The sequence below is a fragment of the Streptomyces sp. BRA346 genome, from assembly GCF_052851135.1.
On sequence record NZ_JAIWIH010000015.1, the window covers coordinates 56431 to 112827 of the forward strand.

Sequence of the window (56397 nt, forward strand, 5' to 3'; positions counted from 1 at the left end):
CGGAGCCCCGGAACGGGCCGTCACCAGATACACCGCGTTGAGCAACTGGTCGGCGGCGAGCCCGCCTTCGTGACGGCTGCGCTCCAGGAACATGTCGATGAGCTCCCGGGCGCGCGGGTCGTCCGCTCTGCCCAGGTGCGCGGCCACGATCGCGGCGAGCCGGTCGGCGTCCGGGTCGGGCAGCCGCAGCTGGAGACAGCGGCGCAGGAACGCGGGCGGGAACTCCCGCTCCCCGTTGCTGGTGATGACGACCACGGGGAAGGCGCGGCAGCGCACCCGGCCCGAGTCGATGACGGTGCTGCGGTCGGGGTCGTCGGTGAGGACCGATACGGCCGGGCGACGCCTGCGGATGCGCACCAGCTCGGGAATGGAGTACTCCCCGGCCTCGAAGATGTCGAGGAGGTCATTGGGCAGATCGATGTCGCTCTTGTCGAATTCGTCGATGAGCAGGACGCGGGGGAGGCGGTGCGGCAGCATCGCCGTGCCCAGCGGGCCGAGTTGGAGGAAGTCGCCGATGTCCTCCGGTCCGGGTTCGTGACCGTCCTCCTCAGCCGCCTGTCCGGCCGCCGCGGCGTGCACACGGCCGACGGCATCGTAGCCGTAGAGACCGGACCGCAGGGTGGAACGCGTGGTGATCGGCCAGCGCAGCACCCGGCCCAGGCCCAGCTCCCGGCTGATGCGGTACGCCAGCGTCGACTTGCCCGTGCCCGGGCGGCCGGTGACCAGCAGCGGGCGCCGCAGGATGAGCGCGGCGTTCACCACGTCCGCCTCCTCGGGCTCCGACCGCAGGCCGAGCGGGGTCGCGCCGAGCCGACGGGCGGTGTCCTGGACGTCCTCCGGCGGCGCCGGGGGCTCGGTCGGCGGCTCGTCCGGGTCGGATAACGCGCCGTCGGCGCCGTAGCCGTCCGGCGGGCAGGCCGAGACGCCGCCGAAGCTGCGCCAGGGCGGCGGGGGCGGAAGGATGTCCTCCAGGCTGACGTCGTGCAGCGGGCGCCCGGTGCCCTGGTAGATCCACCAGGGCCGCGGAATGCCGGACGGCAGGGGACCGGAGGAGGAGCCGTCGCCACCCGGGATCCGTCCGTTGTGCCGCCGTGCAGGCTCTGCGTCGCTCATCGACTGCCCAACCCCTCGTCCGGCCCCGTCATGCGTCCTTGCGTCTCCACGGGGCGGGTCGGGTCGTCCCAGACGAGCACCACATGCTGCCCCGGGTGATGCTCCCGCTCCGCGGAGTCGATCGTATGGGCGTCCAGACGTAACTTTGTCACGGCTTCGCGGAGCCGTGCCAGGTCCCCGCTGGCCTCGTCCGATTTTTGTCTCAAGTACTGGACGAACGCCGGATCCCGGCTGGGGCGGCGATCCCATGCCACCAGCGGGATTCCCGCCCGCCAGGCCGCCAGCGCCTCGTACGCGCCCTCACCGGCGCCGCCCGGCGGCGAGTTGAGGATCAGCGCGACGACGTGCGGATCCGCCTGGAGCCGGGCCAGCAGCGCGGCCGGGTCGCCGGAGCGCGGACTGTCCGGATCCTGGCCCTCGACGACCAGCTGTCTGGCGAGTTGGGGCCGTCCGGTGAAGAGCTGCCAGCGCTGGTTCCACGGGCGGTGCCAGCGTCGGGTCTGGCTCCGCTCCAGGCTCCGCACCACGACCGGATAGTCCATGCACAGCGGTGTGGCCATCGTGCTGTCCAGCTCCTTGCGCCACAGATGCACCGGCAGATTCAGGTCCTCGGGGCCCAGCAGGAACTCCAGGTGGATGCACCGGGCGTCCTTCCACTCCTCCTCCGCCGCGAACACCAGCTCCTGCACGGCCCGTTCGGCGGTGGCGGCGGTGACCTGGGTGACCGGGCCGCGGACCGGATGCCAGCCGCTCGGGTCGTAACTGTGCCAGGACGACAGCTCGTAACGGCCCGGCTCCTCCTGCGGCAGCAGCCGGATCACCAGATACGCGTCGTCCGGCTCGGCCGGGGCGGCGTGCCCCACCTGCTGGCGCAGCGATCGCAGCTGCGAGGTCAGGTCCAGCTCCCGCGCCTGCTCATCGGCCCACGCCCGCAGCGCGTCCGCCCTCCGCAGCGGCTGGGCCGACGCCGCCAGGTACTCCACCAGGGCCAGCCCCGGCGGCAGCCCGTCCGGCCGCGCGTTCATCCGGCTCAGCTCCTCGAAGGCGTGCCAGGGGCCGTCGACCGCGGGCACGTCCTGGAGCGGACCCGCCGCGGCCCGGCACAGCTGGCTCAAGGGCCCGATCTCCAGATCTTCCAGCAGCGACCGCAGCCCTCCGGCGGCCGGGGCCGGAAGCACCGGCCGGGCCGTCATCTGCTCCACGACCGAATCGAGGTGCTCCATGGCGTCCGTGTCCGGCGCCATCACCGCGAGCGAGGCGCGCAGCGCGCGCATCATCCGCACGTTCTCCAGACACTCCCGGGCCAGCTCCACCAGGAAGTAGTCCGTGACGCGATGGCCGCGCACCGGAACGGACGTCGTCTCCATTTCCATGGCGACCAGGTCCAGACACAGGGCGCGGGAATCCGGATCCGTCAGACAGCGGAACTCCTTCAACGCCGACACCAAACTGTTGACCGATCTGAGGCCGCCTTCCCGCATGGCCGCCATGCCGTGCCTCCCCCGTACCCGCATCACCGGTCCCCGCCGCCGATGATCCCGCCGGAGACCCTGCCACAGGCAAGCGCCGCCCGCGCGGACTCCGGACAACTTGTATGCCCCGCACGCCCCCGGGCAATACCCTCGGGCGCCCCGGTCAGCCCAGGCCCAGTTCCTCGACGCGGCGGGCGAGTTCGGCCACCGCAGGGTCGTCGGGAGCCAGGACGTCCAGCACGGACACCAGCTCGCCCAGGGCCCGGTGCGCCTCGCAGGTGCGCAGCAGGGCGAGGGCCTCCGCGCGGCTCGCCGACTGGCGGCCGACCGCGGTGCCGACGGTGGGCAGCTCGTCGAGCAGCTGCTGCCAGCGGGCGGGGGAGGACAGACCGGGGACCTCCAGCAACAGGTCGGCGAGACCGCCGAGTTCCCGGACGCCGAGCTTGCGGCGGCGCCGGGCGGACGCGCCGGGCGCCGCCTCCGTGCCCGGGAGCCGCCCGATGAGTTCGAACGCGAAGGCGGCCGCGTGCCGGGAGGCGACCGGCTGCCAGCGCTCGTCGTGCGCCTCGCCCTTGTCGCCGAGCAGATCGGAGACGCCCCGGATCACCAGCGCGTCGAGCTGCTGGTTGACGTACGCGCCCGCGAGGAAGCCGAAGCCCTCCATGTCCACCGCGATCGCGTCCCCGGCGACGGCCGCGAGCCGCCGGCCCACGTCGGAGCGTTCGTGCCCCACCACCCGGCCGCCCGCCGCGATCGGCTTGACCAGGGCGCGGGGGCGCGGCGCGGCGGCGTCGGGCAGGATCCGCCGCTGCCAGTCATCGGCCGCGGCGACGGTACGGGCCAGCTGCACCAGCCCGTAGCCGGACTGATGGGTCTTGTGGCGGGGGAGGAATCCGGACTCGGTGTCCTTGCCGGTCTCGTAGTCGTACACCGCGTCGGCCGCCACCACATCGCCGAGCGCGACGTCCTTGACGCCGCCCGCCACCCCGACGAACAGCACGGCCCGCGGCGCGAAGAGCGCCGCCGCCCGCTCGACCAGCGCCGCCGCGCCCGGGTTTCCCGGACCCGTCATATGGATCGCCACCCGACGGCCGCCGGGCCGGGCCCCGGAGCGGAAGACGCCTGTCTCGAACAGTGAGCCGCGCTCCGCCCGGACGGGGCGCGGATCCTCCAGATGCGCTCGTACGGCCCGGTATTCGATCTCCAGCGCGGTCAGGACGACGACGTCCGCCCGCCCCGTGCCCCCGGTGTCGCCAGCCCCCACGGTTCCCCCTTGAACGACCTCGAACGACCTTGAACGACATGAACACGACCGTGTCGAGCACCCTACGTCGAACACAAGAGCTCTCTGTCCGCCCTCACGTGAGCGGTGGACAATCGGGGCATTCGCTTCCGCGTCAAGGAGGACGGGATGAACGCACGCCTCGTGCGCGCCGCGCTGGTTGCCGGGACGGTCGTCGTGACCACGCTGGGCACCTCCACGCAGGCCCAGGCGCTGCCCGCCTGCGCGAGCAACGCGATCTGCCTGTGGCGGTTCCAGGACGGGACGGGCGAGCTCTACACCTGGCGGGGCGGCTACGTGGACCTGCCCAGTCGGTTCGTGGACCACGTGGGTTCCTTCCGGGCCAACAGGACCGGGGCCTTCATCGACTGGGCCACCGGCAAGGAATGCCGCTCGGTCCGCAAGGGCGACTACGCCAGCAACTACAGCGGCCGGTTCGGCGCGAAGATCGACGCGGTGGCCGACACCTGCTGACGGCCCGGCGGCCTGATCCCGGGCGGGGTTACGAGAGCGTGCCCACCAGTCGGTCGAGGAAGCGCGGGAAGTCGGCGTCGGCGGCCACCTCGATGGTCGGGAGGTGGTCCCAGACGAAGTGTTCGCGGGCGTCCACGATGGTCTGGCCCAGGGCCGGCTCACTCCTGGTCTCGACCTCGACCCGCAGATCGACCAGGTCGAAGCGGCCCGGTTCCAGGACCGCCGCGACCGCGAGTGAGTCGATCAGTCCGCAGTAGTCGCCGAAGAAGCCCCGGTCGCGCACGAACGCGCGCACGTCGAGCAGGAACGCGGCCTCGGGAGTGGCCGATGCGGCGAGCGCGGCGAGGTGTGCGGCGCCGAGATCGAGTTCCGGGCGGGTCGCGACGTCGAGGCCGATGGCGGTCAGCCGGAAACCGGCGTGGAAGACGGCGCGGGCCGCCTCGGGGTCGACAGAGACGTTCGGCACGATCCGCTCCACCGACAGCGACTTCGTGGCCGGAGGCCGCCCCGGTGTCGGCGGCTACCTCCCGTCCTGGCACACCACGCTCGTCGACGACTGGGCCCGGGCCGGAGTCCTCGCGGGCGACCGCGAGAACGCCGCGATCGTCACCCTCGCCCGGCTCTTCGGCCGCCGCGGCGGCGCCATCTGCTCCGTCGCCGACAACATCAGCACCGGCGCGCCCTTCGAAACCGGCGCCGGGCACATCGCCGCCATCGACGTCGCCCTGGAGGGAATCGCACTGCTGCACCGGCTCGACCGCGCGGCGGAAGCGGAAGGGCTGCCCATGTGGCTGCCGCGGCGCGACACCCGCGAGGAGACCCGGTGACCCCGACCGGTGTGATCGGTGGCGTATCGGTCGACCACATCGTGCGGGGTCGGACACCCGGCACACTACGACTGCCCGGGCGGCCCCGGCCTCTACGCCGCCCTGGGGGCGCGCCTCGTGCCCGGCACCCGGGTGCGGCTGCGGTGCGAACTCCCCATGTCCGTACCGGAGTTCCGCGACACCCTCGCGGCGGCCGGGGTCGATCTCGGCGACTGCCGGGACGGCGCGTCGCGCCTGGCAGAGGTGGCCCACCGGACACTCACCGTCCCGCTGCCACCCGTCGAGACGCCCGGCACATCAAGGTCGCCGACCCCGGGGCGTAGAAACTACGGCTGGTCCGCGCCCAGGGCGCGCAGTTTGCGGTACAGGGTGGCGCGGCCGATGCCCAGGGACTCGGCCGCGCGTGCCTTGTTGCCGCCGTGGCGGCGCAGCGCCTCCAGGATCGCGGTGCGCTCCGCCCGTTCCATCCCGCTGAGCCGTCGCGCGGCCGGTGGCACCCGCATTCCGGGCGGCAGTTCCCCGCGCCGGACCGGGCCGGTGGCGCGGCGGTGCTCGGCCACCTCCCGCACCACCTGGGACAGTTCGGCGACGTTGCCCGGCCAGCTGTGCTGTTCCAGGGCCCGGCGCGCGTCCAGGCTCCAGGACAGCGGCGGGCGGCCGGGGGAGGGGCGCCCGGCGAGCCCCGGCAGCAGGACGGGGATGTCCTCGACGCGCTCGCGCAGCGGCGGCAGGACGACGGAACGCGCCGTCAGCAGATCCAGCAGCCGCCGCAGACACGGGCCGACCCGGGTGCCCGGGGTGTGGGTCGCCGTCAGCGGCACCTCGGGCCGCCGCGCCAGCAGCGAGAGCAGCGCGGCGACATCGGGCTGGTCCAGCCGCTCGGCGTGGAGCACGAGCAGCGGTGGCGCTCCGTCCCCCTCCGCCACGGCGTGGCACCAGCGCGGTACGTCACCGGGCGCGCCCTCGGCGGCGTCCACCACCAGGGGCTCGGTGGTGCCGCGCCAGGCGAACAGGGCGCGGGCGAGCGAGGACTTGCCGACGCCCGCCTCCCCGGTCAGCAGCAGCGGCTCAGCGGTCCGGGCCAGCCCGGTGGCCCGGGCGACGGCCACCCGCCACGGGCCCGACGCACCGGCCAGCCCCGGCAGCCGCTCCTCGCCGCTCCGCCCCGGCGGACGCGCCGGAGCGGCCGCCGTACCCTCCGCCGGGTCCGGGCGGGCCACCGCGACCGCGCCGATGATCTCGCCCTCGTGCACGACCGGCGTCATCCGGACGACGAGCCCGGCACCGTCCGGCACCGGGAACTCCCGCGGCTGCCGCCCGTCCGCCGCCCCCGCGTCCCGCAGCAGCGCCGTGGCCCGGCGCTCCAGCCCGGCCAGCGTCTCGTCCGACAGCAGCCGTGCCGCACCGGGGCTGACGATGCGGCTGCTGCCGTCGAGCGCCACCACCGCGTGCCCCTCCGGCGCGTGGCGCAGATACGCGTCCAGCAGCAGCCGCTCCGGGGGCCGGGCCCGGCCCAGCAGCTCGGACTCGACCGCGAGCGCGGTGGCCTCGGCGAGGGCCGTGCCCGGGTGGGGAGCGCGGTCCTCGCGCAGCGGGGTCAGCGCGGTGACGGTCCCGGCGGGGCGGCCCGCTCCCGGCTCGTACACCGGAACGCTGACCGCCGACAGCTCCTGCCACAGGTCCAGGACGTGTTCCGGGCCGTGCGTCTCCGCCCGGCGCCCGAGGCGCAGCGCGAGCACCGCGCTGTGGTGCCCCACCGTCCGCTCCGACAGATCGCACCCCGCCGCGGGCGCCGGCCCGCTGCCGCCCGACCACAGCACCCGGCAGCGGGAGTCGGCGAGCACCAGCGCCGTGTCGCAGCCCGCCAGGGTGGGCAGGACGCGGTCGAGCACCGGGCGCGCGGCGGCCAGTAGCGGGGCGTGCGCGGGCACGGGGGCGGGCGGCGGCGCCAGATCCCGCCGTACGCCGAGGAAACGGGCCCGCCGCCACGCCTCGGCCAGCGCGTCGGGGATGTCCTCGCCCGGCGGCCGCCCGCCGAGGAACCGCTCACGGGCCCGCCGCACCGGGGCGAGAGCCGCGGCGGCCGGGGTGGCCGGGTTGTCGTGGATGCTCGTCACAGGGCCCTCACCGTATACGGCCCGGGTGTCTCGTATTGAGACACCTCCGCCGCACCCTCCTGGATCAAGATCATCAATGCTGGCCGGACCCTGTGAACCGAACCGGCCGCCAGGAGAGGAGCCATACGCACGTGAACACCGTCGAGACAGACGTCCTGGTCGTCGGCAGCGGCCCGGCCGGAGCCGCGACGGCGCTCGCCCTGAGCACCTACGGCGTGTCCAACATCATGGTCACCCGGTACGGCCGCCTCGCGGACACGCCCCGCGCGCACATCACCAACCAGCGCACCATGGAGGTGCTGCGCGACCTCGGCGTCGAGGAGCGGGTGCGGGCGCAGGCCACTCCGCAGCACCTCATGGGGAACACCGTCTTCTGCACCAGCCTCGCGGGCGAGGAGCTGGGGCGGCTGCGCTCCTGGGGCAACGACCCGCGCGTCCAGGCCGAACACGAGCTGGCGAGCCCCAGCCCCATGTGCGACATGCCGCAGCACCTCATGGAGCCCGTCCTGGTGGACGCCGCCGTCGCCCGGGGCACCGCGCTGCGCTTCGACACCGAATACCTCGCACACGAGCAGGACGCCGACGGGGTCACCGCGACCGTACGGGACCGGCTGCGCGGCGACACGTACCGCATCCGGGCCCGCTACCTGGTCGGCGCGGACGGCGGGCGCAGCCGCGTCGCCGAGAACGCCGGGCTGCCCACCGTCGGGCGGATGGGCGTGGCGGGCAGCCTCAACATCGTCTTCGAGGCGGACCTGACCGCCCTCACCGCCCACCGCCCCTCCACGCTCTACTGGGTGCTCGCCCCCGGCGCCACCGTCGGAGGCATCGGTGCCGGGCTGGTGCGCTGCGTGCGCCCCTGGACCGAGTGGATGGTGGTGTGGGGGTACGACCTGGAGTCCGGTCCGCCGGACCTCACCGAGGAGTTCGCGCTGTCCGTGGTGCGGCGGCTGCTCGGCGACGACGAGATCCCGGTGCGCATCACCTCCACCTCCGCCTGGACCGTCAACCACCTGTACGCCGAGACCTACGCCGACCGGCGGGTGCTGTGCGCGGGCGACGCCGTGCACCGCCACCCGCCGTCCAACGGCCTCGGCTCCAACACCTCCATCCAGGACGCGTACAACCTCGCCTGGAAGCTCCGCCACGTCCTCGACGGCACCGCCGCGCCCGCCCTCTTGGACAGCTACACCGCCGAGCGGGCCCCGGTCGGGCGGCAGACGGTCGAACGCGCCAACAAGAGCATCGGCGAGACCGCGCCCGTCTTCGAGGCGCTGAACCTGCTGTCCACCACCGACCCCGAGCAGATGTGGCGCAACGTCGCCGCCCGCAAGGACGCCACCGCCGAGGCCGAGAAGCAGCGGCAGCGGCTGCGCGAGGCCATCGCCGCCAAGGTGTACGAGTTCAACGCGCACGGCGTGGAGATGAACCAGCGGTACTCCTCGGCCGCCGTCGTCCCCGACGACACCCCCGAGCCCGGCTTCGTCCGCGACCCGGAGCTGTACCACCAGCCCTCCACCCGGCCCGGTGCCAAGCTGCCGCACGCCTGGGTCACCCGTGGCGGCGACCGCCTCTCGACCCTCGACCTCGGTGGCCACGGGCGGTTCACCCTCTTCACCGGCATCGGCGGGGACTGCTGGCGGCAGGCGGCCGAGGCCGCGCGGCGCGACCTGGGCGTCGAGGTGGCCACCGTCGTCATCGGGCCCGGCCAGGAGTACGAGGACCCCTACGGCGACTGGGCGAACCTGCGCGAAACCGCGGACGGCGGCGCCCTGCTTGCCCGCCCCGACAACTACATCGGCTTCCGCCACGCCACGGCCCCACCGGACGCCGCGGACCTGCTGACCGGTGCGCTGAGGCAGATTCTCGGACACGCGCGCCCGGCACCCGAGGAGGCCGACTCACGGCCCCCGAGCCGCGGCTGCGCAACATCCTCACTTTCCTGACCCGCCATCTGCACATCTGTGTCCGCGAGACCGAGCCCACCCCGCTTGGCCTCGTGGACACCGGCGAGCGCCGCCCAACGGGCCCGGTGCGGGACTTCCCCTGGTCGACGATCCCGGGCCGGCCACCCGTTACGGTGTCAGGACCCCCCTACTGTCTCGCCGACTTCGCTCTCGTGGTGTCACGCGCGACCTCATGAGTGGCGCGCACGAAGCCGTTGGCTGATACAACCGCCCCTGATGGGTGACGTCCCCCTGCGCCCCCCATCATGGGGAGACCCCGTTACCGAGAGAAACTTTAGAGAGATGACTGCAACACCCCTCGCACTGCTCCGGCGCATGAGAACCAAGCGCCCGAACCGTGGATCGGGTCTCCGCCTCCCCATGCCCGTCGGTGCCGGTGCCTTCAGCTGCGAGGTCCTGGACCCCGTCGGCGAGCCGCTGGGCGGTGTCGAGGTCACCATCACCGCGACCCGTGGCGCGGGCAAGCAGGCGGTCAAGGCCACCACGGACCCGCACGGGCTGTTCGTCGCCACCCTGGAGCCGGGCGAGTACTCCGTACTGATCACCGGCAGCGGCCTGACCCCCCATCGCCTCACCACCGAGATCAGGCCGGGCGAATGCGGCGACCCCCTGCGCATCCCGATGCAGCCCTCGCAGCAGCTCGAACTCCCCCCGCCCGGCACCTGGCTGTTCGACCCCCCGCACACCGCCATCCGCTTCATCGCCCGCCACGTCGGCATGGCCAACGTGCACGGCCGCTTCACCCGCTTCCGCGGCGGCATCCACGTCGCCGAGCGCATCGAGGACTCCCGCGTCGAGGTCCTCATCGACGCCTCCAGCATCTCCACCGGCAACCAGACCCGGGACAACCACCTGCGCTCGGCGGACTTCCTCGACGTCGAGAACTACCCGGACATGCACTTCGCCAGCACCAAGTTCACCTGGCGCAGCGGCGCGAAGTGGAGCATCCAGGGCCCCCTGACGATGCACGGCGTCAGCCGCTCCGTCACCCTCGACACCACCTACCTCGGCGCGGTCAACGGCGGCTACGAACAGGAACTCCGCTGCGCGGCCCACGCCACCGCCGAACTCCACCGCGAGGACTACACGCTCAACTGGCACAACATGCTCGCTCGCGGCATCGCCGTCGTCGGCCCGACGGTCAAGCTGGAACTCGACATCCAGGCGATGTACCGCAACCACGACACCCCCACCCCGCCGGAATAGCCCGCGGGCCGCTACGCCGACGGGGCGCGCCACCATGGCGCGCCCCGTCGCCGTGTCACCGGTAGAAGACGGCGACCCCACCGTGATGCGAGCAGGCACCCTGATGGTGCGCGGCGTACGAAAGCGTCCCGTCCTCACACAACGCCGTGGCCCCACCCCCACCGGTCCCCCCGGAAGCCGAGTCCCCGGACCCGGACCCCGACCCGGAGGACCCCGACCCGGACCCGGAGGGCCCCGACCCGGACCCGGAGGACCCTGTCCCCGACCCGGACGACGAGGTGTCGGCGGGCGCTTCGGCGCTCCGCGTCACCTGCGGCTTCGGCGTGGCCTTCGGCTCGGGCTCGGGCTTGGCCGTGACGGTCCTGGTGACCGTGACGGTCGGCGTCGGCTCGGCCTTGTGCTTGACCTGGGCGGGCTTCGCGGTAACCGTCACCGTCACCGTGGGCGCGGGTTCGGCCCGGCTTGCCGCCTTGGCGTCCTCCCCGTCCGCCGAGCCCATGCCCATGCCGACGAACAGCAGCGCGGCCGCGGCCGGTATGGCGACGCGCTTACGGGCCCATCTCGGCCGACGGGACGCCGGGCCCGGAGGCGGCGGTGTTGGGTGGTTATTCCTGGACATAGTCCCCCCTTGAGTGAAACTCGAGGAGCTGACCATAACCGCGGTAATTGAAAAGTGAAAAGTTTGTGTGTGAGTCGTGGTCAAGTTGTGATCCGGGTCCGTCGCTCCGTGATCGCATAGATTGGCCGCATCGGTCGAACGACGAAGGTGGGATCCGCGATGAGTCTGTACGACATTCCCCTGCGCACCCTGTCCGGCGAGCCGACCACGCTCGGCGCGCATCAGGGCGCCGCTGTGCTGGTGGTCAACGTGGCGTCCAGGTGCGGGCTGACGCCGCAGTACGAGGGGCTGGAGCGGTTGCAGCAGCGGTACGCCGGGCGCGGGTTCACCGTGCTGGGGGTTCCGTGCAACCAGTTCGCGGGGCAGGAGCCGGGGACGGCGGAGGAGATCGAGACCTTCTGCTCGACCACGTACGGCGTCTCCTTCCCGCTGCTGGAGAAGACCGACGTCAACGGCGACCAGCGGCATCCGCTCTACGCCGAGCTGACCCGGACCCCGGACGCGGCGGGGGAGGCCGGGGACGTGCAGTGGAACTTCGAGAAGTTCCTGCTCTCGCCCCAGGGCCAGGTGGTCGGACGCTTCCGGCCGCGGACCGAGCCGGAGGCGGCGGAGGTCGTCGACGCGATCGAGGCCCAGCTGCCGAGCTGAGCCCGATGGGGGCGATGAGAGGGAACAAGCGCTCCACGACGTGGTGTTGACAGATCGTCATTCGAAGGCGATCTCTCAACACACCAGGAGAACATCCGCAATGCCACTCCCCGACGACAGCGCCCGTATCGACATGAACGCCGTTCGCGAGGTCAGCCAGGCCATCAGCGCGGCTCACGGTTTCATCTACTTCGTCCCCGAGGCCGCGGAGGAGGCGGCCAAGTTCGGCGTGACCGACCGCGGTCCCGCCTACTTCGCGTTCCGGTCGGCCGCGATGGGTGCGGTTCCGCGGGAGGTCGCGCTCGCGACCTTCTACAACTTCAGCCCGCGGTCCGTGGAGGCCATGACGGGTGTGTGGGACGCCGCCTCCCCCGAGCAGTGGCAGGCCGCCCGCTTCGCGACCGCCGAACGTGCGCTACGGCGCGTCGGCGTGAAGCTCACGGACGAGCAGATCGCGGAGGCGCGGTCGCTGATCGACCCGGTGGTCGCCGGTGCCGACCACGCGGGCAAGGCGCTGGCCGCCGGGAACGCGTCGGTCGCGCTTCCGGCCGATCCGCTCGTCGCGCTGTGGCAGCAGGTCACGGTGGTGCGCGAGTGGCGCGGCGACGCGCATCTCGTCGTGCTCGCCGCCAACCACCTCGGGCCGTGTGACTGTAACGTGATCCAGGCCGCGACGGGGCGCATCCCGACGGCGCTCGCGCGTGCGACCCGCCAGTGGAACGACGAGGAGTGGGCCGCGGCGACGGCACGTCTCGTCGCGCGCGGCTGGCTCGACGCCGATGGCACCGTGACCGATGCGGGGACGGCGGCGCGCGAGCAGATCGAGGTCGAGACCGACGAGCACTGCGCCGCGCTGTGGGCGCCGATCGGCGCTACGGGCGCCCGTCGCCTCGTCTCGCTCCTCGCACCGATCAACGAGGCGTTCACCGCGGCCGGGACGTACGACCAACTGCGCTGATCGCGGCGGCGAGCCGCGCAGGGCGGTCGCACCGTCGGGTGCGGCCGCCCGGGGCGTGCGGGAGAACGGGGCGCCTCAGCGTTCGGCGGCGAATGCCACCAGCCAGGCAAGCGGGGCGTTCCAGTTGATCGCCACCTCGTTGGTGGAGTACGAGCCGATGTCGTCGAGGTAGCACTTCGCGGGCTTGCAGCCTGCCAGCTTCTCCTGGGCCACCGGGTCCTGGAGGGCCGCGTTCGGGCCGCCTGCGAAGGAGCCCGCGGGTGGGTTCGGGAGGGAGGCGTCGTACTGGTGGGCCCAGAAGCGGTGGTGCTGGTTGAGGGCGGGGTGTTCGCCGTAGCCGGTGATGTAGGACTGGCCGAGTGCGTTGCGGCCGAGGAGGTAGTCCAGGGCTTCCAGGGCGCCGGCGCGGTAGCGGGGTTGCCGGGTGAGTTCATGGGCGACGGCGATGACGCTCGCGTTGTTGGCCACTTGGCCGTTGGAGCCCCAGACGTAGCCGTCGGTGGTCAGGGGGACGGCGTAGCCCTGGCGGCCCATGGTGGCCAGGTAGCCGTCGGCGGCGGACACCACGGAGGCGCGGACGCGGGTGAGGTCGGCGGCGGGCAGGCCGTTCGGGACGGTGGCGAGGGTGATGCGGCCGAGGGCGGCGGTGTCGTGCCAGGCGAAACCGGCCGCGGTGAAGACGTCCGAGGTGTGGAAGGGGGAGGAGGTCACCGCGTCCCGGTAGCGGCTCTCCTTGGTGGTGGCGTACAGCTCGGCGGCCGCCCAGTAGAACTCGTCGCCGACCCGGGTGTCCCCGTACGCGCCGCCGCCCGTGCCGTCGGAGTCCGGGGCGAGCCGGTCGGGGTGGGCCTGGGCGGCGGTCCAGGCGCGGCGTGCGGAGGCGAGGCAGCGGGCGGCGAAGGCCGCGTCGTAGGGGGCGTAGACCCGTGCGCACTGGGCCGCCGTGGCCGCCAGGTTGAGGGTGGCGGCGGTGGACGCGGGGTGGAGCTCACGTGGCTGGGAGTCCTGTTCGGGGCGGGTGGGCAGACCGGTCCAGGCCGCGTCATGGATCTTGTGGAAGGCCATGCCCGCGAGCGGTTTCCCGTCCGGGATCTGCATCCGCATCAGGAACTCCAGCTCCCAGCGCGCCTCGTCGAGGACGTCGGGCACCTTGTTGCCCCGCTCGGGCACGCGCAGGGTGGAGTCGCCGAGGGCCGCGGCGTGGCCCGCCCGCCGGGCGCGCTCGAAGGAGTTCACCAGCTGCCAGGTGGCGATGCCCCCGTTGACCACGTATTTGCCCTGGTCACCGGCGTCGTACCAGCCGCCGCGGACATCGCGCGCATAGTCGCACACGCCGGGCTGGCACGGCACGCTGGTGTCACCTTGGTTGGGCGCGACACCGAGGTGGCCGGCCGGGCGCGCGTACGCCGCACCGGCGAGCCGCGCCTCGATGGGTGTGCCGCTGCGCTGCTGGTAGAAGAAGGACATCGCGTCCGCGCGCAGCCCGTCGTACAGGCCCGCGCGGATGTCGAACGGGTGGCTGGTGCGGCCGTCCACGGTGAGGGTGTAGCCGGTGCCCGTTCCCCGGTACGAGGAGAAGTCCACCAGCTGCGTGGAGTCGCCGGAGGCGGCGTCGGCGCCACCCGCGGTGGTGGTGCCGGAGGCGGCCGTCCCGCCGGACGCGTCGCGCAGTTGCCACGGCAGGGCGGTGGTGCTCGCGGTGACGACGGTGGCGCGTTTGGGGCCGTCCGGCAGATAGCCGAGCTGGTTGACGTGGACGGCCGGGGGCGCGGCCACGGCCGCCTGGGTGGTGGGCGCGGCGACGAACAGCAGCGCTCCGGCCAGCAGGGCGGCGGCGGTGCGGGCAGGAGAGGGGAAAGAGGACGGGGGCATGGTGGTGGCCCTTCTAGGAGTGGTAGACCGTGGCTTCTCCGGACGTCGACCCGATGCCGTTCGCACCCTTGAAGATCCGCCGTCCCCAGCTGGTGAGCGACGCGGCGTTGAACCCGGTGGCCATGTCGAGGTATTCGACACCGCCGCTGTTGCCGCTCCAGGACCAGCCCAGATAGCCGATGCCGAGCGTCTGGGCGTTCGCCATGATGGCGTCCTCATCGGGGTTGCCGTCGGAATGGTTGTGGCCGAACTCGCCTATGACGAGCGGGAGTTTGGCGTTGACGAAACGGGTGAGGTAGTCCTTGACCTCGGCGGCGGTGTCGAAGACTCCGTACATGTGGACGGAGAACACGGTGTTGCGGTCCGGGTCGGCGGCCAGGACGGAGGCCGCGTTGTCGCGCATGGTGAAGCCCCAGTCCTGGCCCCAGTTGGGGGCGTCGGCCATCAGGGCGTGATGGATTCCGGCGCTGCGCAGTTTCTGGACGGCGGCCTTGGTGCCGGCGGTCCATGCGGCGGCGTTGGTGTTTCCGTACGGCTCGTTGCCGAGGTTGACGACGACGTAGCCCTCCTGGCCCGCGAGGGCGGAGCGCACGCCGATCCAGTAGTCCGCGGCTCGGGAGAGGGCGATGGCGCCGCCCTGCTCGCCGTAGCCGGTGGTGTCATGGGCTTCGAGCACGCAGATGAGCCGGTTGCGCTTGCACTGCGCGACGACGTTCGCCACGTCGGCGGTGTCGTTCTTGGCCCAGCGGTCCCCGGTGGACAGCACCACCCGCACGGTGTTGGCGCCCAGTGCCTTGATGTCGGCGAGCGCCTGGGTGGTCCGGGTGGCGTACCAGGTGTGGGCGTGGTTGACGCCGCGCATCACGAAGGCGCTGCCGCTGCCCTCGACCAGCTTGCCGTCCGCGACATGTAATCCGCCCGCGGCGCGTAATCCGTGCGTGGCCTGTATGCCCGCCGTGGTGGCGCGGGCGGGTGGCGCGAGGGACGGCAGGGACAGCAGCAGGGCGGCGATGGCCGCGAATACGACGGCCACGACGCGAGGTGCGGTGGCGCCGGTGGGGGCGGTCGTACGCATGGGCGACTCCTGGTGGGGGAGCGGTCGGTCCGGGTGGTTTGCCCGGGTCATGACAACGGCGGCTGGGCTGCGAACGTCTTGGGAGCGCTCCCAAGTTATGTAGTGAGGGGACCGCGGTGCGTCAAGGGCTGAGGGGCCGAACGGGCGTACCGGCCGGTGCCGGTGTCCGCCCCGCCCTGTCGCCCGCTCGCCCTGTCGCCCGCCCGCGCTGTCCCATCGGCCGCGGCCCGTACGTCAGTGTTCTGATGACACATGACGAGGAGAGAGGGCGAGGGCCGATGGGCGGAAACGCGTTCCTGGCGGAGACCTTCGAGGCACACCGCGGCCATCTGCGGGCGGTGGCCTACCGCATGCTCGGCTCGCTCAGCGAGGCCGACGACGCCGTCCAGGAGGCGTGGCTGCGGCTCAGCCGCTCCGACACCAGCGAGGTGAGGAACCTCGGCGGCTGGCTGACGACGGTCGTCGGCCGCGTGTGCCTCGACATGCTGCGCACGCGCACCGCCCGCCGGGAGGAACCCCTCGGGGCGCGTGTCCCGGACCCGGTCCTCAGCGGTACGGGCGGGGTCGACCCGGAGGACCAGGCGCTGCTCGCCGACTCGGTAGGCTCGCCCTGCCGGTCGTCCTCGAGGCGCTGGCTCCCGCTGAGCGGCTGGCGTTCGTCCTGCACGATCTGTTCGGCCTGCCGTTCGACGAGATCGCGCCCATCGTCGGCCGCAGCCCGGCCGCAGCCCGTCAGCTCGCCAGTCGCGCCCGCCGCCGGGTCCGGGGCGCGGCGCCCGTCCCCGACCCGGACCTGGCCCGGCAGCGCGCGGTGGTCGACGCCTTCCTCGCCGCCGCGCGCGACGGCGACTTCGACGGGCTCGTCGCCCTGCTCGACCCGGAGGTCGTGCTACGGGCCGACTTCGGCGCCGCCGCCCCGCTCGCGTTCCGCGAGGTGCGCGGCGCGGAGGACGTGGCCAATCAGGCGCTCACCTTCTCCCGCGCCGGGGGCGAGGGCAGCGTCCCCCGGCCCGCGCTGGTCAACGGGGCCGTCGGGGTGGTCGGGACCCGCGAGGGCAGGCCGTTCTCGGTGCTGGGTTTCACGGTCACGGACGGGAAGATCGCCGCGATCGACATCCTCGCCGACCCGAAGCGGCTGGCCCGGCTCGACCTGACGGTGCTGGATTGAGGGGGGCCGGGGGTGAGTGCCCCGTCCGGCCCTGCCGGGAGCGCGCCACGCCGGAAACCGCCCTACCGGGCGGGGCACCTCCCGGCGGTGGCCGGAAGGACGACCGAGGCGTCTCACTGGTCGGCCGCCGGCGAGCCTGTGCTGGGCGTGGCGCCGCCTCGGGCGTCGCGATCGCGGTCGTCCCGGCTGTCACGGTGGTGTGGCGACGGCCGCCGACGCGGGGGTCCGCTCACATATCGGCGCGTTGGGCGAGCGTGTGGCGGGCCGTGGCCGCCATCGCCTCGTCCACCATCCGTCCCTCGAACCGCACGGCCCCGGCCCCCCGCGCCTGGGCCTCCTCCACGGCCGCGATCAGCCGTGCGCACCGGGCCAGTTCGTCGGGGCCGGGGGAGAACGCCTCGTTGACGACCGGCACATGCGACGGGTGGATCACCGCCATCCCTTCGTACCCCAGGGCGCGGTTCTGCCCGGCGAAGCGGCGCAGTCCGTCGAGGTCCGCGATGTCGGTCCAGAGCCCGGCCACCGGGTGGGGGCAGCCCGCGGCGCGGGCGTCGAGCAGGACCCGGGCGCGCAGGTCGCGCGTCTCGTCGCCGTCCGGGCTCCAGCGGTAGCCCACGGCGCGTTCCACGTCCCCGCCGGGGCCGGTGAGCGCGCCCAGGTGGGCGACGCGGCCGGCGGCCCGGCCGATGGCGTACGCCTCGCGCAGCCCGCGCGCCGTCTCCAGCAGGGGTACGAGCGCGAAGTGGCCGTCGGGCAGCCCGTGGTGGCGCTCGCACCAGGCGAGCATCCGGTCGGCGGCCGTCACGTCGTCGGCGTGGGCGACCTTGGGCAGCACGATGCCGTAGAGGCCGGGGCGGGCCACGGCGCGCAGTTCGTCGGCGGCCTGCCAGCCCGCCGCGCGGTCGAGGGCGTTGATACGGACGAACAGCCGCATACGGCGCGCGCCCGCCTCGTCGATGGCGCGGGTCACGGCGTCGAGCGCCGCCGTCTTGCCGTCGTCGGGGACCGCGTCCTCCAGGTCGAGGATCGCGGCGTCGGCGCCCGCCGCCTCGGCCTTGGGCAGCCAGTCGGCTCTGTTGCCCGGGACGAAGAGCAGGGAGCGCAGCGGGACCCGGCCTCGTGCTTCAGATGACATCGTCGTCCTCCAGCCGCGCCAGCCGCTTGTCGTCGATGCCGAGCCACTCCCCGTAGACCAGGGCGTTGTCCTCGCCGAGCGCCGGGCCGGTGCGCCACACCGCGCCGGGAGTCCGGCGGAAGTGCGGGATGACCGCCTGCATCCGGACCGGGCCGAGATCGGGGTCGTCGATGGTGATGATGTCCTCGCGCTCGGCGTAGACGGGGTCGGCCGCGATGTCGGCGGCGGTGAAGACGCGGGAGGCCACCACCTCGGCGCGTTCGAACTCCTCCAGGCAGACGGCCGAGGGGCGCCCGGCGATCCACTCGCGCAGCGCCGCGTCGAGCCGGTCGCGGCCCGCGTGCTGCTGCTCGACGGTGGCGAATTCGGCGTCGGGCAGGCCGAGGAGCCGTACGACGTTGCGCACCGAGCGGGTGGTGGCGGAGGTGACGGTGAGCCAGTCGCCGTCGCCGCTGCGGTAGGTGTTGATGACGGCGGCGGGCGCGACCGCGAGCTGGTTGCCCGCCCGCTCGGGGGCCGTACCGAGCTGGTCGTAGGCGATGATCTGCCACTCCACGAGGCGGTAGAGGGGTTCGAAGAGGGCCAGGTCGATCCACTCGCCGTCGAAGTCCGGGTCGGTGTTGCGGCGGTGCAGCGCGGCGAGCACCGCGAACGCGCCCATCAGGCCGGTGACGGCGTCGCCGTGCGAGAAGCCGGTGTGCACGGGCGGTCCTTCGGGGAAGCCGGTGAGGTGGACGACCCCGCTGCGGGCCTCGCCCATCTTGCCGAAGCCGGGGGCGTCCGCGCGGGAGGAGGTGGCGCCGAAGCCGGAGATCTGGAGCAGGATGGCCCGGGGGTTGAGCGCGTGGACGGCCTCCCAGTCAAGACCCCAGGCGCGCAGCCGCCCGGCGCGCAGCGTCACGATCACCACATCGGCCCAGGCGACCAGTTCGCGGGCGACTTCCCGGCCCGACTCGTGGTGCAGGTCGAGCGTCACGGAGCGCTTGTTGCGGCCCGCGACCTTGAACCAGAGCGGGACCCCGTCCCGGCGGGGCCCCATGGCCCGGGCGGCGTCCCCGTCACCGGGCGGCTCGACGTGTACGACGTCGGCGCCCTGGTCGGCGAGCATGCCCCCGGCGAGCGGGCCCGCCACGACGTGGGCGAACTCCACCACCTTGAGCCCCGCGAGCTGTCCCTGCCGTGTGCTGGTGTGGTCCTCCATGCGGTTCAGGCTGCGGGGTGGGGGATATGCGGGTCCAGCATTGAACGAACATCAATTCATGCGGATATCGCAAAGGAAGGCCGAGGCGGAAACCCCGCGTGCAGGTCAGTCCGCGTCCGTCTCCTCCCACACCACACCCTCCGGGAGTTGGTGGCCCGCCGCCCGGAACGCCTCCAGCTCCTCCAGGAAGCGCCCCGCGCCCGGCGGGAGCGCCCGGTGGGCCGGGAGAACCACGTACAGGCGGCGTTCCAGCACCGGCGCGACCAGCGGGCGGCGGACCAGGGGGCCCGGCGGGATCAGGGGGTGGACCAGGGCGGGGAGGGCGGAGACGCCGAGTCCCGCCGCCACCAGGCCGCCCACCGTGGCCACGCTCGACGCCTCGGCCGCCGGAGCGGTGTCCCTGCCCGCCCGGGCGAAGGCGGCGTCCGTCATGCGGCGGACGCTGGAGTCCGTACCGATCGCGAGGAACGGTTCGCGGCCGAGCTGCTCCCAGGTGACCTCGTCCCGCTCGGCGAGCGGATGGTGTTCGGGGAGGACCGCGTGGAAGCGGTCGCGCACCAGGGGCCGCAGCTGGATGCCGCCGGCCGCCTGGTGGCGGGGGACCGTGCTCACGGCGAAGTCGGCGTCGCCGTCCACGACCCGCTGGAGCACCGAGCGTTCCAGTCCGTCCAGGAGCCGTACGGTCATCTCGGGGCGCCGGGCGCGGAAGGCGGAGATGACCGGGGGCAGGAGCACGGCCGCCACCGAGGGGAGGGTGGCCAGCGACACGGTGCCGCGCTCGCCCGCCACATAGCGGCCCAGCTGCGCGAGGCCCGCCCGGTGCGCGGCGAGGATCTGGTCGGCGATGCGCAGCGCCTCCGCCCCGGCCGGGGTGAGTTCGACGTTGCGGGTGTCGCGCTCCAGCAGCCGCATGCCGAGCGTGCGTTCCAGATCGGCGACCGCACGGCTCAAGGAGGACTGGGACACATGCAGTTCGGCGGCCGCCGCGGTGAAGCTGACCGCGCGGGCGACCGCGGTGTACGCCGTGAGCTGGCGCAGAGTGACGTCCATGGTCGGCGAGCGTATGCGCGACCGCCGCCCGGGGGAACTGTTGCGCAGAACGCATGGATAGATCTGTGTTCGATGCTGGACGCGGATCTTTCGCCGCTCCGACACTCTTCGGCAACACCTGACCGGACGAGGAAGCGAGCGGCGCATGCTGGCAGCCCTGGGATTCTGCACGATCGGCGGCTTCCTGCTGCTCACCATGTTCAAACGGGTCTCGGTGCTCGTCGCCCTCGTGCTCACCCCGGTGGTCACCGCGGTCATCGGCGGCTACGGGGACGACCTCGGCCCGATGGCGCTCGACGGGCTGTCCCAGGTCGCCCCCACCGGCATCATGATCGCCTTCGCGGTGCTCTACTTCAGCCTGATGATCGACGCGGGGCTCTTCGAGCCGCTGATCCGTGTCATCCTGCGCATCGCGAAGAACGACCCGCTGCGCGTCACGGTCGGCACGGCCGTCCTCACCATGTGCGTCGGGCTCGACGGTGACGGCGCCTCGACCTTCCTCATCTCCATCTCCGCCCTGCTGCCCGTCTACCGGCGGCTCGGTATGAGCCGGCTCGTGCTCGCCGGGGTCGTCGCCCTCGGCGCGGGCGTGATGAACATGATCCCGTGGGGCGGACCGACCGCGCGGGCCGCCGCCACCCTCAAGCTCGAGACCTCCGACATCATCACCCCGCTGCTGCCCGCCTTCGCCGGGGGCATCGCCTGGGTGCTGTTCGCCGCGTATGCCATCGGCCGCCGGGAGCGCACCCGCCTGGGCGGTGCGGTCACGGCCGAGCCCGAACCGGCCCCGGCGGCGTCCGTCGGCGACGGCCCCGGTACGCCGCGGGTGGCCCGGCGGGCGGGCACCGCGCTCACCGTCTTCAACTTGGCTCTCACCCTGGCCCTGCTGACCGGGCTGGTGCTGGAGGTCATGCCGCTGCCGGTGCTGTTCGTGCTCGCGTTCGCCATCGCGCTGCTGGTCAACTACCCCCGCTGGGAGGACCAGCAGGCCCTGCTGGAGAAGCACGGCAACAGCGTCGTCCTCGTCACCACCATGATCTTCGCCGCCGGTGTGTTCACCGGCATCCTCACCGGCACCGGCATGATCGGGAAGATGGCCCACGCGATCGTCGAGGTCATCCCCGACAGCCTCGGCGGGCATCTGCCCGCGCTGGTCGCCGTCACCAGCATGCCGCTCAGCCTCGTCTTCACCCCCGACGCCTACTACTTCGGCATCCTGCCCGTGCTCGCCGGAACCGCCGACTCCTTCGGCACCGACCCCGCCGAGGTCGCCCGCGCCGCCGTCCTCGGCCAGATGACCACCGGCTTCCCGCTCTCCCCGCTCACCGCCGCGACGTTCATCCTGCTCGGCATGAGCGGTGTGCAGCTCGGCGAGCACCAGCGGTTCATCTTCGGCTGGGCCTTCGGCACGACGCTGGTGATGACCGCGGTCGCCATGGTGACGGGCGCCGTGCCGCTGTGACCCCGGGCGCCGCCCGTACCGCCGTGCCGCCGCCCGTAACGCCGTGCCGAGGCACCGCCCATAACACCGTGCCGCCCCGAGGAGGAGCCTCCGCGATGCCATCCGTACGCCGACGCCGACGCCGACTCCGTACGTCCGCGAGTCTGCTGACTGTCGCCCTGACCGCGGCGTCCCTCACCCCCGCCGCCGCAGCGGCGGAGGCACCGCCGCCTCCCGGGTTCCACCACCTCACCTTCGTCCACTACGACGGCACGGGCGACGATCTGCTCACCGCCGGGCTCGGCTTCGACGGGCTGCGCGGCCCGCTGCCCGCCCCCGCCGACCCCGACCGGCCCACCGCCGCCGAACTGCGCCGCCAGGCCATCTGGGCGTCCGCCGGAATGAGGGCAGGGTCCGGCGGCGGACTCGGGCGGCTGTACGGGGCCAACGTCGACCGGGGCCGCCCGCTGCCGGGCGACGGCCGGATCGCGGGCACCGAGTACCGGGCGGTGGCGGGGCGCGGCGCGGACAGCGTGAGCTTCGTCGTCCAGGTGCCGGACACCTTCGACCGCGCCCGGCCCTGCGTGGTGGCCGCGCCCGCGACCGGACTCGGCGGCGTCTACAGCATGGTCGGCACGGCCGGGGCCTGGGGGCTGCACCGCGGGTGCGCCGTCGCCTACACCGACAAGGGCATGGGCCCGGCCTTCGACGATCTGCACTCCGGCACGGTCATGGCCTACGACGGTACGACCGGACCGCGCACGGCGCTGGGCGACCGCAGCGCCTTCGGCGCCGGGCTGACCGACGCCGAGCGGGCCCGCTTCGACGCGGCGCGCCCGTATCGCGTGGCGTACAAGATGGCGCACTCCCGCACCGATCCGCAGGCCACCTGGGGGCGTGATGTGCTGCGTTCGGTGCGGCTCGCGCTCGCCGTCCTGAACCGCGACCGGCGCAGCGGCGCGCCCCACGGCGGCTACACCGCCGCCACCACCACGGTCCTGGCCACCGGCGTCTCCAACGGCGGCGGCGCGGCCGTCGCCGCGGGCGAGGACGACCGTACGGGGCTCATCGACGCCGTCGTCGCCTCCGAACCGCAGATGAACCTCGCCCCGCGAGGCGGCATCCGGGTGCGCCAGGGCGGGCGCGCCGTCCCCGCCGCGGGGCTGCCGCTGATCCGGTACAACTCCCTGGCCTCGCTGCTCCAGCCGTGCGCCGCGCTCACCGAGCCCTCCGCACCGGGCTACGCCACCCTGGACGTCCCCGCCGCGCGCCGCCGGTGCGCGGCGCTGGTCGGCGACGACCCCCGGCTCATCACGCGCCGCGCCGCGGAGCGGGCGGGGGAGGGCGGTCTGCCGCGGCTCGCCGCGCGGGCCCTCGTACGCGCCGGATTCCAGCCGCAGTCCGGGTACTTGCAGCTCTCGCACTACGATCCGCAGACCCCCGCGTCGTACGCGATGAGCTACGCCCGGGCCTCGGTGGACGACGCGCTGTGCGGCTACGGATGGGCGCGGACCGACGACTCCGGCACCCCGGTGCCCTACCGCCGCTCCGAGCTGGCCGCCGCCTTCGGCACCAGCCCCGGACGGGCGCCCGCCCCGGGGATGTTGATCGACGAGAACGCGCCTGGCGGGCCCGTGGCCGACAGCAAATCCCGTGACGCGGACGGCCGTCACGACTACAATCTGCGCGGCGAGCGCTGTGTGTACCGGCTCGCCCATCCGCAGCGCGGCGCCGACGGACAGGGCTGGGCGGCACGGCTGGCCGCCGGGCTGGACGCCACGCGCCGCAGCGGCGATCTGCACGGCAAACCGGCGCTCATCGTGCACGGCCGCGACGACACGAGGGTGCCCGTGAACCACAGCTCGCGGCCGTACCTGGGCCTCAACGCCCGTTCCCAGCACGGTAATTCCACGGTCAGCTACGTCGAGGTCACCCACGCCCACCACAGCGACGCGCAGACGCCGGGCCTGGACACCCGATACGTCCCGCTCGGGTACTACTACCAGCAGGCGCTGGATGTGATGTGGCAGCGGTTGCGGGCGCGGGGCGGCGAGCTGCCGCCCAGCCAGGTGGTGCGGACGGTGCCCCGGGGCGGTGAGCCGGGGCACGCCCCCGAGCTGACACGGGCCAACGTGCCCCCGATCACGGCCGATCCGCCGGCGGGGGACCGGGTGCGGGTGATCCGGGGGACCGTACGCGTCCCGTAGGGCCCCTGCTCAGGCGTCCGGCCGGTCCACCTTCTCCTCGCTGACGGTTGGCGTGGAGCTGGAAGACCGTGCGCATGAACCCACGGGTAATCTGACGCGTCAGCATCGCGCGCCGCCGAAACCGCGAAAGGGCACTTCGAGGTGATCGACATACCGGAGCACTTACGGGGGTGGTGGGCGCGGGGCCGGGCGTTGGCGGCGGCCCATCCGCCGGCCGTCGACAGCGGGGTCGCGCTCCTGGTTCAGGCGGCGATGACGATGCCGTTCGTGGTGCCGCGCCCGGACGGGGTCCCACCGGCGACCTGGCCCGCCTACGGGCTGACCACGCTCACCGTGGTCCCCCTGATCTGGCGTCGGCGGGCTCCCGTCGCCGTCCTGTTCGCGATCGTGGCGACCAGCGTGCTGTACAAGCTGGCGCTGGACGGGCCCGGGCAGCCGCTGCCGTACACCGGGCTCGTCATCGTCTACACGATCGCCGTCCTCTCACCGCCCTGGAAGCGGCTGCTGACCGGGGTTCTGGCGCTGGTCACCGTGCCGTTGTCGGTCTGGCTCAACACCCGGACGGCCCGGGAACTCACCTTCTGCTTCTTCGTGCTCGCGGCGGCCTACGTCTTCGGGCGGCTGACCGCCGCCCGGCAGCGGGCCCACCGGGTCGAGGCCGAACAGGCCGCCGCGCGGGAACGGGCCCGGATCGCACGGGAGATGCACGACATCCTCTCCCATGCGGTGAGCCTGATGATCGTGCAGGCCGAGGCGGGCCCGGTGGCGGTGCGTACGGCTCCGGAGCGGGCGGAGGCCGCCTTCGACGCCATCTCCGAGACGGGCCGGGACGCCATGGCGCAACTGCGACGCATGCTGGGCGTGCTGCGCGAGGACGAGCAGCCGGGCGGCGCCCCGCGCGCACCGCAACCGGGCCTGGCCGGTCTGCCCGAGCTCCTCGACCGGGTGCGGAGCAGCGGCCTCGATGTCGTCTACGGAACGGCGGGGCCCGTGCGGCCGCTGACGGACGCGACCGGGGCGACGGTCTTCCGTATCGTCCAGGAGGCCCTGACGAACACGGTCAAGCACGCGGCCGCCCGCACCGTCTCGGTGCACCTCACCTACACGGAGCGGGAGGTGGACATCCGGGTGACGGACGACGGGCGCGGTCCCCGGTCCGGCCCCGGGGTCGGTCACGGCCTCGTCGGGGTCCGCGAGCGGGTGGCGGCCCACGGCGGTACGGCGGTCACCGGGCCGGGTCCGGACGGCCGGGGCTTCGAGGTGCGGGTGCGCATCCCCGTACCGACCACGGCGGAGGCGGCGGAGGTGGCGCGGTGAGCATCCGGGTGGTGGTGGCCGACGACCAGGAGCTGGTGCGCAGCGGCTTCGCGATGATCCTGGACGCCCAGCCGGACATCGAGGTGGTCGCGGAGGCGGGCGACGGATCCGAGGCGGTCGAGGCCGTACGGCGGCACACGCCCGATGTGGCGCTGCTCGACATCCGGATGCCGGGCATGGACGGTATCGCGGCCTGCCGCGAGATCAGCGCGGACGGCGCCTGCCGGACGGTGATGCTGACGACCTTCGACTCGGACGAGTACGTGTACGACGCGCTGCACGCGGGCGCGAGCGGCTTCCTGCTGAAGGACGTACGCCGGGACGATCTGGTGCACGCGGTACGGGTGGTGGCGCGGGGCGACTCGCTGCTCGCGCCGTCCGTGGCCCGCCGCCTGGTCGAGCAGTACACCCGCCCGGCCGCCCGGTCACCGCGGCCCGACCCCCGCCTGGACGCGCTGACCGGCCGGGAGCGGGAGACGCTGCTGCTGCTCGCGCGGGGCCTGTCGAACGCCGAGATCGCGGCGGAGCTGGTCGTCAGCGACCACACGGTGAAGACACATGTCGGCCATGTCCTCGCCAAGCTGGGGCTGCGGGACCGGATCCAGGCGGTGATCTGCGCGTACGAAACAGGCCTGGTCACGGCCGGAGATCCCCCGCCCGGGGGAGCGTCGGGGACCGGAACCTCCCCCGCGTCGGCGAGGAAGTGACCCGGCGGATCCCGCCGGTGCGGGCGATCCGCGACAGGTCCGCCGGTCAGCAGGATGGAGCCATCCAGAACCACGGCACCCACTCATGGAGTTGACCATGCAGAGCACCACTCGCACGCTGCTGGCCGCCGCGCTCGTCGTCGGTGTCACCGCGGGCCCGGCAGCCCTCCCGGCCGTCGCCTCCGCCCCGCCGACCGCGGTCTCGGCGCGGCCCGCGGACCCCACGGTCCCCGCCCTGGAGGCCGCCATCGCGAAGCTGTCGGACGCGACGGCCGCGCTGGTCAGGGTCGGTGGCACCGAGGGTGTCTGGCGGGGCAGTTCGGGCGTGCACGATCTGAGGACCAACCGGCCCGCCGATCCGGCCGCCCGCTTCCGCGCCGGTTCCGTGACCAAGGTCTTCACGGCGGCCGTCGCACTGCAACTGGTCGCCGAGGGCAGACTGGACCTGCATCGCAGCGCCCGCTCCTATCTGCCGGAACTGATCCCCGCGTCGTACGGGAAGGTCACCGTCCGGGAGTTGCTCAACCACACGCATGGCATCCCCGCCCCCGACTTCCCCGGGAACACGGTCGAGGAGGCGTACGCGAACCGCTTGAGGATCTACGACCCGGAGGACATGGTCCGCTCGGCGACGGCGAAGAAGCGCGAGTTCGCGCCGGGCACGAAGCAGCACTATCTGAACATCGGCTACACGATCGCCGGTCTGCTGATCGAGCGTGTCACGGGCCACTCGTACGAGCGTCAGGTGGCCCGCCGGATCCTGCACCCGCTCGGGCTGCGCGACACGTACTACCCGGGGACGGGCCCGCACATCGTCGGGCCGCACAACCACGGCTACCAGACGATGAGGCTGGACGACGGCACGACCGGCCTGCGCGACGTCTCGGTGTGGGGAGCGACGGACGCCTGGGCGGCCGGGGACATCATCTCGACCACGGCGGACCTGGAGCGGTTCACGAAGGCCCTGTTCCAGGGCCGGGTGGTGCGCGGCCCGCTGCTGCGGGAGATGTTCACGCTGCCGAAGGTGCCGGACGCCAAGAGCGGCGACCCTGCCGCGTACTCCATCGGCCTGTCGATGAAGAAACTGGGCGGCCGCGAAGTGTGGGGGAAGACCGGCGGCCGCTGGGGCTACAACACGGCCATCGCCGCCACCCGCGACGGCTCCCGCACCCTCGTCTACAGCGTCAACTCCATGGACGCCAAAGGGCAGGACATGAACGAGGTGGCCATGAACATCATGGTGGCCGCCTACGGCAAGCCCGAGTCGCCGCGTCAGTCGTCGGACGGCGTCGGGGACCACACCCCGGCGGCGGTCCCGTCGCGGACGTGGCGTTCGTAGACGGTCACCTTGGTGTGGATGACCTCCAGACAGGCGCCGAGTTCGTCGATCCTGGCCCGTACGTTCTCCTCGTGCTCACGGAGCAGCGCGAGCCGGTCGGGCTCATTGCCCGGACCGTGGCGGACCAGCTCGGCGAACCTGCGGATCGTCGCGATCGGCATGCCGGAGGCGCGCAGCCGGTCGCACAGCGCGAGCCAGTCCACATCGGCCTGTGCGTAGACGCGCTGCCCGCCGCCGGTACGGCGGATCTCCCGCAGGAACAGCCCCTCGCGCTCGAAGAACCGCAGCGCGTGCACGCTCATCCCGGTCGCCTCGGAGACCTTGCCGATGCTCAGGCCGTCGTCGTTCATCGGGAAACCGCTCATCGGGGAACCGTACCTTGACCTAGCGCGCGGTCTAGGTTTTAGCGTCCTCCTCATGATCACGAAACAGCGGAAGCTCCCTTCCGGATTCGGCGCCCACAGCACCGCCGACGACGTTCTCGCCGGAGTCGACCTGACCGGCGCCACGGCCCTGGTCACCGGCGGATACTCCGGGCTCGGCCTGGAGACCACGCGTGCCCTGGCCCGCGCCGGGGCGCGCGTCATCGTCCCGGCGCGGCGGCCCGACACCGCCGGGGAAGCCCTGCGGGGCACACCCGGGGTGGAGGTCGACGCGCTCGACCTGGGCGACCTGGAGAGCGTGCGCGCGTTCTCCGACCGCTTCCTCGACACCGGCCGCACGCTCGACATCGTCATCAACGGGGCCGGTGTGATGGCGTGTCCGGAAACCCGCGTCGGCCCGGGCTGGGAGGCCCAGTTCGCCATCAACCACCTCGGGCACTTCGCGCTCGTGAACCGCCTCCGCCCCGCTCTCGCCCCCGGCGCCCGCGTGGTGGCGGTGGCGTCGTCCGGCCACTTCCTGAGCGACATCCGCTGGCAGGACCCGCACTTCCGCACCGGCTACGACCGCCGGCTCGCCTACGCCCAGTCCAAGACCGCCAACGCCCTGTTCGCCCTGCACCTCGACCGCCTCGTTGCCGGCACGGGGGTGCACGCCTTCGCCGTGCACCCCGGCAGCATCCTCACCCCGCTCCAGCGCCACATCCCGCGCGAGGAGTGGCAGGCACGGGGCTGGGTGACGCCGGACGGCGAGCCCGCCGACGGTTTCAAGACGCCGCGGCAGGGTGCGGCGACGGCGGTCTGGGCCGCGACCTCGCCGCTGCTCGACGGTCACGGCGGCGCGTACTGCCAGGACTGCGACATCGCCGAGGAGGCCACCACCGACGACATGCTCATCGGCGGGGTGAAGCCCTGGGCCACCGACCCCCACGCCGCCTCGCGCCTATGGGATCTGTCCAGCGAACTCACCGGCGCGCATGCCTTTTGAGGTGCTCCGAGTCTGTGGAGTGAGCACTCACTCATTGACGGAGTGAGTGCTCACTCCGTATTCTTCGGGGCATGACCGAGACTTCTTCCACCCCGCCCCGGCGCCGTGCGCCCGCCATGGATCCTGATCAGCGCCGCAAGATGATCGTTGCCGCGGCGCTTCCCCTGGTTGTCGAATACGGCGCCGCCGTGACCACCGCGAAGATCGCCCGGGCTGCGGGCATCGGGGAGGGCACGATCTTCCGTGTCTTCCCCGACAAGGACACCCTGCTCGCCGCCTGCGTGGCCGAGGCCACGCGCCCCGACGACGCCGTCGCCCACCTGGAGGCGATCGACCTGGACCAGCCGCTTGACGCCCGGCTCACCGAGGCGGCCGAGGTGATGCGCGGGCACATGACCCGTATCGGCGCCGTCGTCGGGGCCCTCGCCGCGACCGGCCGACTGGAGCGCAGGCCGCCCGGTGAATCGGCCGAGGGCGGCGGGCTGCCGGACCGCGAAGCGGGGCTCGCCGCGCCGCGCGCGGCGCTGGCCGCGCTGCTGGAGCCGGACCGGGAGAGCCTGCGGCTCGCCCCCGAACGACTCGCGGACTCCTTCCAGTTGCTGCTCATGTTCGCCGGGCGGTCGGGCATGAACGACCCGCTGACCACCGACGAACTGGTGGACCTCTTCCTGCACGGCGCGCTCACCGGGCCGGGGGAGGGCCGGTGACCGCACCCGAGGGGTATGCGCAGCTCACCTCCCGCCGCCGGACCCTGATCACCCTGTCCCTGCTGGCGTGTGCGTTCCTGGCCATGCTCGACGGCACCGTGGTCGGTACCGCCCTGCCCCGCATCGTCGAGCAGATCGGCGGCAGCGACAGCTGGTACGTCTGGCTCGTCACCGCCTATCTGCTGACCTCCTCGATCAGCGTGCCCGTCTACGGCCGCTTCTCCGACCTGTACGGCCGCCGCCGACTGCTGCTGAGCGGACTCGCCCTGTTCCTGGCGGGCTCCCTCGCGTGCAGCCTCGCCGGTTCCATGGAAGCGCTGATCATCTGCCGCGCCGGGCAGGGGCTGGGCGCCGGGGCCCTGCTCACCCTCGGCATGGCCCTGATCCGCGACCTCAACCCGCCCTCCCGCACGGAGGGGTTGATCCGCATGCAGACGGTCATGGGCACGATGCTGGTGCTCGGCCTGGTCGGCGGCCCGATCGTCGGCGGTCTCCTGGCCGACCATGCGGGCTGGCGCTGGGCGTTCTGGCTCAACCTCCCCATCGGCCTGGCCGCCGCAACCGTCCTCGTCCTGGCCCTGCCGGACCGCCGCCCCGCCGAGGCGCCGTCCGGGCGGCTCGACGTCGCGGGGATCCTGCTCCTCACGGCCGGTCTCTCACTGACCCTGACCGGTCTCAGCCTGAAGGGCACCCCGGCGGGCGGGCGCACCCCGCCCTGGACGGAGCCCGCCGTCGTGGGGTGTCTGCTCGGCGGTCTGGCGCTGCTCGCCCTGCTCGTTCCGGTCGAGCGCCGCGCGTCCGTCCCCGTGCTGCCGCTCCGCCTCTTCCGGTACCGCACCTACAGCGCCCTGCTGACCGGCGGGTTCTTCTTCCAGGCCGCCGCCATGCCGATCGGCATCCTGCTGCCGCTCTACTTCCAGTACGTACGGGGCCACTCCGCGACCACCTCCGGGCTGCTGCTCCTGCCCCTGATGCTCGGCATGGCGCTGAGCAACCGGCTCACCGCCGCCGCGATCCTGCGCAGCGGCCACACCAAACCGGTGCTCCTGACCGGCGCCGGACTGCTCACCGCCGGGACCGCCTCGTTCTTCGCCCTAGGCGCGGCGACACCGACGCCACTGATCTGCGGATGGCTACTGATCGCCGGGCTCGGTACGGGGCCCGCGATGGGCGGTATCACCATCGCGACCCAGAACTCCGTACCCGCCGCCGACATGGGCACGGCGACCGCGGGCTCGGCCCTCGCCAAGCAGATCGGCGGCACCTTCGGGCTGGCCTGCGCACAGTCCCTGATGGGCCGTCACGGCGCGGCCGCGGCGAGCGCCCCGGCGATCGGCTCCACGGTCGCCTGGGGCGGGGCCGTCGCGGGAGTCCTCGCCCTCGCGGCGGTCTTCGCGATGCGCGACATCACCATCCCGACCCCGTCGGGGCGCGGTGGGGCTCTATCACCGTCACCCCGCCCTTCGCCGCCGACGGCAGCGCGGACAGGGCCTCGGGTACGGCGTCCAGACCTATGACGTCGGTGACCAGCCGGTCCGGCCGCAGCGTCCCGGCGTCGACCATCTCCATCATCGGCCCGTACGCGTGCGCGGCCATGCCGTGGCTGCCCAGCAGCTGGAGTTCGAGCGCGATGACCCGGTCCATCGGGAGCATCGGGTTTCCGGCGGCGGGCGGCAGCAGGCCGATCTGGACATGGCGGCCGTGGCGGCGGAGGCTGCCCACCGAGGCCGCGCAGGTACGGGGCGAGCCCAGCGCGTCCACGGAGACATGGGCGCCGCCGCCCGTCGCGTCCGCGACGGCCTCGGCCACCGAGCCCAGGGTGGAGGACGCGTCCACGCAGACCGCCGCGCCGATGCGGGACGCCAGGGCGAGCGCGCGGGCGGAGACGTCGACCGCGACGACCCGCGCCCCGCACGCCGCCGCGATCATGACGGCGGACAGCCCGACCCCGCCGCATCCGTGCACCGCGACCCATTCGCCCGGGGCGACCCGGCCCTGCGTCACCACCGCGCGGAAGGCGGTCGCGAAGCGGCAGCCGAGCGAGGCGGCGGTGGTGAACGGCAGCTCGTTGCGGATGCCGACGAGGTTCACGTCGGCGTTCTCGACCGCGACGTACTCGGCGAACGACCCCCAGTGGGTGAAGCCCGGCTGCGTCTGCCGCTCGCACACCTGCTGGGCGCCGTCCGCGCATGCGGCGCAACGCCCGCAGGCGCAGATGAAGGGCACCGTGACCCGCCGGCCGGGGCGCCAGTTCAGGACGTCGGGGCCGACCTCCTCGACCGTGCCCGCGAGTTCATGGCCGGGGACGTGCGGCAGCCGGATGTCCGGATCGTGGCCCATCCAGCCGTGCCAGTCGCTGCGGCACAGCCCGGTGGCCTCGACGCGGATGACCACGCCGCGCGGGGAGGGGGTGGGATCGTCGACGGTCCGTACCTCGGGCCTGCGCCCGAAGTCGTCGAACACCACAGCACGCATAACCCGCTCCCTCGCTCGCACTCCCGGTGGGGTCGCCCGAACCTACACCACGGCGCGCTAGCGCTTGTCGCGCTGTCCGTCGGCGAGTTGCCGGGACGTCTTCCCGGCGCCCGCCTGGCGCTGGGCTCGCTCGGCGAGGGTGGGGAAGAGGCCGCCGAGGGCGCTGCCGAAGCGCAGCTCCAGCGGGGCCACGTTCACCTCGGCCCGGTTCCGTTCGATCGCGCGGACGGTGGCGGCCGCCACCCGGCGCGTGGTGATGGTGCGCACCCCGGGGGGTGTGGAGGCGCCGGAGTCGGCGAACATCCCGGCGTCGCCGACGAACCCGGGCTGCACCAGCGTGACCCCGACGCCCGTGCCGTGCAGGTCCTGCCGCAGCCCGAGCGCGAAGCCGCGCAGCCCGAACTTGGCCGCGTTGTAGAGCGCGGCGCCAGGGGAGGCGGTACGGCCCGACAGCGAGCCGATCATCACCAGCTGCCCGGACCCCGCGGCCACCATCCGCGGTGCCATCAGCCGCGACAGCAGCAGCGGGGCACGCAGATTGACGTCGAGGGCGCGGTCGAGGTGATCGGTGTCGTAGCCGAGGACGTCACCGCTGGAGGGCAGCGCGGCGTTGGCTATGAGGATCCGGGTGTCGGCCGCCTCCGCCTCCTCGACGAGCCGCTCCACATCGGACCGTTCGGCCAGGTCGGCCACGATCGGAGTGGCGCCGAGCCGCTCGGCCAGCGGCCGCAGCACCTCCTCGCGGCGCCCGGTGAGCAGCAGCTTGGCGCCCTTGGCGGCGAGGGCCCGGGCGAGGGTCTGCCCGATGCCCCCGGTCGCTCCGGTGAGCAGGACGGTGGTGCCGCTGATCCGCATGCGTTCTCCTCCGGGGACGGTGGTGTGAGGGGGACGGTGGCCCATACCGCCGCCCCACGCCGAACCGTACCCGTCCGTCTTTTTGAAGCTCGGTTCGCCTCCGGGGCGCCTCAGCCGGTGTCGACGGTCGACGTGCTCGGTCGCTCGTTCCTCGCTCCCTGCGCGCGACTCCCTTTCGACACCGGCGCGCCCCTGCGGCTCGCCCCCAGCTACCGCTGGGAGGTGCCCCCAGCCGGTAGACCATCACGCGCCTCCGGGATCCATGCCGCTGACCCGGGCTATCGCCTCGACCTCGCGCCGGTCGTTCTCCTGCTGGCTGCCGAACTCGACGACCAACTGGAGCCCGTGCGGCCCCAGCAGACTGGTCAGCTTGGCCAGCTCCCGCCCGAGATCGGGGGTGAACAGATCCCGGTCGAGCGCGGTGAACGGTACGTCGATACCGGTGGGGCCGCCCGCGGACCGGCCCACGATGGCGTCGTTGATGCCGTGCAGGATGCGCAGCAGCAGATCGTACGACGCGGGGTCGAGGCGCGACTGAAGGTCGGCCAGGTGGAGTGCGAACTGCTTGGCGCGCTCCAGGAATTGCTCTTCGTCCATCCCACCATCGTGGCGAAAACCGTCGCCGAGCGCCCCGTGAACCGGGGATTCTGCGGTCCGGGCTAATGATCACGGGTGATTGTGCTGCCGAGCCCGTACACTCGGCGCGCGTTGTCCGCGCCGAGGAGCGCCGCCACCCGCCCGGCGTCGCCGCGCGACCACGCCCCCTCGCGCACCCACTGGTCCAGCAGCCCGGTCAGCGCCTCCCGGAACAGCCGCGCGCCCACCACGTACAGCTCGGGCAGCCCGTAGGCGTCGGTGGAGAACAGCACCTTGCCGAAGGGAGCCAGCTCCAGCATCTCGGCGAGCACCGCCCCGGCCCGCGCCCCGGTGTGGGTCAGGGACAGGCCCACGTCGGCGTAGACATGCGGGAAGACGGCGGCGAGGTAGGCCGCGCCGCGGTGGTACGGGTAGCCGTGCAGCAGGATCAGCGAACAGCCGGTGGGGCGTACCGCGCGGATGAAGTCGGTGAGCGCGAGCGGATCGCAGCGGTCCAGCCGCAGATCCGGATCGCCGAAGCCGGTGTGCAGCTGGAGCGGCAGCCCGGTGCGCGCCGCGGACCACAGCAGATGGCGCAGCAGCACGGGGTCGGTCACCCGGGCGGCGGGCGCGCCGCCCTCGGCGCGGTGGGCGAGCCAGCGCTCGGCCGCGGTGTGCACGGCGGCGGGGGCGGGCGGATCGGGCTCGAAGTGGAGGCCGTAGCGGTAGGCGGCCACCGATTTGAAGCCCGCGGCGGTACGGGCGGCCTCCCGGATCCCGTCGGCGAGCCCGGCCAGGAAGTCGTCGGCGCTGCGCGAGGTGTCGGCGGTCCGCTCCGCGAGGTGTTCCAGCCGGACGATCTCGTGCGCGGTGCCACCGGCGGCCGCGGCCAGCTCGTCCGGGGTGGTGAGATCGCCGGGGAGGCCGGTGTCGACGAGGAACTCGGTGATCCCGGCGGCGCTCAGCAGCCGCCGGTTGACCTCCCGTACCCCCAGCTCCCGCCGCCGGGCGAGATAGCGGGCGGGCGGACAGTGCGGTTCCAGGTCGAGCAGCGGCGGGCACCAGCGGCGCAGCGCGAAGCCCAGCTGGCTGTCGAAGAAGGTGGTGCCGAGCGCGGCGGGCGCGTCGGACTCGGTCAGGAACGCCTCGAAAGCGGCGGGGTCCAGTTCGCGGCGGGCCACCCCATGGCAGTGGTGGTCCACCAGCGGCGGCAGAGACAGCCCGGTCGGTGCCGTCCCCTCGGTGGAGCGCATCGTTCAGTACCGTCCCCGGGTCGCGGCCGCGATCTCCTGCGGGGTGGCCTTCTCGAACAGCGCCGCCTCGGCGCGGCGTACGGCGGCGATGGCCTCGAAGAGCGGATCGCCCAGCGCCTCGCGCAGCACCGCCGAGTCCTCGAAGTGCTCCAGCGCGGTGGGCAGCGAGGTGGGCAGCCGCCGCTCCCGGCCCGTCCCCGCCGGGTCGCCGGAGACCGGTGGTGGCAGGGTGAGCCCGGCGTCGAGCCCGGCGAGCCCGGCGGCGATGACCGTGCCCGTCACCAGGTAGGGGTTGGCGGCCGGGTCGAAGCACTTGACCTCGGCGTTGGCCCCGCCCAGGTCGTCCGGGGCGCCGGTGATGAAGCGCAGTGCGGCCTCGCGGTTCTCCAGACCCCAGCACTGGTAGGCCCCGGCCCAGCGGGAGGGTTCGAGCCGCAGATAGCTCGCCGGGGAGGGGGCGCCGATGGCGAGCAGGGCGGGCAGGGCGCGCAGCACTCCGGCGAGGAACGCCTCGCTGGTCGCGGTCATGCCGTGCGGTCCGTCCCCGTCCCGGCACAGGTTGCGCTCGCCCTGCCACAGACTCAGGTGCAGATGGCCGCCGTTGCCGACCGTGCCCGCCTCGGCGACCGGGCCGAACAGCGGGGTCAGCCCGTGCCGTGCCGACACCCCGCGAATCGTTTCGCGGACGAGGACGGCGAGATCGGCGGCGCCCACCGGGTCCGCGGGCGCCACGGACACCTCGAACTGCCCGGCCGCGTACTCCGGGTGCAGCTGAAGCACCTCCACGCCCTGGGTGTGCAGCGTGTCGAGCACGTCGGCGAGGTAGCCGGAGAGGTCGACCAGGCGCGCCATGCCGTAGGCCGGGCCCGTACCGGCGTAGTGCGGGCCGGGCGTGTCGCGCGCGGAGCGCGGCGCGCCGGAGCCGCCCGTGTCGCCGGTATCGCCCGTGCCGTCCGTGGTGACGACCCACTCCGTCTCGAAGCCCATGCGCAGCGCGATGCCCCGCCCGTGCGCCCGCTCGGCCATCCGGCGGGCGAACAGCCGCTGGCAGGCGGGGTGTTCCAGGCCGGACTGGGCGTAGCGGTCGGCCGGTGCCCAGGCCCAGCCGGGCTGGGCGGCCAGCGGGGTGAGCCGGTCGAGATCGGGGAAGAGCCGCAGATCGCCGTCGGGCCCGCCGATATGAGGGCTCGTCGTCATCGAGTCGTCCACGAGGTACACGTCGAAGACGGGGGACATGCCGACGCCACGCCGTGTGCTGTGGGCGAGCCGCCCGGTGGGCACGGATTTCACCCGGGTGAGTCCCGCGTTGTCCACCCAGGTCAGAGCGATGCCATGGATGCCCTGCGCGGTGAGCCGGTCGGCTTCCTGCCGCGCTCGTGCCTGTGCCTGTTCGCGATCGCCCGTCCCCATGGGCTACCTCCTCCGCCGCGGCCTGTATGCCGAGACTATTGCCTGTGGGGGGCATTATGGTGACGGATTGTCCCGATCGCATACGGGGTGTGACGGTGGGATATGCCTTCCCCATAACCGTCGCGAACGTCCCCGGCTGGTTTCGGCGGCCCAGGTGCTCGGTGATGCCGTCGAGGACGACACGCGCGGCGGCCGGCGGCCGAGCCCCGCCCTCCCGGCTGGTCCACCTCGGGGCGGCCAAGGTGGTGCTCACCCCCATGGGCAAGCGGGTCCGGGGCGCGGGGACGAGGGAGTTCGAGCGCGACCCCGACCGGTTCCGGCGGCGGCGCGTCGAGGCCATCGTCGCGGCCGCGCGCCCGTATCTGCGCCGTGCCTCCTGGGACGGCCTCCAGGAGGAGTGGGTGGGCCCGCGGCCCATGACCCCCGACGGGCTGCCGCTGATCGGCCCGGTGCCCGGCCACTCCCGGGTGCTGCTGGCGACCGGCCACAACATGCTCGGGCTGATGCTCGCCCCCGCCACCGGCCGGTTGGTGACCGGACTGCTGACGGGGGATGCGGATCCGGCCCTTTCCTCCGCGTTTGATCCGGTACGGTGCGCGCTCGACGCTATCCTTGGCGTGTACATGGCATCTTGGACTGAAAAGAGGGGACTCCCCATGATCAGACGCAGGACCGTACTCGCGAGCGCGCTCGGCATCGGCGGCGGCCTTCTGCTGCCGGGGACCGGGGTGGCGCATGCCGTGGCCCGGACGGGCCGGACGGACTGGTCGCGGGCGGTGGTGGACTCCACCCTCGCCCGCTACCCGGACCCGGCCTCGCTCGGCGGCTGGGGCTACACCCGGGGGCTGTTCCTGCTGGGGGCGTACCGCGTCTACCAGCGGGTGGGCGAGCCCTCGTACCTGGCGTACATCAAGCGCTGGGTGGACAGATTCGTGGATGCCGACGGCCATATGAGCCGCACCTTCGACAACCTCGACGCCATGCAGTCCGGCAACCTGCTGCTGATGCTCCACCGGGAGACCGGCGACGCGCGCTACCGGACGGCCGCCGACCAGATCCGCGCCCGCTTCGCCGACTATCCCCGCACCGCGGACGGCGGCATGTGGCACGCCACCGGCAAGACCAACGAACTGTGGGGCGACGGCGTCTTCATGGCCCAGCCGTTCCTGCTGCGGTACGGCATCGCGTACGGGGACAAGAGTTACGCGTACGACGAGGTCACCCGGAACCTCTCGGTGTACTTCCGTCACCTCAAGGCGTCGAACGGGCTGATCTACCACGCCTACGACGCGGACGGCGACGCCCCCTGGAACCCGGACGCCACCACCGGCACCTCCGCCCACTTCTGGGCCCGCGCCATCGGCTGGACCGCGATGACGCACATCGAGGTGCTGGAGATGCTGCCCGCCGGCCATCCGCGCCGCGCCGAACTCATCGCCAACGTACGGCACTTGGCCAAGGGGTTCCTGCGCTACCAGGACCGGGCGACCGGCCGCTGGTTCCAGGTCGTCGACAAGGCGAGCGAGCCGGGCAACTGGACCGAGACCTCGGCCTCCAGCATGTACACCCTGATGCTGCACGCCGCCCTGGGGCACGGCTGGATCCGGGGTGGCGACTACGCGGCGGCGGCACGCCGCGGCTACCGGGGCGTCCTGGACAAGGTGACGGTGGACGCGAACGGGCTGACCGACATCGCCGACATCAGCGAGGGCACCAACGTCGGTGACCTGGCCTACTACCTCGGCCGCCCGCGCAACACCAACGACCTCCATGGCCTGGGCGCCTTCCTGCTGATGAACGAGCGGCTGGCGTACTGACACGGGCGTACGGTCGCGCTCCGCGGGGAGCGCGACCGTACGCATGCGGCGCGTGCTACTTCAGCTCGACCTGGAACACCTTGTCCGCGCCGTCCGGCTCCCCGCCGTTGTTGTCGGCGTTCGTCGTGGACAGCCACAGCGTGTTCTTGCCGGGCACCGTCTCGACGGTGCGCAGCCGCCCGTACGAGCTGGTGTAGTACGCCTTCGGGGTGCCCGCGCTCGTCCCGTCGACCGGGATCCGCCACAGCCGCTCGCCCCGGAGCGCCGCCATGTAGAGGGCGCCGTCGGCGTAGGTGACCCCGCTGGGCGATGCCTCGCCGACGGACCACTGGCGCTTGGGGTTGGTCATCCCCGACGTGGAGCAGCTGCCCTCGCAGGTGGGCCAGCCGTAGTTCTTCCCCGCCTCGATGAGGTTGAGTTCGTCGTACTGGCTGTTGCCCAGCTCCGCCTCCCACAGCCTGCCCTGCGCGTCCCAGGTGAGGCCCTGCGGGTTGCGGTGGCCCAGGGAGTAGACGAGGGTGCCGAACGGGTTGCCGGGGGCGGCCTTGCCGTCGGTGGTCATCCGCAGGATCTTGCCGTTGAGCGAGTTCTTGTCCTGCGCGTTGCCGGATGTCTGTGCGTCCCCGGTGGTGGCGTACAGATAGCCGTCCGGGCCGAACTTGAGGCGACCGCCGTTGTGGTACTTGTTCTTCTTGATGCCGGTGACGATCGCCTTGTAGCCACTCAAGGCGGAACCGTCGTAGGTCATGCGGGCGATCCGGTTGCCGTCCGACGCCGTGTGCATGATGTAGACGTAGTGATCGGTGTTCCAGTTCGGGGAGACCGCGAGGCCCATCAGCCCGCCCTCGCCGCTGGTCGTCACCACATTGGGCACCGTGCCCACCTGGGTCCTGGTGCCCGACCGGGTGAGCTTGAAGAGTTTGAACGAGTCCCGCTCGCTGATCAGCGCCGAGCCGTCCGGCAACCAGCTCAGCCCCCAGGGGATCGACCAGCCGGACGAGACGGTCGTGATGGTCGAAGGGGCCGAACGGGCTGAATCGGCCGCGGCCGGGGCGGCGTTGCCGGTGCCCGCCTGGGTGAGCAGCAGCCCGGCGGTGAGCGCGGTGGTGGCGGCCGCGGCCACCAGGGTGTTCCGACAGCTCTTCATTGCGTGTCCTCCTACTGGAGCTTGTACGCCTTGAAGTTCCGGGTGAGCAGATACGTGGTCTGGAGGCCGCTGCTGTTCAGGCTCCGGTAGATGCCCCACTTGGGCCGCAGGTAGTTCTTGCCGCGCCACAGGTCCAGGCCGGTGCGCTTGTACGAGGCGACTTCCTTGCCGCCGCTGGTCACCGACCAGTCGGCGTACGCGCCCGAGTCGGCCGCCTTGACCTCGACCGACACATCGCTCCAGGCGCCCTGGAGCGGCGCCATGTTCGCGGCCCCGGCCTCGGTCAGGTTGTCGTCGTCGTCCGAGGTCCGGATTTCGACCTTCGGGCCGTTGTCGTGCTGGTGCAGCGACATGGTGAACAGCGGGGCGGCCACGTCCCCGACCTTGATCTGCATGATGTGGGTGAAGCTCGTCGTCGCGTCCAGCGTGTCCGGCACGTACATCTGGTACTGGATGCGCCAGGTCTCGTTCTTGAGGATCTTGACGGCGGAGCCGTCCTGCTTCATGCCCCGGACCTCGTTGCGCTGGCGGTCGGTGCTGGTGTCGACGTCCTTGGGGTAGTGCATATCCGTCCGGAAACCGCCCTGGGAGGGGTAGATGTGGGTGGTTCCGGGGTGGGAGTCGGCGCGATCGTCCTCGGCGCCCTCGAAGGCGCTGGCGACACTGGCTCCGGCCGCCGGGTTCCACTTGAGGCTCCAGGACGCGGCCGGTGCCTGCGGTGAGCGCTCCGTGCCGTAGGCGACCGCGGCGGGAACGATCAGCGCGGCGGTGGCCGCGAGGGTGAGGGCGGTGCGCGGTAAGAGCGGTGGGCGCTCCATCAAGGATTCTCCCCTCTGATCCTTGTTCACATGGGGGGACTTGTGAAGGTAGGAGGTGTGCCCTCATGAGTCAAGGAATGGTGTGGACCAGGAAAGCGATCGCCGCAGGTTCTCGCCGCCTGAACCCCTCAACTACCTGCGCATTCCGCTTGTTTCGCTGAATCATGCACCGCATGTCCCCGGCAAGAGATCGGAGGATTTTGACTGCACGCTTATTGACCGGACACCGACAGGTAGTGACGCTGCATCAGGAACGCCATCCCGTCGCACCCCACCCGCGCCCCCGAGAAGGAGCCGCTCATGGGCCGCAGTTCGCGCCGCTTAGGCGCCTGGCTGGCCGCCGTCCTGCTGGCCATCGCCACGCTCGCCCTGGCCGGTCCGGTCCCCGCCCGGGCCGAGGTGGTCAACCCCCGGCAGCAGTGGTTGCGAGACTCCCAGGCGGGCCTCTTCCTGCACTGGGGCATGCGCACCTCGCCCGGCTACACCAGCTGCGCCGCCTGGGAGAAGGCGGTGACCGACGGCGGCTGGAGTGCCCGCTACTGGGTGGACGAGGCCAAGAAGCTGCACGCCAAGTACCTCGTCCTCGCCTCCTTCCACAGCCGGTTGGGATACGCGCGCGCCTGGCCCTCCGCCATCCCGGGCAGTTGCTCCACCCAGCGGGACTTCCTGGGCGAGCTGGTCGACGCGGCGGGCAAGCAGGGACTGAAGGTCATGCTCTACATGACCGACGATCCGAAGTGGCACGACGAGGGCGGCCATGAATGGCTCGACTCGGCGGCGTACTCCGCCTCCAAGGGCCGTGACGTCGACCTGACCACGCGCGACGGATTCGGTGAGTACTCGTACGACAACTTCGTCGAAGTGATGAAGAAGTACCCGAAGCTTGCGGGTTTCTGGATCGACAACGACAACGACTACTGGCTCGACCACGCCCTCTACGAGAAGATCCGCGCCGACCGCCCGTCCTGGCTGCTGAGCAACAACAACGAAGACACGCCGATCATGGACACGGTCAGCAATGAGCAGAAGACCGGCATGACCCCGGCGTACGACTATCCGCAGGCCATCTGGACCCCGCAGCCGCGGCTCACCGAGGCCTGCTTCAAGCTGCCCAGCAGCGGCGCCTGGTGGTACGGCGGCACCGACCCGGCGGTGGACACCGGGCTCACCCTGGGCCGGTTGATCAGCAACTCCGGATCCTCCGTGAAGTCGCTCATGGCCGAAACCGCCCAGGTGAACGGGAAGTTCCCCAGCAAACAGGAAGCTTTCAACAACGTCGCGAAGACCTATCTCGACACGATCTGGGGCTCGCTGAACGGCACCGAGGGCGGTGGCTACGCATACGGCGGGCTCCAGCCCGGCTCCTGGAACGACGGCGCCCGCGGGGTGACCACGGTCAGCAGGACCGACCCCGACCAGCACTACGTCCACGTCCTGACCAAGCCGTCCGGCTCCACGCTGACCGTACGGGACAACGGCTACCGGGTGTCCGGCGTCACCGACTTCCGTACCGGAAGGAAACTGGCCTTCAGCCAGGGCGGGGGAAAGCTCACCATCTCCGGCATCACCGGCTGGGATCCGTACGACACCGTCCTGAGCGTCCGGACCGACGGCAGGCAGGGGCTGATTCCGGCCGGCTCCATGACCGCGAGCGCCGGCGCCTCGGCGAGCGGCCACCCGGCCTCCGCCGTCCTCGACGGCGATCCGCAGACCTACTGGGACAACAACACCACGCTGCCCGTCACGGTCACCTTCGATCTGCGCTCGGCCAGAAGCGTCCGGTACCTGGCCGTCAACCAGCGGGAGTGGTCGGTCTCCTACGCCCGGTCCGACACCGAACAGTCCGCCCGGATCCGTGACTACCAGGTGCAGGTCTCCAGCGACGGCACCACCTGGGGCAGCCCGGTCAAGGCCGGAACCCTTCCCAGCGCCCGCGGGGTGCAGTTCATCGACCTCCCCGCGGCCACCAAGCGCTACGTCCGACTGACCGTCAACAGCACCTGGACCGCGGCCACCGACACCAAGCGCTATCGGAAGCTGCTGATCGACGAGGTGCGCATCGGATCCGGTTACCCGAAGGGCGACTCATGACGCGATCGATGCGCATACGGTTCGCCGCCATCACGGCGGCCGGAGCCTGCCTGCTCGCCGCGCCTCCCCTGACCGCCACCGCACAGCCCGGCACCGCCGACCGTACGTACGACGTGCGCGACTACGGGGCCACGGGCGACGGCACGACCCTGGACGACGACGCCATCGACCGGGCGATCGAGGCGGCGGCCGCCGCTCCCGGCCGCGGCACCGTGCTGTTCCCGCCCGGCACCTACAAGTCCCGCACCCTCCACCTCAAGAGCGACATCACGCTGCACCTCGCCAAGGGCGCGACGCTGCTCGCCGCACCCGGTGGCATGGACGAGGCCGAGCCCAACCCGTGGGAGGCCTACCAGGACTTCGGCCACAGCCACTTCCGCAACGCGCTGCTGACCGGCGAGAACATCCACCACCTCGCCATCACCGGCTCCGGCACCCTCGACGGCGAGGGACTGGGCACCAGCAACACCCTGGAACGCGGCGTCGGCGACAAGATCCTCTCCCTGAAGCGCTGCGCCGACCTGGACATCAAGGACGTCACCTTCACCCGGGGCGGCCACTTCGCGCTGCTGCTCAACGGCTGCGACGGGGTACGGATGACCCGCACCAAGGTGCTCACCAGCACCGACCGGGACGCCGTCAACCTCATCAACAGCCGCCATGTCGACATCGGCCACTCCCGCATCGAGGGCCGGGACGACGGCGTCGTCCTCAAGAGCGACTACGCGCTCGGCCGGACCTACACCAGCCATGACATCCGGGTCCACGACTCCGACGTGCTGTCCACCGAGAACAACGCCCTCCAGTTCGGCTCGGAGACCTGCGGCGACTTCCGCGACATCCGCTTCGACCGGCTCCGGATCGGCGGCGGGGGCAAGGCCGCCATCGGCATCGTCTCCATGGACGGCTCCGACATCAGCGACGTCCGCTACTCGGACATCACCATGACCAAGGGCGCCACCCCCGTCTTCATCAAGATCGGTGACCGCAAGCGCTGCCCGGACGCCCCGGCCGCCGGCCGGATCCACGACATCCGCTTCCAGAACGTCACCGGCACCGGGCTGACCCACCCGGTCACCGGCGTCGACTACACCAGCACCATCACCGGAGCGCCCGGCGCGGACGTCACGGACATCACCTTCGACCGGGTGCGGCTGACCGTGCCCGGCGGCCACCCCGCCTCCGACGCGGAGCTCGTCCCCGGCGAATACCTCACCGACTACGTCCCCAAGACCTATGGGGTACGCCCCTCCTACGGCTGGTGGATCCGGCACGCCAAGGACATCACCTTCACCAACAGCGCCGTCACGACCGACACCAACGACGACCGGCCCGCGTTCATCGCCGACGACGGGGTAGGCATCACCCTCGACCGGGTCACGGCGCAGCGCGGCACCGCCAGCCCGTACGACGTGGGCTTCAGCGGCGTCACCGGCCCCGTGGTCCGGCACAGCACCACCACCGACGGCGAGGCGCTGCGGATCAGGACCACCGGCTGACGCCCGCCGAGACACCCTCTGGCACAACCCCACACCGGAAACCGGAAGGCAGGTCAATGCCATGAACGAAACCGTGCGGCAGACGGCTCCCGAGGCGGTGGACCACACCCGGACCCCCGCGCCGGAAACAGCCTGGCAGACCCCCGACTACGTGGTCGTCGAGACCGCGCTGGAGGTCACCGCGTACTCACTCAACGCCCGCTGACGGCAGCCGCCATGCGCGTGCGTGTGCTCGGCACCGCGGCGGGCGGCGGCGTGCCCCAGTGGAACTGCGCGTGCCCCGGATGCTCCGGGGCACGCGCCCACCCGGAGCGGCGCCGCCGCCACGCCTCGCTCGCCGTACGGGCCGCCGAAGGCCGCTGGTACCTCGTCAACGCCACCCCCGACCTCGGCGACCAGGTCGAGGGCTGCCCGGAACTGCACCCCGGACCCGAACCGCGCCACACCCCGCTGGCCGGGGTGATCCTCACCGACGCCGAACTCGACCACACCCTCGGCATCGCCCGGCTGCGCGAGGGGGACGGCGTGGAACTGCACACCACCGCCGCGGTGCGCCGGGCCCTGCTGACCGGGCTCCACCTCGGCGAGGTGCTCGCCCCCTACACCCGGCTCGACTGGCACGAGCTGCCGACCGAGGCCGCACGACCGGTCGCCCCCGATGCTTCCTTCGCCATCGCCGCCGTTCCCGTCTCCGCCAAACGCCCCCGCTACGCCGCCGAGTCGGGCGGCCCCGACGAGGACGCCTGGGTCGTCGCCCTGCACCTGAGGGACCTGGCCACCGGCCGCTCCCTCCTCTACGCCCCCGCCCTCGCCGCCTGGCCCGACGCCTTCCAGCGGGCCGCCGAGGAGGCCGACTGCGTCATCGTCGACGGCACTTTCTGGGCCGACGACGAGCCCCTGCGCAGCGGCTTCGGCTCCCGCACCGCCACCGCCATGGGCCATCTGCCGATCGACGGACCCGGCGGCACGGCACCGCGGCTCGCCGCACTCGGCGCCCGCACCCTGTACACCCACCTCAACAACACCAACCCCCTCAACGACCCGGCCGCGCCCCAGCACGCGGTGCTCGCCAAACGGGGCATCGAGGTGGCCGCCGACGGGATGGTGATCGAGTTATGACCCGGAGCCTCGAAGAGCGGCTGCGCGCCGTCGCCCAGGAGCGCTACCACGACCGGCACCCCTTCAACCTCCGCATGCACGCGGGCGAACTCACCCCCGCCGAACTGCGCCGCTGGATCCTCAACCGCTTCCACTACCAGCGCCACATCCCCGTCAAGGACGCGCTCATCACCGCCAAGCTGGACACCCCGCGGCTGCGCCGGATGTGGCTGCGCCGCATCCGGGACCACGACGGCGCCGCCGACGGCGAGGGCGGCATCGAGCGGTGGCTGCGGCTCGGCGAGGCCGCGGGCATCGGCCGGGAACGGCTGCTGACCGGCGCCGACGTGCTGCCGGGCGTGCGGCTCGCGGTCGACGGCTACGTCAACTTCTGCCGTCTGGGCACCCCGCTGGAGGCCGTCGCCGCCTCGCTGACCGAACTGTCCGCCCCCGGCATCATGCGCACCCGCATCGAGGCGTTCGAACACCACTACCCGTGGATCGAGCGCGAAGGACTCCGCTACTTCCGGGACCGGGTGAGCCAGGGCAGCCGGGACAGCGCCGAGGCCCTCGACCTCGTGCTGACCTGGGCCTGCACCCCCGAGGACGAGGAGCGGGCGGTCGCCGCGCTGACCTTCAAATGCGAGGTGCTGTGGTCCCTGCTGGACGCCGTGGACCATGCCGACACCAAGGACGCGGCGGGGGAGGGGGCATGACGGCCCCGGCCGCCTGGCGGCCGGCCCTGGCCCCCGCGGTGCACCTGCGCCACGACCGGGTGCGCGAGGTGGACCTGCTGGTGATGCCCGAGCGCGTGGTGGTCCTGCGCGGCACCGCCGGAACCGTGCTGCGGCTGTGCGACGGCGACCGCGACCTCGACACCATCGTGGCCGAACTCGCCGCACGCTTCCCCGGCGCCCCCGTGGCCACCGAGGTCCCGGCGTTCCTGGACCGGATGCACGAGGAGGGCTGGATACGGTGACCGCTCACCCTCAAGGACACGCCCAGGGGCACCCCCAAGGGACCGCCCACCCCCGCCCGTGGGCGCTGCTCGCCGAGCTGACCCACGGCTGCCCGCTGCACTGCCCCTACTGCTCCAATCCCCTCCAACTGGTGCGCCGCTCCCACGAGCTGACCGGCGAGGAGTGGGAGCGGGTGCTGCGCCAGGCGGCGGAGCTGGGCGTCGTCCACACCCATCTGTCCGGCGGCGAACCGCTGCTGCGCCGCGACCTGGAGGCGATCGTCGCCGCGGCCGCGTCCGCCGGGCTCTACACCCAGCTGGTCACCAGCGGAGTGGGTCTTGACGAGGCCCGGCTGACGGCGCTGACCGGGGCCGGGCTGCACAGTGTCCAGCTCTCCGTCCAGCATGCCGATCCCGGGGCCTCCGACCGGATCGCCGGACACCGCTCGTTCGCCGCCAAGGAGCGGGCCGCCGCCCTGGTGCGGGAGGCGGGCCTGCCGCTGGGCGTCAACGTCGTCCTGCACCGCGACAACCTCGACGCGCTGGACCCACTGATCGAACTGGCAGTGGCCTGGGGCGCCGACCGCATCGAACTCGCCAACACCCAGTTCTACGGCTGGGCCCTGCGCAACCGCGCCGCCCTGCTGCCCACCCGCGAGCAGCTCGCCCGGGCCCGGGAGGGCGTCGCGCGATGGCGTGAGAAGCTCGGCGGCCGCACCGAGCTGGTGTGGGTCCTCCCGGACTACTTCGAGGGCGTCGCCAAGCCCTGCATGGGCGGCTGGGGCGCGGTCTCGCTCACCGTCGCTCCCGACGGCACCGTGCTGCCCTGTCCCGCCGCGGCCGCCCTGCCCGGCCTCGACCCGCCGAACGTCCGCGACCACGCGCTGGAGTGGATCTGGGACCACTCCGCCGCCTTCAACCGCTACCGCGGCGAGGAATGGATGGCCGAACCGTGTCGTAGCTGCTCCCACCGCGCCGAGGACTTCGGCGGCTGCCGCTGCCAGGCGTACGCGCTCACCGGGGACGCCGCCCGCACCGACCCGGCCTGCGCCCTCTCGCCCGATCATGGCCTGATCCGTTCGCTCGCCGACCCCGCTCCGGCCGCGGAGCCGCCGCCTCCGGGCTATACGTACCGCGGGTACGGAAGGGGGTGAGACCGCCCGGGTTTGGCGCAACCGTCCCCGCTTCCGTACAGTTCGGCCGTTAACCAGGGAGAACAGAACCAGAAAGCGGCAGCGGCGATGACGGTGACTGACGACGGCCGGGCCCAGCAGACGGATGCCGGGCAGCCGGGGGCTGCGTACCCGGGGGCCGAGGCGCCCGGTATCGACGAGCCCGGCACCGACGAGCCCGGTATCGACCCCGAGCGCCTGGCGACCTGCCTGAGCGTCCTGGAGGAGCTGGACCGGCTGCCCATCGACCACCCCGACGCCATCACGGTGCGCCGGGCCACCGCCGGCATCTACCGGACCGTGAAGCAGCGCAGGCGCTCGGAGCGGCGGGCCGCCAAGACCGCCAACGACAAGGCGGTGACCGAGGCCACCGCGACCGGCGCCGCCGACCGCATCGACGACGAGACGCTGGGCCGGGCCCTCAGCAGTTCGGTCACCACCGAGATCGCGGGCATCCTGGAGCGCCCGCGCTCCTGCTACGTGTGCAAGACCCGGTACGTCGAGGTCGACGCGTTCTACCACCAGCTCTGCCGCGGCTGCGCCGCCGAGAACCGGGCCCGCCGGGACGCCCGCACCGACCTCACCGGCCGCCGGGCGCTGCTCACCGGCGGCCGCGCCAAGATCGGCATGTACATCGCGCTGCGGCTGCTGCGCGACGGCGCCCACACCACCGTCACCACCCGCTTCCCCAACGACGCGATCCGCCGCTTCACGACGATGCCGGACAGCGCCGAGTGGCTCCACCGGCTGAAGATCGTCGGCATCGATCTGCGCGACCCCGCCCAGGTCATCGCGCTGGCCGACGAGGTGAGCGCCGCCGGGCCGCTGGACATCCTGATCAACAACGCCGCGCAGACCGTGCGCCGCACCCCGCAGGCGTACGCGGAGCTGATAGCGGGCGAGTCGGCGCCGCTGCCCGCCGGGGAGCTGCCCGAGGCCGTCGTCCTCGGCGCCTTCGGCAGCGGCTCCCAGACCGCGCTGCCCGGGCCGCGCCGGGAGCGGGACGGCGCGCTGACCCCCCAGGACCTCACCGCCCTCGCCCTTAACCGCGGCTCCGCCTCGCCCGCCCGGATCGAGGCGGGCACCGCGATCGACGCGGGCGGGCTCGTCCCGGACCTGGACCCCACCAACACCTGGATCCAGCGGGTCCACGAGGTGGACCCGGTCGAGATGCTGGAGGTGCAGCTGTGCAACGAGACGGCGCCCTTCATCCTGGTCAGCAGGCTGCGCCCGGCGATGGCCGCCGCGCCCGCCCGGCGGAAGTACGTGGTCAACGTCTCCGCCATGGAGGGCAAGTTCGGCCGCGGCTACAAGGGCGCGGGCCATCCGCACACCAACATGGCCAAGGCCTCGCTCAACATGCTCACCCGCACCAGCGCCCGTGAGATGTTCGAGTCCGACGCCATCCTCATGACCAGCGTCGACACCGGGTGGATCACCGACGAGCGCCCGCACCCGGACAAGATGCGGCTGGCGGCCGACGGCTTCCACGCCCCGCTCGACCTGGTGGACGGCGCGGCCCGGGTCTACGACCCGATCGTCCGCGGCGAGCAGGGCGAGGACCTGTTCGGCTGCTTCCTCAAGGACTACGCGCCGACCACCTGGTAGGAGCCGACGTCAGGAGCCGGGCCCTCTCGCGGTCCCGGCTCCCCCCGTCACGCTTTGGCGCTCTTCCCTCCCGCCGCGGGCAGACGGCGGCGGAAGGCGCGCTTCCAGCGGCGGACCTTACGGCGGTACTCGGCCCGCAGCCGCACCCGGGTGCGCTCCCACTTGCGCGCGAACCGGCTCGACGCCAGCTCCTCGAAGAGCCGCTCGTAGCGTGCGGCGATCAGCTCCGGGTCGTACGTCCGCGCGCTCTCCAGCGCCGCCGCGGCCATCGCGCGGCGGCCCGGCTCGTCGTCGATCAGATCCCGCAGCGCCTGCGCCATCGCCTGCTTGTCGCCGACCGGGACGAGCCGCCCGGTGACCCCGTCCTCGATGATCTCGGCGGGGCCCAGCGGGCAGTCCGTGCTCACCACCGGCACCCCGCAGCGCATCGCCTCCACGAGCGTCATCCCGAACGACTCGGCGTCCGAGGCGACCGCGACGATCGACGCCTTCGCGAACTCCTCCTCGATCGGCGAGTACGGTCCCATCAGCTCGGCGCTCGCGGTCAGCCCGAGCTCCTCGATGCGCTCCTGGAGCCGATCCTTCTGGGAACCACCGCCGTAGATCCGCAGCCGCCACTCCGGATGCTTGGGCGAGACCTCCGAGAAGGCGTCTATCAGCAGGTCGAAGCGCTTGCCGCGGACCAGCCGCCCGGCCGCCGCGATCACCGGCGCGGTGCCTTCGGAGGGCGGGGCAGCGGGCTCGGGGACGCTGTTCGGTATCGCGAGGGTCCGCGCCCCCGGCAGCGGCATCTTCGCCCGGTACACCGCCGCGTCCGCCTCCGTCGTGGTGACGACGGCGTCCAGCATGCGGTAGTACGGCGCCAGCTCGGCCCGCAGCTTCTTGCTGTGCGCCTCGTACCGCAGATGCTCCTGCGCGATGCGCAGGGCCTTGCGCGGGCCGAAGCGTGCAAGGTACACATTGACGCCCGGCCGGGTGCCGATGATCACGTCGGCGTCGGAGCCCTCAAGGTACCGGGCGATCCGCACGTCCATCAGCCGGTTGTACTGGTGGTTCCGCTTCTCGTGGACGGGAAAGTCCCGGGTGCGCTCGGCGAACAGCGGATCCCGCGCGTCGAGGCCCCCGGGCCGGGTGTCGACCAGCGGCACCAGCCGCACCCGCGGGTCGAGCGTGAAGCGCGGCTTCGCCCGGTGGCGCATCATCGAGACGATCTCCACGTCGTGGCGCTCGGCCAGCGCCGCGGCGAGGTTCAGCGTGGTGCGTATCGTTCCGCCGATCCCATAAGCGTTGTGCAGCAGGAATACGATCTTCATTCGGTGTCTCTCCGGCCGGTGGCAACACCGGGGCGCGATCCCCCCGGAACGTACTGGGTACCCTGTCCCGGCTCGGTAAGCCGGTCGCGTGGATACGGTGAGAGCCGGGTAAGAACCGCAGCTCCGGGGGGATGCGGGGGACCGCATCCGACGGGCCTTGGCAGACTCGTCGTGTGACCAACACCGTGCTGCTCGCCGAGGACGACCGTGCCATCCGCCATGCGCTGGAGCGCGCCCTGACGCTGGAGGGATACCGGGTGACCTCGGTGTCCGACGGCGTCGAGGCCCTGGCGGCCATCCACCGTGAGCACCCGGACGTGATCGTGCTGGACGTGATGATGCCGGGAGTGGACGGCATCCAGGTGTGCCGGGTGCTGCGCGCCGAGGGCGACCGCACCCCCGTCCTCATGCTCACCGCGCGGGTGGAGACCGCCGACCGGATCGAGGGACTGGACGCGGGCGCCGACGACTACGTGGCCAAGCCGTTCGACGTCGACGAGGTCTTCGCCCGGCTGCGCGCGCTGCTGCGCCGCGCCGCCCCCATACCGGAGCCCGCGGCGGAGGGCACCGTCTTCGACGCCACCCTGGCGGTGGCCGACCTGAGGCTCGATCCCTCGGCGCGCCGGGTGTGGCGGGGCGGTACGGAACTGGAGCTGACCCGCACCGAATTCGACCTGCTGGAGCTGCTGGCCCGTAACGCGGGCATCGTTCTTGATCATGGCACGATCTACTCTCGCATCTGGGGCTATGACTTCGGCCCCGGATCGAAGAACCTGGCCGTATACATCGGTTATTTGCGCCGCAAGGTCGACCAGGCCGGACTCATCCCGCTCATCCACACGGTGCGCGGCGTCGGCTACACCCTGCGGGAGGAGTGAACGTGCGCTTCCCCATCCGCCGTCATCCACGGCCCAGCCTGCACACCACCTTCGCGCTGTCCTTCGCGGCGGTGGCGTCCGTGGTGACCCTCCTGGTGGGCTTCCTCAGCTACGACGCCGCGGCCGGGCTGGTGCGGGTCGACCAGAAGTCGGCGTTCACCGACGTCATCCGCGATCTGCGGACCCAGGTCCGCGGCCAGAAGGTGATCCTGCGGCAGTACCCCTCCGAGGTCCCGGTGCCGTACGGGCTCCGCGACGACCTGCGCCGGATCAGCCGCATGGACGTCCAGGTGCTGGGCGGCCGGGGCGGCGTCTACGACGAGGGCAAGCCGCCGCTGCCGGTCGGCGACGAGGACCGGGAGACCGCCGCGGCCGCCACCGCGGGCACCACCCGGCAGCGCAACGTCTCCATCGGCGAGGACGACTACCGGATGGCCACCGTCGCGCTCGGTGACCACCGCGGCGCCGTGCAGGTCGCCCAGCAGATCAGCGACACCGAGGATCTGCTGCGCGAACTCCAGAAGCGCACCGCGCTGTTCGTCGTCGCGATCATCCTGGCCGCCGGGCTGGCCGGGTGGTGGCTCGCCGGACGCATCACCCGGCGGCTCACCCGGCTCACCCGGGTCGCCGAGGGCGTCGCGGTCACCGGCCGGATGGAGGTGGCGGTCCCGGTCACCGGGGACGACGAAGTGGGACGGCTGGGCCGGGCGTTCGACGGCATGCTCGGTAGGCTCGCCCGCTCCAAGGACGACCAGCGGCGCCTCGTCCAGGACGCCGGACACGAGCTGCGCACGCCGCTCACCTCGCTGCGCACCAACATCTCGCTGCTGAGCCGCTTCGAGCAGCTGCCGCCCGCCGCGCGCGACGAGCTGCTGGCCGATCTGGCGGGGGAGACCCGGGAGCTGACCGACCTCGTCAACGAGCTGGTGGACCTGGCGGCCGGTCAGCGGGACGACGAACCGCGCACGGAGGTGTCGCTGGACGAGGTCGCCACCAAGGCCGCGACCCTCGCCCGCCGGCGCACCGGCCGCGACATCACGGTACGGGCCACGGGCGACACCCTCGTCGAGGGCCACCCGGCCGCCCTGCTGCGCGCGGTCTCCAACCTGGTGGAGAACGCCGCCAAGTTCGACCGGGACGGCACCGGGCCCGTCGAGGTCGTGGTGAGCGGGCACCGCGTCGAGGTACGGGACCGGGGGCCGGGCATCGCGGAGGAGGACCGCGAGCGGGTCTTCGACCGCTTCTACCGCTCGCCCGGCGCCCGCAGCCTGCCCGGCTCCGGGCTGGGGCTTGCCATCGTGCGCGAGGTGGCCCTCGCGCACGGCGGCACGGTCTTCGCCCGCCCCCGCTCCGGGGGTGGCGCGGTCCTGGGCTTCACCGTGGACGGCCCCGAGGAGCCGTAGCCCTCGGCTACGGCTTGCGGGCCACCCCGGCCCACATGTTGATGTCCGCGCTGCGGATCTCGTCCGGGCGGTCGCCGGGGTCCGGCTTCCAGGCGTGCGGCTCCGAGACGCCCGGATCGACCAGCTCCAGACCGTCGAAGAACGCGGCGACCTCGCTCTTGCTGCGGGTCGTGAAGGATATGCCGCTCTCCTTGTAGACGGCGATCACCTTCTGCCACGTCTCCGCGTGGAAGTCGGCCGTGGAGTGCGTCAGCATCAGATAGCTGCCCGGGGCGAGCGCGCCCATCAGCTCACGTACGAGCTCGTACGGCTTCTCCTCCTCCGGAATGAAGTGGAAGAGCGCGTTCACCGACATCGCGACCGGCTTGCTCAGATCCAGCGTCTCCCGCAGCTCGGTCGCCGTGATGATCCGCTGCGGTTCGCGCACATCGGCCTGGACGTACGCGGTGCGGCCCTCGGGGGTGCCGCGCAGCAGGGCCTGGGCGTAGGCGAGCACGATGGGGTCGTAGTCGGTGTAGACGACCCGGGCCTCCGGGGCCACGCTCTGGGCGACCTGGTGCAGGTTCGGCTCGGTGGGGATGCCGGTGCCGATGTCCAGGAACTGCCGGATGCCCGCCTCGGCCGCCAGCCAGCGCGTCGCCCGGTGGATGAAGCCGCGGTTGACCGTGGCGTTGAGCTTGACGGTCGGGTAGACCGACAGCACCTTGCCGGCGGCCTCCGCGTCGACCTCGTAGTGGTCCTTGCCGTTGAGGTAGAAGTCGTACATCCGAGCCGAGTGCGGCTTGCTGGTGTCGATCTGCTGGTCCGGGGCGAGTCCGTAGTCGGTCACGCCGCCCTCCGTTCCGGTGCGTTAGCCGCCGAGGTGGCCAGGTTGGTGTTGTCGGGTCGGGTGAGGAGGAAGTCCGCGGCACCGGCCTTGGCGCCCTGGATGAACTTCTCCATCTCGTGGTGGGTGTAGATCAGCGCGGGGCCGTCGGGGTCCGTCGACTGCCGCAGGGCGATCCGCCCGTCGTGCAGCCTCAGGGCCTCCACGCACGCACCGCCGTTGGGGCCGCTCCAGGGCTTGCGCCAGCCTTCCGTCGCCAGACGGGTGGCCGGCATGCCGTTGTAGACGTCTTCTACCTGATCCACAGTCACAGCTCCTTGCGAATCTCTCGGAGAAAGCCCTCCGTGCGCCGCGCCGATGTGGCCCGGGTGCTCATCTGGTCCAGTGCCTCCAGATAGGCGGCCACATCGGAGCGCTGGTCGAGATAGCCGGCGCCGGTCAGGCCCTCGGCGTAGACGATGTCCGGCAGTTCCGGGATCTGGAACCGGAACAGCTGGAAGGGACCTCCCATGCCCGGATGCGGCCCGGCGGCGAACGGCACCACCTGGAGGGTCACATTCGGCATCTGGATGGCCTCGACGAGCCGGTCGATCTGAGCGCGCATGATCTTCGGCCCGCCGATGTGCAGACGGAGCACCGTCTCGTCCATGACGGCCCACAGATGCGGCCCGTCGGGTCTGGAGAGCAGTTCCTGACGCTCCATCCGCAGGGCGACCCGCCGGTCGAGTTCCTGCTCGGTGCCCTGCGGGAAGCCGATGCGCAGCAGCGCGCGGGCGTAGTCCTCCGTCTGGAGCAGACCGGGGATGAAGTGCGGTTCGTACGCGCGGATCCGGCTGGCGGCGCCCTCCAGGCTCACGTAGAGGCTGAACCAGTCCGGCAGCACATCGCGGAACCGGTGCCACCAGCCCGGCCTGTTGGCCTCCTCGACGAGTCCGAGGAAGGACTCCACCTCGTCCTGTCCGACGCCGTAGGTCAGTAGGAGCTTCTCGACGTACGGGAGCTTCAGGCCGACTTCGGCCTTCTCCATCCGGCGCACGGTGGTCTGGTTGACATGCAGCGCCTTGGCGGCCGTGTCATAGCTGACTCCGGCCCGCTCGCGGAGGTGCCGCAGCCGCATGCCGAGGACCATCTGCCCGACGGTCGGGGCAGACCGCGCTTCACCCACGTCATACCTCCTCCGACGGTGTTGTGCGTCTCAGTGTGCCATGCTCGGTATGGGCGGCACAGACTGCGTTGGCCATTCTGCATTTTGCAGAACGCGCCTTGCCAACTGATGCTCGCAGGAACGATAGTGGCGTCGTGACCGGTCCCAACGTGGCTGTCCTGTCGCGCACTTGCGGCAGTCGCGTACGGGCGGCATTCACGCCCCCACAGGCAGACGGACGGAAGGCACATGGCCGTGGCATTGCGTCAACGCTCGACAATGGCCCCTCACATGAGCTCCGCCGGCGTTGATACGGCCCTTCACCAGGAGAGTCTGCAACTGCCCGCCCGGGGTGCCTCGGTCGCCGCCGCGCGACGGCTCGTCCGGAACCGGGTGCCCCACTGGGGCTTCGACGAGGACGTGTGCGGCGCGGCCGAGCTGGTGATGTCCGAGCTGTTCACCAACGCGCTCGTGCACACCGCGAGCGACCAGATCCTCTGCGTGCTCCGCGCCCAGGAGCGGCGCTCGCTGTACGTCGAGGTCGCCGACCAGGGCGGCGGCCCGCTCGGCCCCATGCCCCGGGAGGCGGGCGTCGAGGACGAGAGCGGCCGCGGCCTGGCCCTCGTCCGCGCCCTGACCGAGGCCTGGGGCGACCGGCCGGGGGCGGCGGGCGGCCGCGTGGTGTGGGCCCAGCTCACCTCGCTGGCCCGCTGACCTGTACGGACTCCGGCGGTTAGCATCGCCGGGTGCACACCGTCCCACGCCGCCTGCTGCTGGCGCTCGCCGCGGGCGGGCTCGCCGGTTGTTCGGACCCCGGGCCCTCCGCCCGGGTGCGGCTGGCCACCGGCCCACGGGGCGGTCCCTACGCCACCTTCGGCAGCAGACTGGCCACCGAGGCGCACCGCGCCCACCACGGGCTCACCGTGCGGGTCCTCACCACCGCGGCGAGCGTGGAGAACCTGCGCATGCTCGGCGCCGGCCGGGCCGACCTCGCGCTCACCCTCGCCGACAGCGCGGCGGACGCCGCCGCGGGGCACGGCCTCTTCCCGCGGAAGATCGCGGTCGCGGCCCTCGCCCGGCTGTACCTCAACTATCTGCACCTGGTCGTGCCCGCCGACTCCACGATCGAGCACCCCGCCCAGCTGGCCGGGCGCACGGTCTCCCTCGGCGCCGCCGGATCCGGCACCTCGACGACCGCCGGACGGGTGCTCGGCACCGCCGGGGTGCGCGACGTCCGCGCCGTACGCCTCGGGCTCGGCGCCTCCGCCGACGCGCTCACCGACGGGGAGGTGGACGCCTTCTTCTGGTCCGGCGGCGCCCCCACCTGGGCCATCTCCCGGCTCGCCCGCCGCCGCCCGGTCCGCCTGATCCCCCTCGGCGGGCTCGCCCGCGCGCTGCGCCGCGACCACGGCCCGGTCTACGAGGAGGTCTCCGTCCCGGCCGGTGTCTACGGGATGCGGGGGCCGACCCCCACCGTGGGCACGCCCAGCTATCTCGTCTGCCGCTCAGGGCTCGCCGACGGTACGGCCCGCGCGCTCACCGAGGTGCTCTTCGAGCGCCGCGACCGGCTGCCGGTGCCGGACGCGCCGGGCAGCCGCCTGGACGAGCGGTACGCCATCGGCACCGGCACCGTCCCCCTCCACCCGGGCGCGGCCGCCTACTACCGCGCCGCCTACGGCTGACGGCCCGGCCCGCAGCGGTTTCCGGCCGCTGCCGAGCGGCCCCGGGGCGGCTTCCCCATCCGGGGGCGCTCGACCGTCTCGCCGGGCGCCGCGGGGCGCGGCGGCTCGCACGGCGGAGCACACCCCTGGGCGGTGCGCTCGCCTGCCGCTGCCGCGGGGTGGCGGCGCCGGGGGCGGGGGGTGTCCCCCGTTTCGGGAAGGGGCGGGGTAGGGGAGAGGCCCCTCAGCCCACCGGCAGGCGCAGCTCCACCACCAGGCCGCGCGGCTCGGCGGAGCGCAGGGTCAGCTCGGCGCCGCAGGAGCGGGCCAGCTCGGCGGCGATGGCCAGGCCCAGGCCGCTGCCGGGGACGTTTCCGTGGTCCGGGGCGCGCCAGAAGCGGCCGGGGGCCGCGGCCAGCTGTTCGGGGGCGAGCCCGGGGCCGTCGTCGGCGATCCGCAGCGCCCCGTCGGCGTCGAGCGAGACGGTGACCGTGCCGCCGGACGGCACGAACTTGGCCGAGTTGTCCAGCGCGATGTCCGCGATCCGGGCGGCCGGGGCGGGCAGCGGCGGGGCGTCCGGGCCCGCCCGGTCGACGTCCACCACCAGGGTCAGCCCCCGCGCCGCGTGCACCTCGCGCCAGGTGCCGAGCCGCGCGGCGAGCGCCGCGGGCGGGATCGGCTCGGGGGCGGCCGCCCCGGCCTCCACCCGGGCCAGCTCCAGCAGGTCTTCCAGCAGCTCGGCCAGCCGGTCGACCTCCGCGAGCGCTTCGGCGTAGTCGACGGTCCCGCTGTTCCGCAGGTGCGGCTCCAGGTTCTCCAGCCGCAGCGACAGGACGGTCAGCGGGGTGCGCAGTTCGTGCGAGGCGTCCGCGACGAAGGCGCGCTGCCGCTCCAGGGCGGTGGAGACCGCGTCGGCCATGGCGTTGAACCGCCGCTCCAGCAGCCGCAGCTCGGCGGGGCCGTGGCCGCCGTCGCGCACCCGGGCGTCCATCCGGCCCTCGGCGATCGCCCGGGTGGTGAGGTCCAGTTCGGTCACCGGCCGCAGGATCCACCGCGCGAGGCGGCGCGCGGCGATCAGGGCGCAGGCCACCGCGATCAGCGAGCCGCCCGCGACCGCCGCCCAGA

At 72.7% G+C, this 56397-nt stretch carries 52 protein-coding genes and 1 pseudogene (2 of these 53 cut by a window edge); 29 read left to right on the plus strand and 24 right to left on the minus strand.

Annotated elements, in window-relative coordinates:
* From LCH29_RS19545 to LCH29_RS19555, 3 genes are all read right to left on the minus strand, one after another.
* Positions 1 to 1113 carry the 5' portion of an AAA family ATPase gene (locus LCH29_RS19545; protein WP_446463013.1) on the minus strand. Its footprint begins 66 nt before the window's first position, so only the first 1113 of its 1179 coding nucleotides appear in the window; the start codon lies at positions 1111 to 1113; its stop codon lies off the left edge, out of view.
* Positions 1110 to 2603, minus strand: coding sequence for a VMAP-C domain-containing protein (locus LCH29_RS19550; protein WP_446463014.1), 1494 nt, complete (start codon positions 2601 to 2603; stop codon positions 1110 to 1112). Before LCH29_RS19550 ends, LCH29_RS19545 begins: the two co-directional genes overlap by 4 nt.
* Before the next feature lie 145 nt (positions 2604 to 2748).
* Positions 2749 to 3849, minus strand: coding sequence for a phosphorylase family protein (locus tag LCH29_RS19555; protein WP_446463015.1), 1101 nt, complete (start codon positions 3847 to 3849; stop codon positions 2749 to 2751).
* Between the two features lie 147 nt (positions 3850 to 3996).
* On the opposite strand from LCH29_RS19555, the gene LCH29_RS19560 reads away from it, so the two are divergent.
* On the plus strand, positions 3997 to 4341 hold the full coding sequence (locus LCH29_RS19560; RefSeq protein WP_446463016.1) for a hypothetical protein: 345 nt from the start codon (positions 3997 to 3999) through the stop codon (positions 4339 to 4341).
* 28 nt (positions 4342 to 4369) lie between these two features.
* Here the strand turns inward: LCH29_RS19560 and LCH29_RS19565 are convergent, their stop codons facing one another.
* Positions 4370 to 4807 carry a nucleoside hydrolase gene (locus LCH29_RS19565; RefSeq protein WP_446463017.1) on the minus strand — a complete coding sequence of 146 codons (438 nt, stop codon included), beginning with the start codon at positions 4805 to 4807 and terminating at the stop codon, positions 4370 to 4372.
* A 25-nt stretch (positions 4808 to 4832) separates the two neighbouring features.
* Between LCH29_RS19565 and LCH29_RS19570 the strand changes: the two genes are divergently transcribed.
* Positions 4833 to 5168 (plus strand): hypothetical protein, encoded by a 336-nt coding sequence (locus LCH29_RS19570; protein WP_446463018.1) that lies wholly within the window; start codon positions 4833 to 4835, stop codon positions 5166 to 5168.
* Positions 5169 to 5494: 326 nt separating this feature from the next.
* Here LCH29_RS19570 and LCH29_RS19575 read toward each other — a convergent pair whose 3' ends face one another.
* Entirely contained in the window at positions 5495 to 7285 is a 1791-nt protein-coding gene (locus tag LCH29_RS19575; RefSeq protein ID WP_446463019.1) for a helix-turn-helix domain-containing protein, read from the minus strand.
* A 131-nt stretch (positions 7286 to 7416) separates the two neighbouring features.
* Between LCH29_RS19575 and LCH29_RS19580 the strand changes: the two genes are divergently transcribed.
* Both LCH29_RS19580 and LCH29_RS19585 read left to right on the plus strand, forming a co-directional pair.
* The gene (locus tag LCH29_RS19580; protein WP_446463020.1) at positions 7417 to 9231 is read left to right on the plus strand and encodes an FAD-dependent oxidoreductase; all 1815 of its coding nucleotides are present in this window, start codon (positions 7417 to 7419) and stop codon (positions 9229 to 9231) included.
* Positions 9232 to 9534: 303 nt separating this feature from the next.
* The gene (locus LCH29_RS19585; protein ID WP_446463021.1) at positions 9535 to 10458 is read left to right on the plus strand and encodes a YceI family protein; all 924 of its coding nucleotides are present in this window, start codon (positions 9535 to 9537) and stop codon (positions 10456 to 10458) included.
* Between the two features lie 55 nt (positions 10459 to 10513).
* Here LCH29_RS19585 and LCH29_RS19590 read toward each other — a convergent pair whose 3' ends face one another.
* The gene (locus tag LCH29_RS19590; protein WP_257232565.1) at positions 10514 to 10600 is read right to left on the minus strand and encodes a DUF3761 domain-containing protein; all 87 of its coding nucleotides are present in this window, start codon (positions 10598 to 10600) and stop codon (positions 10514 to 10516) included.
* 4 nt (positions 10601 to 10604) lie between these two features.
* Here LCH29_RS19590 and LCH29_RS19595 point away from each other — a divergent pair, with 4 nt between their 5' ends.
* From LCH29_RS19595 to LCH29_RS19605, 3 genes are all read left to right on the plus strand, one after another.
* Complete coding sequence (locus LCH29_RS19595) at positions 10605 to 11090, plus strand: hypothetical protein (RefSeq protein WP_446463111.1); 486 nt, start codon at positions 10605 to 10607, stop codon at positions 11088 to 11090.
* Positions 11091 to 11236: 146 nt separating this feature from the next.
* Complete coding sequence (locus tag LCH29_RS19600) at positions 11237 to 11725, plus strand: glutathione peroxidase (RefSeq protein ID WP_446463022.1); 489 nt, start codon at positions 11237 to 11239, stop codon at positions 11723 to 11725.
* A gap of 100 nt (positions 11726 to 11825) precedes the next feature.
* Positions 11826 to 12683: an SCO6745 family protein gene (locus LCH29_RS19605; RefSeq protein ID WP_446463023.1), complete on the plus strand. Its 858-nt coding sequence runs from the start codon at positions 11826 to 11828 to the stop codon at positions 12681 to 12683.
* 75 nt (positions 12684 to 12758) lie between these two features.
* On the opposite strand, the gene LCH29_RS19610 is transcribed toward LCH29_RS19605, so the two are convergent.
* Together LCH29_RS19610 and LCH29_RS19615 are read right to left on the minus strand one after the other, a co-directional pair.
* On the minus strand, positions 12759 to 14555 hold the full coding sequence (locus LCH29_RS19610) for a glycoside hydrolase family 9 protein (RefSeq protein WP_446463024.1): 1797 nt from the start codon (positions 14553 to 14555) through the stop codon (positions 12759 to 12761).
* A 13-nt stretch (positions 14556 to 14568) separates the two neighbouring features.
* A complete protein-coding gene (locus tag LCH29_RS19615) occupies positions 14569 to 15630 on the minus strand; it encodes a glycoside hydrolase family 5 protein (RefSeq protein ID WP_446463025.1) in 1062 nt (353 codons plus the stop codon).
* Positions 15631 to 15908: 278 nt separating this feature from the next.
* On the opposite strand from LCH29_RS19615, the pseudogene sigJ reads away from it, so the two are divergent.
* Positions 15909 to 16798 (plus strand): annotated as a pseudogene (sigJ, locus tag LCH29_RS19620) (RNA polymerase sigma factor SigJ).
* A gap of 229 nt (positions 16799 to 17027) precedes the next feature.
* On the opposite strand, the gene LCH29_RS19625 reads toward sigJ, so the two are convergent.
* From LCH29_RS19625 to LCH29_RS19635, 3 genes are all read right to left on the minus strand, one after another.
* Positions 17028 to 17933 (minus strand): HpcH/HpaI aldolase/citrate lyase family protein, encoded by a 906-nt coding sequence (locus LCH29_RS19625; RefSeq protein ID WP_446463026.1) that lies wholly within the window; start codon positions 17931 to 17933, stop codon positions 17028 to 17030.
* Positions 17923 to 19134, minus strand: coding sequence for a CaiB/BaiF CoA transferase family protein (locus tag LCH29_RS19630; protein ID WP_446463027.1), 1212 nt, complete (start codon positions 19132 to 19134; stop codon positions 17923 to 17925). Before LCH29_RS19630 ends, LCH29_RS19625 begins: the two co-directional genes overlap by 11 nt.
* 105 nt (positions 19135 to 19239) lie before the next feature.
* Complete coding sequence (locus LCH29_RS19635; protein ID WP_446463028.1) at positions 19240 to 20184, minus strand: LysR family transcriptional regulator; 945 nt, start codon at positions 20182 to 20184, stop codon at positions 19240 to 19242.
* Between the two features lie 145 nt (positions 20185 to 20329).
* Here LCH29_RS19635 and LCH29_RS19640 point away from each other — a divergent pair, with 145 nt between their 5' ends.
* From LCH29_RS19640 to LCH29_RS19660, 5 genes are all read left to right on the plus strand, one after another.
* On the plus strand, positions 20330 to 21646 hold the full coding sequence (locus LCH29_RS19640) for a CitMHS family transporter (protein WP_446463029.1): 1317 nt from the start codon (positions 20330 to 20332) through the stop codon (positions 21644 to 21646).
* 95 nt (positions 21647 to 21741) lie between these two features.
* Complete coding sequence (locus LCH29_RS19645; protein WP_446463030.1) at positions 21742 to 23832, plus strand: 3-hydroxybutyrate oligomer hydrolase family protein; 2091 nt, start codon at positions 21742 to 21744, stop codon at positions 23830 to 23832.
* Between the two features lie 144 nt (positions 23833 to 23976).
* Positions 23977 to 25149: a sensor histidine kinase gene (locus LCH29_RS19650; protein ID WP_446463110.1), complete on the plus strand. Its 1173-nt coding sequence runs from the start codon at positions 23977 to 23979 to the stop codon at positions 25147 to 25149.
* Positions 25146 to 25856 carry a response regulator gene (locus tag LCH29_RS19655; RefSeq protein WP_446463031.1) on the plus strand — a complete coding sequence of 237 codons (711 nt, stop codon included), beginning with the start codon at positions 25146 to 25148 and terminating at the stop codon, positions 25854 to 25856. The genes LCH29_RS19650 and LCH29_RS19655 overlap by 4 nt, the downstream gene beginning before the upstream one ends.
* Before the next feature lie 97 nt (positions 25857 to 25953).
* Complete coding sequence (locus tag LCH29_RS19660) at positions 25954 to 27195, plus strand: serine hydrolase domain-containing protein (RefSeq protein WP_446463032.1); 1242 nt, start codon at positions 25954 to 25956, stop codon at positions 27193 to 27195.
* Here LCH29_RS19660 and LCH29_RS19665 read toward each other — a convergent pair.
* Positions 27129 to 27560, minus strand: coding sequence for a MerR family transcriptional regulator (locus LCH29_RS19665; protein ID WP_446463033.1), 432 nt, complete (start codon positions 27558 to 27560; stop codon positions 27129 to 27131). The two genes, LCH29_RS19660 and LCH29_RS19665, sit on opposite strands and share 67 nt — an antisense overlap.
* Before the next feature lie 52 nt (positions 27561 to 27612).
* Between LCH29_RS19665 and LCH29_RS19670 the strand changes: the two genes are divergently transcribed.
* The 3 genes from LCH29_RS19670 to LCH29_RS19680 all read left to right on the plus strand — a co-directional run bounded on the left by LCH29_RS19670 (position 27613) and on the right by LCH29_RS19680 (position 30787).
* Positions 27613 to 28563, plus strand: coding sequence for an SDR family NAD(P)-dependent oxidoreductase (locus LCH29_RS19670; protein WP_446463034.1), 951 nt, complete (start codon positions 27613 to 27615; stop codon positions 28561 to 28563).
* 71 nt (positions 28564 to 28634) lie between these two features.
* Entirely contained in the window at positions 28635 to 29270 is a 636-nt protein-coding gene (locus tag LCH29_RS19675) for a TetR/AcrR family transcriptional regulator (RefSeq protein ID WP_446463035.1), read from the plus strand.
* A complete protein-coding gene (locus LCH29_RS19680) occupies positions 29267 to 30787 on the plus strand; it encodes an MFS transporter (RefSeq protein WP_446463036.1) in 1521 nt (506 codons plus the stop codon). The genes LCH29_RS19675 and LCH29_RS19680 overlap by 4 nt, the downstream gene beginning before the upstream one ends.
* On the opposite strand, the gene LCH29_RS19685 is transcribed toward LCH29_RS19680, so the two are convergent.
* From LCH29_RS19685 to LCH29_RS19705, 5 genes are all read right to left on the minus strand, one after another.
* On the minus strand, positions 30678 to 31745 hold the full coding sequence (locus tag LCH29_RS19685) for a zinc-dependent alcohol dehydrogenase family protein (protein WP_446463037.1): 1068 nt from the start codon (positions 31743 to 31745) through the stop codon (positions 30678 to 30680). The genes LCH29_RS19680 and LCH29_RS19685 overlap by 110 nt on opposite strands.
* 57 nt (positions 31746 to 31802) lie before the next feature.
* Positions 31803 to 32600 (minus strand): SDR family NAD(P)-dependent oxidoreductase, encoded by a 798-nt coding sequence (locus tag LCH29_RS19690; RefSeq protein WP_446463038.1) that lies wholly within the window; start codon positions 32598 to 32600, stop codon positions 31803 to 31805.
* Positions 32601 to 32843: 243 nt separating this feature from the next.
* Positions 32844 to 33197: a hypothetical protein gene (locus tag LCH29_RS19695; RefSeq protein WP_446463039.1), complete on the minus strand. Its 354-nt coding sequence runs from the start codon at positions 33195 to 33197 to the stop codon at positions 32844 to 32846.
* Between the two features lie 62 nt (positions 33198 to 33259).
* A complete protein-coding gene (locus LCH29_RS19700) occupies positions 33260 to 34429 on the minus strand; it encodes an amidohydrolase family protein (protein WP_446463040.1) in 1170 nt (389 codons plus the stop codon).
* A gap of 3 nt (positions 34430 to 34432) precedes the next feature.
* Entirely contained in the window at positions 34433 to 35839 is a 1407-nt protein-coding gene (locus LCH29_RS19705) for a glutamine synthetase (RefSeq protein WP_446463041.1), read from the minus strand.
* Positions 35840 to 36003: 164 nt separating this feature from the next.
* On the opposite strand from LCH29_RS19705, the gene LCH29_RS19710 reads away from it, so the two are divergent.
* Complete coding sequence (locus LCH29_RS19710) at positions 36004 to 37656, plus strand: FAD-dependent oxidoreductase (RefSeq protein ID WP_446463042.1); 1653 nt, start codon at positions 36004 to 36006, stop codon at positions 37654 to 37656.
* A 55-nt stretch (positions 37657 to 37711) separates the two neighbouring features.
* On the opposite strand, the gene LCH29_RS19715 is transcribed toward LCH29_RS19710, so the two are convergent.
* Positions 37712 to 38803, minus strand: a complete 1092-nt coding sequence (locus tag LCH29_RS19715) for a PQQ-dependent sugar dehydrogenase (RefSeq protein WP_446463043.1) — start codon at positions 38801 to 38803, stop codon at positions 37712 to 37714.
* Positions 38804 to 38814: 11 nt separating this feature from the next.
* A complete protein-coding gene (locus tag LCH29_RS19720; RefSeq protein WP_446463044.1) occupies positions 38815 to 39621 on the minus strand; it encodes a hypothetical protein in 807 nt (268 codons plus the stop codon).
* Positions 39622 to 39921: 300 nt separating this feature from the next.
* Between LCH29_RS19720 and LCH29_RS19725 the strand changes: the two genes are divergently transcribed.
* The 8 genes from LCH29_RS19725 (at position 39922) to LCH29_RS19760 (ending at position 48047) form a co-directional block, all read left to right on the plus strand.
* On the plus strand, positions 39922 to 41712 hold the full coding sequence (locus LCH29_RS19725; protein WP_446463045.1) for a discoidin domain-containing protein: 1791 nt from the start codon (positions 39922 to 39924) through the stop codon (positions 41710 to 41712).
* Entirely contained in the window at positions 41709 to 43211 is a 1503-nt protein-coding gene (locus LCH29_RS19730; RefSeq protein ID WP_446463046.1) for a glycoside hydrolase family 28 protein, read from the plus strand. The genes LCH29_RS19725 and LCH29_RS19730 overlap by 4 nt, the downstream gene beginning before the upstream one ends.
* Positions 43212 to 43272: 61 nt before the next feature.
* Positions 43273 to 43416, plus strand: coding sequence for a pyrroloquinoline quinone precursor peptide PqqA (gene pqqA / locus LCH29_RS19735; protein ID WP_009712687.1), 144 nt, complete (start codon positions 43273 to 43275; stop codon positions 43414 to 43416).
* A gap of 11 nt (positions 43417 to 43427) precedes the next feature.
* Positions 43428 to 44330: a pyrroloquinoline quinone biosynthesis protein PqqB gene (pqqB, locus tag LCH29_RS19740; protein ID WP_446463047.1), complete on the plus strand. Its 903-nt coding sequence runs from the start codon at positions 43428 to 43430 to the stop codon at positions 44328 to 44330.
* The gene (gene pqqC, locus LCH29_RS19745; RefSeq protein WP_446463048.1) at positions 44327 to 45025 is read left to right on the plus strand and encodes a pyrroloquinoline-quinone synthase PqqC; all 699 of its coding nucleotides are present in this window, start codon (positions 44327 to 44329) and stop codon (positions 45023 to 45025) included. Before pqqB ends, pqqC begins: the two co-directional genes overlap by 4 nt.
* On the plus strand, positions 45022 to 45288 hold the full coding sequence (pqqD, locus tag LCH29_RS19750; RefSeq protein ID WP_446463049.1) for a pyrroloquinoline quinone biosynthesis peptide chaperone PqqD: 267 nt from the start codon (positions 45022 to 45024) through the stop codon (positions 45286 to 45288). Before pqqC ends, pqqD begins: the two co-directional genes overlap by 4 nt.
* Positions 45285 to 46421, plus strand: a complete 1137-nt coding sequence (gene pqqE / locus LCH29_RS19755) for a pyrroloquinoline quinone biosynthesis protein PqqE (protein WP_446463050.1) — start codon at positions 45285 to 45287, stop codon at positions 46419 to 46421. The genes pqqD and pqqE overlap by 4 nt, the downstream gene beginning before the upstream one ends.
* Before the next feature lie 87 nt (positions 46422 to 46508).
* Positions 46509 to 48047, plus strand: coding sequence for an SDR family NAD(P)-dependent oxidoreductase (locus tag LCH29_RS19760; RefSeq protein ID WP_446463051.1), 1539 nt, complete (start codon positions 46509 to 46511; stop codon positions 48045 to 48047).
* Between the two features lie 47 nt (positions 48048 to 48094).
* Here LCH29_RS19760 and LCH29_RS19765 read toward each other — a convergent pair whose 3' ends face one another.
* Complete coding sequence (locus tag LCH29_RS19765) at positions 48095 to 49360, minus strand: glycosyltransferase family 4 protein (RefSeq protein WP_446463052.1); 1266 nt, start codon at positions 49358 to 49360, stop codon at positions 48095 to 48097.
* A 173-nt stretch (positions 49361 to 49533) separates the two neighbouring features.
* Between LCH29_RS19765 and LCH29_RS19770 the strand changes: the two genes are divergently transcribed.
* Together LCH29_RS19770 and LCH29_RS19775 are read left to right on the plus strand one after the other, a co-directional pair.
* A complete protein-coding gene (locus tag LCH29_RS19770) occupies positions 49534 to 50238 on the plus strand; it encodes a response regulator transcription factor (protein WP_446463053.1) in 705 nt (234 codons plus the stop codon).
* A gap of 2 nt (positions 50239 to 50240) precedes the next feature.
* Positions 50241 to 51641 carry an ATP-binding protein gene (locus LCH29_RS19775; protein WP_446463054.1) on the plus strand — a complete coding sequence of 467 codons (1401 nt, stop codon included), beginning with the start codon at positions 50241 to 50243 and terminating at the stop codon, positions 51639 to 51641.
* A gap of 7 nt (positions 51642 to 51648) precedes the next feature.
* Here the strand turns inward: LCH29_RS19775 and LCH29_RS19780 are convergent, their stop codons facing one another.
* From LCH29_RS19780 to LCH29_RS19790, 3 genes are read right to left on the minus strand one after another with little or no spacing between them, the layout of a single operon-like run.
* Positions 51649 to 52470, minus strand: a complete 822-nt coding sequence (locus LCH29_RS19780; protein ID WP_446463055.1) for an SAM-dependent methyltransferase — start codon at positions 52468 to 52470, stop codon at positions 51649 to 51651.
* Positions 52467 to 52772 (minus strand): DUF397 domain-containing protein, encoded by a 306-nt coding sequence (locus LCH29_RS19785; protein ID WP_446463056.1) that lies wholly within the window; start codon positions 52770 to 52772, stop codon positions 52467 to 52469. The genes LCH29_RS19780 and LCH29_RS19785 overlap by 4 nt, the downstream gene beginning before the upstream one ends.
* Positions 52773 to 52774: 2 nt before the next feature.
* A complete protein-coding gene (locus tag LCH29_RS19790; protein WP_446463057.1) occupies positions 52775 to 53632 on the minus strand; it encodes a helix-turn-helix domain-containing protein in 858 nt (285 codons plus the stop codon).
* Positions 53633 to 53902: 270 nt separating this feature from the next.
* On the opposite strand from LCH29_RS19790, the gene LCH29_RS19795 reads away from it, so the two are divergent.
* Together LCH29_RS19795 and LCH29_RS19800 are read left to right on the plus strand one after the other, a co-directional pair.
* Entirely contained in the window at positions 53903 to 54325 is a 423-nt protein-coding gene (locus LCH29_RS19795) for an ATP-binding protein (protein WP_446463058.1), read from the plus strand.
* Positions 54326 to 54357: 32 nt separating this feature from the next.
* Entirely contained in the window at positions 54358 to 55293 is a 936-nt protein-coding gene (locus tag LCH29_RS19800) for a TAXI family TRAP transporter solute-binding subunit (RefSeq protein WP_446463059.1), read from the plus strand.
* A gap of 223 nt (positions 55294 to 55516) precedes the next feature.
* Here LCH29_RS19800 and LCH29_RS19805 read toward each other — a convergent pair whose 3' ends face one another.
* On the minus strand, positions 55517 to 56397 hold the 3' portion of the coding sequence (locus tag LCH29_RS19805; RefSeq protein ID WP_446463060.1) for a sensor histidine kinase. 460 nt of this gene lie beyond the right edge of the window; only the last 881 of its 1341 coding nucleotides appear in the window; the start codon falls outside the window, past its right edge; its stop codon occupies positions 55517 to 55519.

Excerpts from the sequence above, each read along its gene's own strand:
- LCH29_RS19550 (WP_446463014.1), bottom strand. The coding sequence starts at position 2,603 with ATGGCGGCCATGCGGGAAGGCGGCCTCAGATCGGTCAACAGTTTGGTG.
- LCH29_RS19560 (WP_446463016.1), top strand. The coding sequence starts at position 3,997 with ATGAACGCACGCCTCGTGCGCGCCGCGCTGGTTGCCGGGACGGTCGTC.
- LCH29_RS19585 (WP_446463021.1), top strand. The coding sequence starts at position 9,535 with ATGACTGCAACACCCCTCGCACTGCTCCGGCGCATGAGAACCAAGCGC.
- LCH29_RS19600 (WP_446463022.1), top strand. The coding sequence starts at position 11,237 with ATGAGTCTGTACGACATTCCCCTGCGCACCCTGTCCGGCGAGCCGACC.
- LCH29_RS19605 (WP_446463023.1), top strand. The coding sequence starts at position 11,826 with ATGCCACTCCCCGACGACAGCGCCCGTATCGACATGAACGCCGTTCGC.
- LCH29_RS19610 (WP_446463024.1), bottom strand. The coding sequence starts at position 14,555 with ATGCCCCCGTCCTCTTTCCCCTCTCCTGCCCGCACCGCCGCCGCCCTG.
- LCH29_RS19615 (WP_446463025.1), bottom strand. The coding sequence starts at position 15,630 with ATGCGTACGACCGCCCCCACCGGCGCCACCGCACCTCGCGTCGTGGCC.
- LCH29_RS19625 (WP_446463026.1), bottom strand. The coding sequence starts at position 17,933 with ATGTCATCTGAAGCACGAGGCCGGGTCCCGCTGCGCTCCCTGCTCTTC.
- LCH29_RS19630 (WP_446463027.1), bottom strand. The coding sequence starts at position 19,134 with ATGGAGGACCACACCAGCACACGGCAGGGACAGCTCGCGGGGCTCAAG.
- LCH29_RS19635 (WP_446463028.1), bottom strand. The coding sequence starts at position 20,184 with ATGGACGTCACTCTGCGCCAGCTCACGGCGTACACCGCGGTCGCCCGC.
- LCH29_RS19640 (WP_446463029.1), top strand. The coding sequence starts at position 20,330 with ATGCTGGCAGCCCTGGGATTCTGCACGATCGGCGGCTTCCTGCTGCTC.
- LCH29_RS19645 (WP_446463030.1), top strand. The coding sequence starts at position 21,742 with ATGCCATCCGTACGCCGACGCCGACGCCGACTCCGTACGTCCGCGAGT.
- LCH29_RS19660 (WP_446463032.1), top strand. The coding sequence starts at position 25,954 with ATGCAGAGCACCACTCGCACGCTGCTGGCCGCCGCGCTCGTCGTCGGT.
- LCH29_RS19665 (WP_446463033.1), bottom strand. The coding sequence starts at position 27,560 with ATGAGCGGTTTCCCGATGAACGACGACGGCCTGAGCATCGGCAAGGTC.
- LCH29_RS19670 (WP_446463034.1), top strand. The coding sequence starts at position 27,613 with ATGATCACGAAACAGCGGAAGCTCCCTTCCGGATTCGGCGCCCACAGC.
- LCH29_RS19675 (WP_446463035.1), top strand. The coding sequence starts at position 28,635 with ATGACCGAGACTTCTTCCACCCCGCCCCGGCGCCGTGCGCCCGCCATG.
- LCH29_RS19685 (WP_446463037.1), bottom strand. The coding sequence starts at position 31,745 with ATGCGTGCTGTGGTGTTCGACGACTTCGGGCGCAGGCCCGAGGTACGG.
- LCH29_RS19690 (WP_446463038.1), bottom strand. The coding sequence starts at position 32,600 with ATGCGGATCAGCGGCACCACCGTCCTGCTCACCGGAGCGACCGGGGGC.
- LCH29_RS19695 (WP_446463039.1), bottom strand. The coding sequence starts at position 33,197 with ATGGACGAAGAGCAATTCCTGGAGCGCGCCAAGCAGTTCGCACTCCAC.
- LCH29_RS19700 (WP_446463040.1), bottom strand. The coding sequence starts at position 34,429 with ATGCGCTCCACCGAGGGGACGGCACCGACCGGGCTGTCTCTGCCGCCG.
- LCH29_RS19705 (WP_446463041.1), bottom strand. The coding sequence starts at position 35,839 with ATGGGGACGGGCGATCGCGAACAGGCACAGGCACGAGCGCGGCAGGAA.
- LCH29_RS19710 (WP_446463042.1), top strand. The coding sequence starts at position 36,004 with ATGCCGTCGAGGACGACACGCGCGGCGGCCGGCGGCCGAGCCCCGCCC.
- LCH29_RS19715 (WP_446463043.1), bottom strand. The coding sequence starts at position 38,803 with ATGAAGAGCTGTCGGAACACCCTGGTGGCCGCGGCCGCCACCACCGCG.
- LCH29_RS19720 (WP_446463044.1), bottom strand. The coding sequence starts at position 39,621 with ATGGAGCGCCCACCGCTCTTACCGCGCACCGCCCTCACCCTCGCGGCC.
- LCH29_RS19725 (WP_446463045.1), top strand. The coding sequence starts at position 39,922 with ATGGGCCGCAGTTCGCGCCGCTTAGGCGCCTGGCTGGCCGCCGTCCTG.
- LCH29_RS19730 (WP_446463046.1), top strand. The coding sequence starts at position 41,709 with ATGACGCGATCGATGCGCATACGGTTCGCCGCCATCACGGCGGCCGGA.
- pqqA (WP_009712687.1), top strand. The coding sequence starts at position 43,273 with ATGAACGAAACCGTGCGGCAGACGGCTCCCGAGGCGGTGGACCACACC.
- pqqB (WP_446463047.1), top strand. The coding sequence starts at position 43,428 with ATGCGCGTGCGTGTGCTCGGCACCGCGGCGGGCGGCGGCGTGCCCCAG.
- pqqC (WP_446463048.1), top strand. The coding sequence starts at position 44,327 with ATGACCCGGAGCCTCGAAGAGCGGCTGCGCGCCGTCGCCCAGGAGCGC.
- pqqD (WP_446463049.1), top strand. The coding sequence starts at position 45,022 with ATGACGGCCCCGGCCGCCTGGCGGCCGGCCCTGGCCCCCGCGGTGCAC.
- LCH29_RS19760 (WP_446463051.1), top strand. The coding sequence starts at position 46,509 with ATGACGGTGACTGACGACGGCCGGGCCCAGCAGACGGATGCCGGGCAG.
- LCH29_RS19765 (WP_446463052.1), bottom strand. The coding sequence starts at position 49,360 with ATGAAGATCGTATTCCTGCTGCACAACGCTTATGGGATCGGCGGAACG.
- LCH29_RS19795 (WP_446463058.1), top strand. The coding sequence starts at position 53,903 with ATGAGCTCCGCCGGCGTTGATACGGCCCTTCACCAGGAGAGTCTGCAA.